54 protein-coding genes, 1 tRNA gene and 1 pseudogene (1 of these 56 only partly in view) are annotated in these 56,322 nt (G+C 59.9%); 26 read left to right on the forward strand and 30 right to left on the reverse strand.

Annotated features, from left to right (window positions below; genetic code table 11):
• The 9 genes from ACPYOJ_RS01030 to ACPYOJ_RS01070 form a co-directional block, all read left to right on the forward strand.
• A protein-coding gene (locus ACPYOJ_RS01030) for an acetamidase/formamidase family protein (protein WP_481414574.1) crosses the window boundary here: on the forward strand, positions 1-603 show its 3' portion. It extends 342 nt beyond the left edge of the window; only the last 603 of its 945 coding nucleotides appear in the window; its start codon lies off the left edge, out of view; the stop codon is at positions 601-603.
• A complete protein-coding gene (locus ACPYOJ_RS01035; RefSeq protein ID WP_481414575.1) occupies positions 600-2,291 on the forward strand; it encodes an ABC transporter ATP-binding protein in 1,692 nt (563 codons plus the stop codon). The genes ACPYOJ_RS01030 and ACPYOJ_RS01035 overlap by 4 nt, the downstream gene beginning before the upstream one ends.
• 157 nt (positions 2,292-2,448) lie before the next feature.
• A complete protein-coding gene (locus tag ACPYOJ_RS01040; RefSeq protein WP_481414631.1) occupies positions 2,449-3,930 on the forward strand; it encodes an FAD/NAD(P)-binding protein in 1,482 nt (493 codons plus the stop codon).
• A 232-nt stretch (positions 3,931-4,162) separates the two neighbouring features.
• The gene (locus ACPYOJ_RS01045) at positions 4,163-5,656 is read left to right on the forward strand and encodes a DegQ family serine endoprotease (protein WP_481414576.1); all 1,494 of its coding nucleotides are present in this window, start codon (positions 4,163-4,165) and stop codon (positions 5,654-5,656) included.
• Positions 5,657-5,831: 175 nt separating this feature from the next.
• Positions 5,832-6,506 (forward strand): amino acid ABC transporter permease, encoded by a 675-nt coding sequence (locus tag ACPYOJ_RS01050; RefSeq protein WP_481414577.1) that lies wholly within the window; start codon positions 5,832-5,834, stop codon positions 6,504-6,506.
• Entirely contained in the window at positions 6,506-7,177 is a 672-nt protein-coding gene (locus ACPYOJ_RS01055) for an amino acid ABC transporter permease (protein ID WP_481414578.1), read from the forward strand. The genes ACPYOJ_RS01050 and ACPYOJ_RS01055 overlap by 1 nt, the downstream gene beginning before the upstream one ends.
• 1 nt (position 7,178) lies before the next feature.
• Positions 7,179-7,913 carry an amino acid ABC transporter ATP-binding protein gene (locus ACPYOJ_RS01060; protein ID WP_168829828.1) on the forward strand — a complete coding sequence of 245 codons (735 nt, stop codon included), beginning with the start codon at positions 7,179-7,181 and terminating at the stop codon, positions 7,911-7,913.
• A gap of 9 nt (positions 7,914-7,922) precedes the next feature.
• A complete protein-coding gene (locus ACPYOJ_RS01065) occupies positions 7,923-8,840 on the forward strand; it encodes a glycosylasparaginase (protein ID WP_168829827.1) in 918 nt (305 codons plus the stop codon).
• A 22-nt stretch (positions 8,841-8,862) separates the two neighbouring features.
• Complete coding sequence (locus ACPYOJ_RS01070; protein WP_481414579.1) at positions 8,863-9,654, forward strand: transporter substrate-binding domain-containing protein; 792 nt, start codon at positions 8,863-8,865, stop codon at positions 9,652-9,654.
• Between the two features lie 33 nt (positions 9,655-9,687).
• Here ACPYOJ_RS01070 and ACPYOJ_RS01075 read toward each other — a convergent pair whose 3' ends face one another.
• The 10 genes from ACPYOJ_RS01075 to ACPYOJ_RS01120 all read right to left on the reverse strand — a co-directional run bounded on the left by ACPYOJ_RS01075 (position 9,688) and on the right by ACPYOJ_RS01120 (position 19,704).
• A complete protein-coding gene (locus ACPYOJ_RS01075; protein WP_481414580.1) occupies positions 9,688-10,689 on the reverse strand; it encodes a LacI family DNA-binding transcriptional regulator in 1,002 nt (333 codons plus the stop codon).
• Between the two features lie 136 nt (positions 10,690-10,825).
• On the reverse strand, positions 10,826-11,344 hold the full coding sequence (locus ACPYOJ_RS01080) for an RES family NAD+ phosphorylase (RefSeq protein ID WP_481414581.1): 519 nt from the start codon (positions 11,342-11,344) through the stop codon (positions 10,826-10,828).
• A complete protein-coding gene (locus tag ACPYOJ_RS01085; protein ID WP_481414582.1) occupies positions 11,337-11,708 on the reverse strand; it encodes an antitoxin Xre/MbcA/ParS toxin-binding domain-containing protein in 372 nt (123 codons plus the stop codon). The genes ACPYOJ_RS01080 and ACPYOJ_RS01085 overlap by 8 nt, the downstream gene beginning before the upstream one ends.
• Before the next feature lie 61 nt (positions 11,709-11,769).
• Positions 11,770-12,558: a crotonase/enoyl-CoA hydratase family protein gene (locus tag ACPYOJ_RS01090; RefSeq protein WP_481414583.1), complete on the reverse strand. Its 789-nt coding sequence runs from the start codon at positions 12,556-12,558 to the stop codon at positions 11,770-11,772.
• Complete coding sequence (locus ACPYOJ_RS01095; protein WP_481414584.1) at positions 12,558-13,424, reverse strand: hydroxymethylglutaryl-CoA lyase; 867 nt, start codon at positions 13,422-13,424, stop codon at positions 12,558-12,560. Before ACPYOJ_RS01095 ends, ACPYOJ_RS01090 begins: the two co-directional genes overlap by 1 nt.
• On the reverse strand, positions 13,424-15,400 hold the full coding sequence (locus ACPYOJ_RS01100; RefSeq protein ID WP_481414585.1) for an acetyl/propionyl/methylcrotonyl-CoA carboxylase subunit alpha: 1,977 nt from the start codon (positions 15,398-15,400) through the stop codon (positions 13,424-13,426). The genes ACPYOJ_RS01095 and ACPYOJ_RS01100 overlap by 1 nt, the downstream gene beginning before the upstream one ends.
• Positions 15,382-15,792, reverse strand: a complete 411-nt coding sequence (locus tag ACPYOJ_RS01105; RefSeq protein WP_481414586.1) for a RidA family protein — start codon at positions 15,790-15,792, stop codon at positions 15,382-15,384. Before ACPYOJ_RS01105 ends, ACPYOJ_RS01100 begins: the two co-directional genes overlap by 19 nt.
• Positions 15,793-15,799: 7 nt before the next feature.
• Positions 15,800-17,407, reverse strand: coding sequence for a carboxyl transferase domain-containing protein (locus ACPYOJ_RS01110; RefSeq protein ID WP_481414587.1), 1,608 nt, complete (start codon positions 17,405-17,407; stop codon positions 15,800-15,802).
• Positions 17,404-18,567, reverse strand: a complete 1,164-nt coding sequence (locus ACPYOJ_RS01115) for an isovaleryl-CoA dehydrogenase (RefSeq protein WP_481414588.1) — start codon at positions 18,565-18,567, stop codon at positions 17,404-17,406. The genes ACPYOJ_RS01110 and ACPYOJ_RS01115 overlap by 4 nt, the downstream gene beginning before the upstream one ends.
• Positions 18,568-18,801: 234 nt before the next feature.
• Complete coding sequence (locus ACPYOJ_RS01120; protein ID WP_481414589.1) at positions 18,802-19,704, reverse strand: DMT family transporter; 903 nt, start codon at positions 19,702-19,704, stop codon at positions 18,802-18,804.
• Between the two features lie 24 nt (positions 19,705-19,728).
• Here ACPYOJ_RS01120 and ACPYOJ_RS01125 point away from each other — a divergent pair, with 24 nt between their 5' ends.
• Positions 19,729-19,926: a hypothetical protein gene (locus ACPYOJ_RS01125; RefSeq protein ID WP_481414590.1), complete on the forward strand. Its 198-nt coding sequence runs from the start codon at positions 19,729-19,731 to the stop codon at positions 19,924-19,926.
• A gap of 321 nt (positions 19,927-20,247) precedes the next feature.
• Positions 20,248-21,453 (forward strand): MFS transporter, encoded by a 1,206-nt coding sequence (locus tag ACPYOJ_RS01130; protein ID WP_481414591.1) that lies wholly within the window; start codon positions 20,248-20,250, stop codon positions 21,451-21,453.
• Positions 21,454-21,499: 46 nt separating this feature from the next.
• Here the strand turns inward: ACPYOJ_RS01130 and ACPYOJ_RS01135 are convergent, their stop codons facing one another.
• Positions 21,500-21,685 (reverse strand): hypothetical protein, encoded by a 186-nt coding sequence (locus ACPYOJ_RS01135; protein ID WP_168829815.1) that lies wholly within the window; start codon positions 21,683-21,685, stop codon positions 21,500-21,502.
• A 197-nt stretch (positions 21,686-21,882) separates the two neighbouring features.
• On the opposite strand from ACPYOJ_RS01135, the gene ACPYOJ_RS01140 reads away from it, so the two are divergent.
• Positions 21,883-22,089 (forward strand): hypothetical protein, encoded by a 207-nt coding sequence (locus ACPYOJ_RS01140; RefSeq protein WP_168829814.1) that lies wholly within the window; start codon positions 21,883-21,885, stop codon positions 22,087-22,089.
• 187 nt (positions 22,090-22,276) lie between these two features.
• The gene (locus ACPYOJ_RS01145; protein WP_481414592.1) at positions 22,277-23,008 is read left to right on the forward strand and encodes a YoaK family protein; all 732 of its coding nucleotides are present in this window, start codon (positions 22,277-22,279) and stop codon (positions 23,006-23,008) included.
• A 10-nt stretch (positions 23,009-23,018) separates the two neighbouring features.
• Here ACPYOJ_RS01145 and ACPYOJ_RS01150 read toward each other — a convergent pair whose 3' ends face one another.
• Positions 23,019-23,624, reverse strand: a complete 606-nt coding sequence (locus ACPYOJ_RS01150; RefSeq protein WP_481414593.1) for a class I SAM-dependent methyltransferase — start codon at positions 23,622-23,624, stop codon at positions 23,019-23,021.
• A 261-nt stretch (positions 23,625-23,885) separates the two neighbouring features.
• Between ACPYOJ_RS01150 and ACPYOJ_RS01155 the strand changes: the two genes are divergently transcribed.
• From ACPYOJ_RS01155 to ACPYOJ_RS01165, 3 genes are all read left to right on the forward strand, one after another.
• A tRNA-Val gene (locus tag ACPYOJ_RS01155) sits at positions 23,886-23,961 on the forward strand.
• A gap of 322 nt (positions 23,962-24,283) precedes the next feature.
• Positions 24,284-24,541: a hypothetical protein gene (locus tag ACPYOJ_RS01160; RefSeq protein WP_481414594.1), complete on the forward strand. Its 258-nt coding sequence runs from the start codon at positions 24,284-24,286 to the stop codon at positions 24,539-24,541.
• 72 nt (positions 24,542-24,613) lie between these two features.
• Positions 24,614-25,735, forward strand: a complete 1,122-nt coding sequence (locus ACPYOJ_RS01165; RefSeq protein WP_481414595.1) for an FRG domain-containing protein — start codon at positions 24,614-24,616, stop codon at positions 25,733-25,735.
• 216 nt (positions 25,736-25,951) lie between these two features.
• Here the strand turns inward: ACPYOJ_RS01165 and ACPYOJ_RS01170 are convergent, their stop codons facing one another.
• The 3 genes and pseudogenes from ACPYOJ_RS01170 to ACPYOJ_RS01180 all read right to left on the reverse strand — a co-directional run bounded on the left by ACPYOJ_RS01170 (position 25,952) and on the right by ACPYOJ_RS01180 (position 27,619).
• Positions 25,952-26,254, reverse strand: coding sequence for a hypothetical protein (locus ACPYOJ_RS01170; protein ID WP_481414596.1), 303 nt, complete (start codon positions 26,252-26,254; stop codon positions 25,952-25,954).
• Between the two features lie 74 nt (positions 26,255-26,328).
• Positions 26,329-26,460 (reverse strand): annotated as a pseudogene (locus tag ACPYOJ_RS01175) (ATP dependent DNA ligase); the annotation flags it as partial.
• A 43-nt stretch (positions 26,461-26,503) separates the two neighbouring features.
• Positions 26,504-27,619, reverse strand: a complete 1,116-nt coding sequence (locus tag ACPYOJ_RS01180; protein ID WP_481414598.1) for an alkene reductase — start codon at positions 27,617-27,619, stop codon at positions 26,504-26,506.
• 119 nt (positions 27,620-27,738) lie between these two features.
• On the opposite strand from ACPYOJ_RS01180, the gene ACPYOJ_RS01185 reads away from it, so the two are divergent.
• Positions 27,739-28,641 carry a LysR family transcriptional regulator gene (locus ACPYOJ_RS01185; RefSeq protein WP_481414599.1) on the forward strand — a complete coding sequence of 301 codons (903 nt, stop codon included), beginning with the start codon at positions 27,739-27,741 and terminating at the stop codon, positions 28,639-28,641.
• 190 nt (positions 28,642-28,831) lie between these two features.
• Here the strand turns inward: ACPYOJ_RS01185 and ACPYOJ_RS01190 are convergent, their stop codons facing one another.
• The 3 genes from ACPYOJ_RS01190 to pdxR all read right to left on the reverse strand — a co-directional run bounded on the left by ACPYOJ_RS01190 (position 28,832) and on the right by pdxR (position 32,316).
• Positions 28,832-29,827, reverse strand: a complete 996-nt coding sequence (locus ACPYOJ_RS01190; protein WP_481414600.1) for a GlxA family transcriptional regulator — start codon at positions 29,825-29,827, stop codon at positions 28,832-28,834.
• 209 nt (positions 29,828-30,036) lie between these two features.
• Complete coding sequence (locus ACPYOJ_RS01195) at positions 30,037-30,696, reverse strand: HD domain-containing protein (RefSeq protein ID WP_481414601.1); 660 nt, start codon at positions 30,694-30,696, stop codon at positions 30,037-30,039.
• Positions 30,697-30,903: 207 nt separating this feature from the next.
• Complete coding sequence (gene pdxR, locus ACPYOJ_RS01200; protein ID WP_481414632.1) at positions 30,904-32,316, reverse strand: MocR-like pyridoxine biosynthesis transcription factor PdxR; 1,413 nt, start codon at positions 32,314-32,316, stop codon at positions 30,904-30,906.
• A gap of 88 nt (positions 32,317-32,404) precedes the next feature.
• Between pdxR and ACPYOJ_RS01205 the strand changes: the two genes are divergently transcribed.
• From ACPYOJ_RS01205 to ACPYOJ_RS01220, 4 genes are read left to right on the forward strand one after another with little or no spacing between them, the layout of a single operon-like run.
• Positions 32,405-32,824 (forward strand): cupin domain-containing protein, encoded by a 420-nt coding sequence (locus ACPYOJ_RS01205; protein ID WP_481414602.1) that lies wholly within the window; start codon positions 32,405-32,407, stop codon positions 32,822-32,824.
• Between the two features lie 19 nt (positions 32,825-32,843).
• On the forward strand, positions 32,844-33,299 hold the full coding sequence (locus ACPYOJ_RS01210; protein WP_481414603.1) for a carboxymuconolactone decarboxylase family protein: 456 nt from the start codon (positions 32,844-32,846) through the stop codon (positions 33,297-33,299).
• A 44-nt stretch (positions 33,300-33,343) separates the two neighbouring features.
• Positions 33,344-33,994 (forward strand): HD domain-containing protein, encoded by a 651-nt coding sequence (locus ACPYOJ_RS01215; RefSeq protein ID WP_481414604.1) that lies wholly within the window; start codon positions 33,344-33,346, stop codon positions 33,992-33,994.
• A 58-nt stretch (positions 33,995-34,052) separates the two neighbouring features.
• Entirely contained in the window at positions 34,053-34,826 is a 774-nt protein-coding gene (locus tag ACPYOJ_RS01220; protein WP_481414605.1) for an HD domain-containing protein, read from the forward strand.
• Positions 34,827-34,935: 109 nt separating this feature from the next.
• Here the strand turns inward: ACPYOJ_RS01220 and ACPYOJ_RS01225 are convergent, their stop codons facing one another.
• From ACPYOJ_RS01225 to ACPYOJ_RS01255, 7 genes are all read right to left on the reverse strand, one after another.
• Positions 34,936-37,125: an acetate--CoA ligase family protein gene (locus ACPYOJ_RS01225; RefSeq protein WP_481414606.1), complete on the reverse strand. Its 2,190-nt coding sequence runs from the start codon at positions 37,123-37,125 to the stop codon at positions 34,936-34,938.
• A gap of 96 nt (positions 37,126-37,221) precedes the next feature.
• Entirely contained in the window at positions 37,222-38,049 is an 828-nt protein-coding gene (locus ACPYOJ_RS01230; protein ID WP_481414607.1) for a p-hydroxycinnamoyl CoA hydratase/lyase, read from the reverse strand.
• Between the two features lie 226 nt (positions 38,050-38,275).
• Positions 38,276-39,766 carry an aldehyde dehydrogenase family protein gene (locus ACPYOJ_RS01235; protein WP_481414608.1) on the reverse strand — a complete coding sequence of 497 codons (1,491 nt, stop codon included), beginning with the start codon at positions 39,764-39,766 and terminating at the stop codon, positions 38,276-38,278.
• A gap of 147 nt (positions 39,767-39,913) precedes the next feature.
• Positions 39,914-40,690, reverse strand: a complete 777-nt coding sequence (locus ACPYOJ_RS01240; protein WP_481414609.1) for an aspartate/glutamate racemase family protein — start codon at positions 40,688-40,690, stop codon at positions 39,914-39,916.
• Between the two features lie 444 nt (positions 40,691-41,134).
• On the reverse strand, positions 41,135-41,740 hold the full coding sequence (locus tag ACPYOJ_RS01245; RefSeq protein WP_481414610.1) for a cupin domain-containing protein: 606 nt from the start codon (positions 41,738-41,740) through the stop codon (positions 41,135-41,137).
• A gap of 1 nt (position 41,741) precedes the next feature.
• Positions 41,742-42,332 carry a cupin domain-containing protein gene (locus ACPYOJ_RS01250; protein WP_481414611.1) on the reverse strand — a complete coding sequence of 197 codons (591 nt, stop codon included), beginning with the start codon at positions 42,330-42,332 and terminating at the stop codon, positions 41,742-41,744.
• Positions 42,333-42,476: 144 nt separating this feature from the next.
• Positions 42,477-43,304 carry a p-hydroxycinnamoyl CoA hydratase/lyase gene (locus tag ACPYOJ_RS01255; RefSeq protein ID WP_481414612.1) on the reverse strand — a complete coding sequence of 276 codons (828 nt, stop codon included), beginning with the start codon at positions 43,302-43,304 and terminating at the stop codon, positions 42,477-42,479.
• Positions 43,305-43,852: 548 nt separating this feature from the next.
• Between ACPYOJ_RS01255 and ACPYOJ_RS01260 the strand changes: the two genes are divergently transcribed.
• The 4 genes from ACPYOJ_RS01260 (at position 43,853) to ACPYOJ_RS01275 (ending at position 48,967) form a co-directional block, all read left to right on the forward strand.
• The gene (locus ACPYOJ_RS01260) at positions 43,853-44,932 is read left to right on the forward strand and encodes an ABC transporter substrate-binding protein (protein ID WP_481414613.1); all 1,080 of its coding nucleotides are present in this window, start codon (positions 43,853-43,855) and stop codon (positions 44,930-44,932) included.
• A 141-nt stretch (positions 44,933-45,073) separates the two neighbouring features.
• Positions 45,074-46,825: an ABC transporter permease gene (locus tag ACPYOJ_RS01265; RefSeq protein ID WP_481414614.1), complete on the forward strand. Its 1,752-nt coding sequence runs from the start codon at positions 45,074-45,076 to the stop codon at positions 46,823-46,825.
• Positions 46,826-46,844: 19 nt separating this feature from the next.
• A complete protein-coding gene (locus tag ACPYOJ_RS01270; RefSeq protein WP_481414615.1) occupies positions 46,845-47,969 on the forward strand; it encodes an ABC transporter ATP-binding protein in 1,125 nt (374 codons plus the stop codon).
• Between the two features lie 83 nt (positions 47,970-48,052).
• Positions 48,053-48,967, forward strand: coding sequence for a LysR family transcriptional regulator (locus tag ACPYOJ_RS01275; RefSeq protein ID WP_168829792.1), 915 nt, complete (start codon positions 48,053-48,055; stop codon positions 48,965-48,967).
• 284 nt (positions 48,968-49,251) lie between these two features.
• Here the strand turns inward: ACPYOJ_RS01275 and ACPYOJ_RS01280 are convergent, their stop codons facing one another.
• From ACPYOJ_RS01280 to ACPYOJ_RS01295, 4 genes are all read right to left on the reverse strand, one after another.
• Positions 49,252-50,001 (reverse strand): aspartate racemase/maleate isomerase family protein, encoded by a 750-nt coding sequence (locus tag ACPYOJ_RS01280; protein WP_168829791.1) that lies wholly within the window; start codon positions 49,999-50,001, stop codon positions 49,252-49,254.
• Between the two features lie 85 nt (positions 50,002-50,086).
• Positions 50,087-51,157, reverse strand: a complete 1,071-nt coding sequence (locus tag ACPYOJ_RS01285; RefSeq protein WP_481414616.1) for an ABC transporter substrate-binding protein — start codon at positions 51,155-51,157, stop codon at positions 50,087-50,089.
• Positions 51,158-51,361: 204 nt separating this feature from the next.
• Positions 51,362-52,516, reverse strand: coding sequence for an ABC transporter ATP-binding protein (locus ACPYOJ_RS01290; RefSeq protein WP_481414617.1), 1,155 nt, complete (start codon positions 52,514-52,516; stop codon positions 51,362-51,364).
• A 49-nt stretch (positions 52,517-52,565) separates the two neighbouring features.
• Positions 52,566-54,335: an ABC transporter permease gene (locus ACPYOJ_RS01295; protein WP_481414618.1), complete on the reverse strand. Its 1,770-nt coding sequence runs from the start codon at positions 54,333-54,335 to the stop codon at positions 52,566-52,568.
• 542 nt (positions 54,336-54,877) lie between these two features.
• On the opposite strand from ACPYOJ_RS01295, the gene ACPYOJ_RS01300 reads away from it, so the two are divergent.
• Positions 54,878-55,852, forward strand: coding sequence for a Bug family tripartite tricarboxylate transporter substrate binding protein (locus tag ACPYOJ_RS01300; protein WP_481414619.1), 975 nt, complete (start codon positions 54,878-54,880; stop codon positions 55,850-55,852).
• A 54-nt stretch (positions 55,853-55,906) separates the two neighbouring features.
• Here the strand turns inward: ACPYOJ_RS01300 and ACPYOJ_RS01305 are convergent.
• The coding region (locus ACPYOJ_RS01305; protein WP_481414620.1) for a LysR substrate-binding domain-containing protein at positions 55,907-56,322 on the reverse strand (416 nt) is incomplete at its 5' end.

The raw sequence follows: 56,322 nt of genomic DNA on the forward strand, positions 1-56,322 counted from the left end.
CATGTATGGTCCTACGATGCCAACAGCATGGTTCCTGCCCTCTACGGCCCGGGCGGCCGTGTGCCGCTGAAGCCGTTCGCCGGCACGATCGGCGTTGCACCTGCCGAACCCGGCACCCATTCCGTCGTGCCTCCGCGTCGCGTCGGCGGCAACATGGATATTCGCGACCTGACTGCCGGTGTCACGCTCTACCTGCCCGTAGAGGTCGAAGGCGCTCTGTTCTCGATCGGCGACACGCACGCAGCCCAGGGCGACGGCGAAGTCTGCGGCACCGCGATCGAAAGCCAGATGAACGTCGAGGCGACGATCGAACTCGTCAAGGATGCCAAGCTCCAGACGCCGCGCTTCACGACAACCGAGCCCGTCAGCCGCCATCTCGACGGCGCCGGCTACGAGGTGACGACCGGCATCGGTCCGGACCTGATGACCGGCGCCCGCGAAAGCGTCATGCGCATGATCGACCTGCTCGGCGCCGAGCATGGCCTGAGCGCGGTCGATGCATATCTGCTCTGCTCTGTCTGCGGCGATCTCCGCATCAGCGAAATCGTCGATCAGCCGAACTGGGTGGTCTCCTTCTACTTCCCGAGGATCGTATTCGCTTGACCTTGTCCTCCATTGCCGCGCCCGTTCTTTCCGTACGCAATCTCAGCGTCGATGCCCTGACGCCGGAGGGTCTGAAACCGGTCCTTCGGGATGTCGGTTTCGATCTTGCAAGCGGCGAGACGCTCTGCATCGCGGGAGAATCCGGCTCCGGCAAATCGGTGACTTCGCTCGCCGTCATGGGGCTGCTGCCGAAGACGTCGCTGCGCGTCACATCCGGCAATATCCTGCTCGGTGAACGCGATCTTCTGAAGCTCTCCAATCGCACGATGCGCAGCGTGCGCGGCGGCGATGTCGCCATGGTGTTTCAGGAACCGATGACGTCGCTGAACCCGGTGATGTCGGTCGGCGCGCAACTGACCGAGGCGATCCGCGAGCATCAGGGCAGCGGCAATGCCGAAGCGGTGGCGTTGCAGATGCTCGACGCCGTGCAGATCACCGACCCGGCCCGGCGGCTGAAGCAGTTTCCGCATGAGCTTTCCGGCGGCATGCGCCAACGCGTGATGATCGCCATGGCGCTCTCCTGCCGGCCCAAAGTGCTGATCGCCGATGAGCCGACAACGGCACTCGACGTCACGGTTCAGGCCCAGATCCTGAAGCTGATGCGCGAGTTGAAGGTCGAGTTCGGCACCTCGATCATCCTGATCACGCACGACATGGGCGTGGTCGCCGAGATGGCCGACCGCGTCGCCATCATGCAGCAAGGCCGGATCGTCGAGGAAGGCCCCTCGCTTGCGATCTTCAACTGGCCGAAGGAAGACTATACCAAGCAGTTGCTGGCCGCCGTACCGCGGCTCGGAGCCCTGGCGGGAACGGATGGTCCGCCGCGGGTGACTGAGCGCAAGATCGAGCCGGAGCGCACCGATCGCTCGCCAGTCATAAACGTGCGTGGGCTGAATGTGAGTTACGGCAGCCCTGTCGGCCGTTTCTTCAAGGGCAAAGCGCCGGTTCAGGCCGTGCATGACGTCTCGTTCGATATCCTGCCCGGACAAACGCTCGGGCTCGTCGGCGAAAGCGGTTCGGGCAAGTCGACGACTGGCAAGGCGGTGCTTGGGCTCATTCCCTTCACCGGCGATGTCCAGATCCACGGGCAGGACATTGCCGGTCTTGGCCAGCGAGCGATGCGCCCGGTACGCCGCTCGGCTCAAATGATCTTTCAGGATCCTTACGCTTCGCTCGACAGCCGCATGGCGGTGGGGGCAGCGATCGCCGAGCCCATGGTGATCCACGGCATCGGCAGCAAGAGCGAGCGACGGGATCGCGTCGCCGAGCTGCTTCGCCGGGTCGGGCTGACGCCCGATGCCGCGACCCGCTACCCGCACGAATTCTCCGGCGGTCAGCGCCAGCGCATCTGCATTGCCCGCGCTCTTGCGGTCGGGCCGAAGCTGATCGTCGCCGACGAGAGCGTTGCCGCACTCGACGTTTCGGTGCGTGCACGCGTTCTCGATCTGATGCTGGAACTGCAGGAAACGATGGGGCTCGCCTATCTCTTCATCTCCCATGACATGGCCGTGGTCGAGCGCATGTCGCACCACGTCGCGGTGATGCGCGACGGCCAGATCGTCGAGACAGGGACGCGACGGGAGATCTTCGAAAACCCGAAGGACGACTATACGCGGACCTTGATCGCCGCAGTGCCGATTCCTGATCCTGAAGTCTACCAAAGAAGAGCGCGGGGCACCGTCGCCTGACCGGCGATGCCGCGGAGCTCAGCTTCGTGGCGACCGCTGGACTGCAGCCGCTTGCACAATTCCATAAATTTCATAGATTATTCTCTGCGGCTTCGTGCAGAAGCTGGCTGTGCCTTGTCTTCAAGATCTGCGCAAGAACTCGGTTGGACCGGCAGCGGTGACGAAAAACGAGACGGATGCATTGGCAGGGCCGGTCGTCGCCATCATTGGCGGTGGCGTTTCCGGCGCGGGCGTCGCTTACCATCTGGCAAAGGCAACGGCGGCCAAACCGCCGCGGATCATCGTCTTCGAACCGCGTGCCGAGATTGGCCGCGGGCTTGCTTATGACACCGAAGACCCCGCCCACCGCATCAACGTGCCTGCGGCACGCATGAGCTTGCTTCCCGATCAGCCGGAAGACTTCCTCGAATGGGTGGTGGATAAGGATAGGGTCGCGGACGATCCGGAAGCGCTGTGGCCGAATGGCAATCTCTTCCCGCAGCGCCGTCTGTTTGGCGCTTACGCGGTTGCGAAACTGCGCCCCCTCCTCGAAGGCGGTGCGGTCGAGCATAGGAAGGCGCGGGTCACAAAAGTATCCTCGAGCCCCGAAGGCTGGCTGATAACCGACGAGAATGATGATGAAACACGAGCCGATTTTCTCGTGATCGCCGCGACCCATCCCGCGCCGTCGGCACCGCGCAGCCTTTCGGCGGCATTGGCCGATCATCCGCGCTTCGTTGCGGATTCGACGCGGCACGGCTCCCTGGATGTCATTCGCCCCGACGATCGCGTCCTCATCGTCGGCAATGGATTGACCTCCGCTGACATCGTCGCATCAATGACGCGCGGAGGCCATCGCGGGCCGATTATCTCGATTTCGCGCCGCGGACTTCGTTCGCGCGGCCATCCGCCCTCCCGCCAAGACCCCTTTGGCGATTTTCTTTCCGACCCGTCGGCAAGCGCTGCCGCTCTTCTCCGGAAGGTTCGCGAGACGATCAGGCAAGCTGTCGAAGCCGGGGCAAGCTGGCATGCGGTCATCGACCAGGTGCGCAGCAACGGCCATGAAATCTGGCGCAATCTGCCGGTCGCGGAACGCTGCCGCATCGTTCGCCATTTGCGGCCCTACTGGGATGTCCATCGTTTCCGGATCGCGCCGCAGGTCGAGGAAGTTCTCGACCGTGCCATTGCAGAAGGAAGGCTTCAGGTTCTCGCCGCTTCCGTCGCTGACGCGACGGTCAATGGCGGTGGCATTGATGTGGTTCTTCGCAAAAGAAACGGCCAGCGCGTGGAGAAATGCTTCGACGCAGTGGTCGTGACAACGGGCCCCGCTCATGGCGGCATACTCGAAAGCCAGCGATGGCTGCATGAGCTCAACGAAGCCGGACATCTACAGCTCGACCCGACCGGCCTCGGCATCGCCTGCAACGAAATCTCTGAGGCAATTGGAACCGGCGACCAACCCAACCCGACACTGATCATTTCAGGCCCGCTTGCGCGCGGCACGTTTGGCGAACTCATGGGTTTGCCGCAGGTGACGGAACACGCTGCCTTCGTTGCTGCGCAGCTCGCCGGTAAGCTTGATGCCGCCGTTTCAGGGACGGAAATCGTCCAACCAGAAGCTGTGGAATCTGCTTTCCGTCCAAGTATTAAATCTTTGTAATGCTTAAATTTTTGCAATGAATCTGTAATGAACATTTAATTTGTAAATACGGCCCCAGCGGAGCATATGACTCTTAAGCGATAGTTCTTCCGCTTGACAGTATTCGCCGTCACACGCTGACGGTTTCATTCAGAAGACGAAAGAATTGACGCCAGTTTCGCCCGACGGCCGGGTTCCCCGACACGGAACCGTGACGCCGCCATGCATTGATTTCGCAAGGGACCTTTCCACCATGTCAATGATCATCTCCAAGCATCGCGCCGCAGCTCTGGTCGGCGCCGCCCTGATTGCCGGCACGGCCGTCGTGCCTTTTGCCATCGACGCCTCAAGTGCCGTAGCCGCACCTGCCGGGGTCAACGGCACGGTTGCATCGGGCACCTCCTTCGCACCGGTTGTCGACGCCGACAAACCTGCAGTCGTTACCGTCACCACGACGATGAAGACCACGGATGTCAGCAGCGAGCAGTCACCGATGGAGGAGCAATTCCGCCAGTTCTTCGAACAGCAGGGCATTCCGCTTCCGAAGCAGGCTCCGCAGCATCAGCAAGGTGAGCGCGCCATGGCGCTTGGCTCCGGCTTCATCATCAGCCCGGACGGGGTCATCGTTACCAATAACCACGTCATCGACAACGCCATCGACATCAAAGTGACCTTGGATGACGGCACGGAACTCCCTGCCAAGCTGGTCGGCACCGATCCCAAATCCGATATCGCCGTTTTGAAGATCCAGGCATCGAAGCCGCTGCCGACGGTTGCCTGGGGCGATTCCGACAAGCTGAAACTTGGCGACGAGATTTTGGCCATCGGCAACCCCTTCGGTATCGGCACGACCGTGACGGCGGGCATCGTCTCGGCCCGAGGCCGCGACCTGCACAGCGGCCCCTATGACGATTTCATTCAGATCGATGCGCCGATCAATCACGGCAATTCCGGCGGCCCGCTGGTCGACCGTGACGGTAACGTCGTCGGCATCAACACGGCAATCTATTCGCCGAATGGCGGCAGTGTCGGCGTCGGTTTCGCGATACCATCGAACGAAGCAAAGGCGATCGCTGCCAAGCTTCAGAAGAACGGCTCCATCGAGCATGGTTATCTCGGCGTTCAAATCCAAGAGGTAACACGCGATGTTGCTGACGCTCTCGGTCTCAGCGCTCCCCAGGGCGCGCTGGTCGCCGCAGTCACCGGCGACACCCCCGCGGCCCGTGCGGGTCTCAGGACCGGTGATGTCATCACGGCTGTCGGCGGCGGAAGCGTGAAGAGCCCGAGGGACCTCTCGCGCCTGGTTGCCGACATGGCACCGGGCAACAAGGAAACGCTGACGGTCTGGCGCGATGGCAGCAGCACAGAACTCAATGTCACTATCGGCGGCAGCGACACCGGCGACAAGCAGGCGGCGGCTGAACAGAGCGACGGCAAGCAGGAAGGTAGCCCGCGCCTCGGCATGGCACTTTCCAACCTGACGCCAGATATCCGGGACGAACTGAACCTGCCGAGAAGCGCGAAGGGCGCTGTCGTCACCGGCGTGAACCAGGACGCAGCGGCCGCCGCCGCGGGTATTCAGACAGGCGACGTGATCGTCTCGGTGAACGACCAGCCCATAGCCAATGCAAGCGATGTGAAGAAAGCCGTTGCCAATGCCGAAAACTCGGGCCGCAAGTCGGTGCTCCTGCTTGTCGAACGCGATGGCAACAAAATCTTCGTAGCCGTGCCGTTCTCGGCGGCCTGACCTTCAAACTCACCAAATGTAGCGCGCCTCGCATCCCCGGATGCGGGGCGTCATCGTTTCAGCATCGGCTGTTCCGCCCGACCACGAATCCCTTCGTGAAGGTCCTTGCGCCCGAACTTGACAAGCTCCCCGTCAGCAAACAAGATGAAACCGGTTTCAATCCTGCACGGGAGGAATGGTGCGGCTCGACCTTTCGATCCTCTTGCCTCACCTGGGCTTTCTCGGTCAAGGTGCGCTGCTGACCGCCGAGGCCTGTTCACTGGCGCTGATCGGCAGCGTGCTTATGGGCGCCTTCGTCGCGCTCGCCCGTACGTCGTCTTCGAATGCGCTGCGCAAGGTCGCCTTCGTCTATGTCGATATCTTCCGCAACGTACCGTTCATCGTTCAGCTTTTCTTCTTCTATTACGGACTACCGGAGATAGGGATCTACATTGATGCCTTCACAACGGGCGTCATCGCATTGTCGATCGCCGGCGGCGCCTACGCATCCGACGTTATCCGCGCCGGCATTCTAGCGATCGATCAGGGCATTATCGAAGCGGCTGAAGTGAGCGGCCTGTCGCGGCGGGTGATCTTCACCCGCATCGTGCTTCCGATCGCTTTGAGGACCTCGGTTCGCCCGCTTGGTTCGGTACTCATAAACCTAGTCCTCACCTCCTCTATCCTCTCAACGATCACGCTCAACGAACTCACCGGCTCGGCGCAGATCGTCGTTTCGCAGACCTACCGGCCATTTGAAGTCTATGTCGTGCTGCTTGTTGTCTATGCGGCGCTGACCTATCTCGTCTCGCTCGCCGTCGCCCTCCTGCACCGGCGCCTCAATCGCGACATGATGGAGGACGTGGCCTGATGCGCTTTACGGATTTCACATCCTACGATCTCGTCCTGCTGGCACAGGGGCTCGGCGTCAGCCTCGCTCTTTTCCTCGGCACGTCGCTGATCGGCCTGGTCATCGGCCTCATCTGGGCGGTAATCCGCTTCTACAAGGTGCCGGTCCTGACGCCGATCGTCACCTTCTTTTCCGAGCTTCTGAAGAACTCGCCGGTGCTCGTGCAGCTATTCCTCGTTTTCTTCGGCCTGCCGGGCCTGCTGCACATCCGCGTCGCGCCGGTGACCGCCGCGACCATCACGCTTTCGGCCAATACCGCTGCCTTCGTCTATGTCATCGCCGTCTCGGCGATCGAATCCATCGGCCGCGAGCAGATCGAGGCCGCACGCGTCTTCGGACTTACTCGCTGGCAGGTGCTTCGGTATGTCGTCGCACCGCAGGCCGCGGCCTTTGCGATCGGCCCGCTGGTGGCGCTGCTTGTCAATCAGCTGCAGGTGACGTCGCTGATTTCCGTCATCGGCGTCGTCGATCTCACCAAGATCGGCAACATCCTCAACATGCGAACCTTGAAGCCTTTCATCGTCTGGACGGCTGTCGGCCTGCTTTATTACACCGCTGCCAAGCTGGTCGCGCTTCTCGGCACGTGTTTCGAAAACCGCCTGAGGGCCTACAGCGCCTGGAGAGGGCTCTGACATGCTCAATGTAGAAAACGTCCGGAAAGCCTTCGGCCATGCCACCGTTCTCGACGGTGTCGATCTGACGATCCAGCCCGGCGAGGTAGTGTCGATTCTCGGTTCGTCCGGGTCCGGCAAATCAACGCTGATCCGCTGCATCAACGGACTGGAAAAGCTCAACGGCGGGCGGATCACGGTTGACGAGTTCGACGTCGGCAAACCGAAAGAGTTGGCGGAAGCCCGCAAGCGCTCCGCGACCGTCTTTCAGCTTTTCAATCTCTATCCGCACATGACGGTGCTCGGCAACATCACGCTTGCGCCGATCGAGGTTCTGAAAAGGTCCCGCGGCGAAGCGGAAGCGGAAGCACGTGCCCTGTTGCAGTCCGTCGGCCTTGGCGACCGCGCCGATGCCTATCCGGCCCAGCTTTCCGGCGGTCAGCGCCAGCGCGTCGGCATCTGCCGGGCCCTTGCCATGCAACCGCGCTATCTGCTTCTTGACGAAGTGACGAGCGCGCTTGACCCGGAAATGACGGCGGAGGTGCTGGCGATCCTGGCAAAACTCGCCGAGCAAGGCACGACGATGCTTTTCGTGACCCATGAGATCGAGTTTGCGCGCCATATCTCGGATCGGATCGTCTTCCTCGACAAGGGCAAGCTGCTGGTCGATCTGCCGACCGAAGAATTCTTCGCCGCCGACGGCGGCATGGCGCAGCCCCGCGTTGCCCAGTTCCTTTCCAAGATGCGCAAAGATTAGAGGTTTTTCATGCTGCTTGTGGCCAATAAAGAAGCCTGGCCTGGTTTTCCGACGTCCGTGCAGATGCTGCGCGAGGGGGCCAATAGTCTCGACGCCCTGGTTGCCGGCATCAGCAAGGTCGAGAGCGAAGTGAAGGTTCGCAGCGTCGGTTACGGCGGCTGGCCGAATATGATCGGGAATATGGAACTCGACGCCGCCGTCATGGACGGCAATACCCGCGAGGTCGGCTCGGTTGGTGCCGTGCCGAATACGCTTCCGGTCGCCGCCCTTGCCCATGAAGTGATGAAACGCCTGCCGCATGTGATGCTGACCGGAGATGGCGCCCGGCGTTTTGCGAGTGAAATCGGTTTCGCGGAAGACAACGTCCTCTTCGAAGACAGCAAGCGCGTCTGGTGGGAACGGCTGGAAAAGGAGCTTTCGCCGGAGGACCTGGCAAAATTCCCGGACATCCCGCTGGCGCCGCTGAGCCGCGCGATCACCGATCCCGAACGGGTGCGCGACACGACCGTCTTCCTCTCGGCCGACCCACAGCGCGGCATCCATGCGGCGACCTCGACATCCGGCTGGGCGTGGAAATATCCCGGCCGCTTGGGCGATTCACCCATCCCCGGCGCCGGCTTCTACGCCGACAGCCGCTATGGGGCCGCCGCCTGCACCCATACCGGCGAAATGACGATGCGCTGTTCGACCTCGCGCACGATCGTCCTGGCGCTCAAACTTGGCTATTCGCTCTCCGATGCGATCAAACTTGCGGTCGAAGAGCTCAAGGAACTTGACTCTGGCTTCCTGGCAGGCGTCGTTATTCACGCGGTCGACGCCAAGGGGAACCATGAGGTGGTGAATTTCAGATGCGAGGGCGAGATCCGCTACTGGCTCTGGGAGGATTCAATGTCCGAACCGGAATTGCGGACAGCGAAATCGGCGTAATCAACAAAAGAGGGAATCGAACATGAAACGCATACTCACTGCTCTTGCAGCACTCGCCGTCGTCGCCGGCTCGGCGCTGCCGTCGGTCGCCGGCATGCTGGACGACATCCGTTCACGCGGCACCGTGCGCATTGGCGTCTCGCTCGGCGGCGAGCCGATCGGCTTCCGCGATGCGCAGAACAATCCAGTCGGCTACGACGTCGACGTCGCGACGCGGCTTGCCGAAAAGATCGGCGTTCCCGTCGAGTTCGTTGATGTTTCCGGCGATGCCCGTATTTCGATGCTCGTTTCCGGCCAGATCGATGTCGCCGTTGCGAATACGTCGGCAACGCTCGAGCGGGCCACGACTGTTAATTTCACGATCCCCTACAACCGCGCCGGGCTCCGCGTCATCGTGCAGAAGGATGCGGGCATCAAGGAACTGAAGGACCTGGCTGGCAAGGCGGTCGTCGTCGGCCGCGGCACCACGGGTGAAACCTTCCTGAAGGCCGCCGTGCCGGAAGCCCAGTTGGTCTATGTCGACCAGTTTGCGCCGGATGGCGTCTTGCAGTTGCAGCAGAAACGCGTTGTTGCGGCGATCGAAGATTCCTCGCTGCTCGACTATCTCGCAACGAAGAACCCGTCGCTGGTCACGCTGCCCGGCCTCTATTCCAACGATCCGATCGGCATTGCCGTCGCCAAGGGCGACCCGGAGTTCGTCCGGTGGCTCGATATGTTCGTCTCCGACTACATTCAATCGGGCGCTTACGAAGCCAACTACAAGAAATGGTGGGGTGCGGAATCCAACCCGCCGGCTCTGAACCCGCAGTGGTAAAACCCAAGGCCGCCTTCGGGCGGCCTTTTCCGTTCAAGACGTGGCGCGGAGCACGAAACGCGTCGGAACGGTGATCGGCGGCTGACCCGGCTCGAAACCTTCGGGGTTTGCGATGAAGGCGACGATATGCCGGACGTAATCCGACTTGTCGTAGCCGATGGAAGAGATCGGGTAGGCGTCGAAATCCGTCAGTGACAGGTTGTCGAAACCGTACAGCCTGAAGCGTGGCGGTCTATCTCCCGGAAAGTCGGAACGGCAGACGTCGAGAATACCCATGGCCATGGCGTCGGACGTACAGAAGATCGCGTCCGGACAATCGTCGCCCGTCAGGATCGACGCGGCAGCATGGCCGCTGGCGTAGGAATAGTCACCCTGGACCGTTCGCACCAGCTCGATCCGATGTTTTGCAAAAGCCTGGCGATAAAGACCGATGCGCGCGTGCTCTACCGGTGAAGAGGCGCGGCCCGTGACGAGCCCGGCAGTCTTCACACGCTTCCGCGCCGCGTCGGCCACAGCGTCCTCGATGCCGATCGCTTCGTCCGGCATCACCACCGGGGCCAGCTGGTCGTGCAGGCCATTCAGCATGACGACCAGATCTGACCGGAACATGCGCCTGACGGTTGCAGCATCGGCGAAGTCCGAAAACACCAGTGCGGCATCGACGTGATAGGCGACGCCGTTGCGCAAGAATTCCTCGACGCGCGCAACGGAGCCGATGCGGATGAGGATGACCTGCTTGCCGATCGCCTGGATCTGGTCGATCAGCCGGTCGAAAAGGTCGAGGTCAGAAAGATCGTGGATATGATTGACGACGACCGCGACGAGATTGACCGTCTTGGTCGTCAGGCTCCGGGCCAGCAGATTGGGCTTGTAGCCGAGGGCCGTCGCAGCCTCGATCACCCGCTCGCGCTTCTCGTCGGAAACCGGCCGCGGCTCGGCGGAAAGAGCACGGCTTGCAACCGCGCGCGAAACACCCGCAACGCGCGCAACATCTGCGATCGTCGGCGCGGCGTCGCGGCTCGTCGATGACTTCATTTCTGCAGTTCCAACCTTTTTCCGGTGTGATATCGCAAGCTCAACGACCTTGGCTAGCTGGCCCCCGCCTTTTCGCGGTCAAAACTGCCAGAATGCGACGCTCTGTGCAATTCCACCTGTGCTGTAGGAACTGCAGCTATAGCCAGGAGGCCGGTGACCTGGGCAATCTGCCTTCGGGATCGATTGCACGGAGCTCCGGCCCGCCCGGCTCGTTCCACGTCCATAGTGCCACGCATGTGCCGCCATGCGACATGAAGGACGGATAGATCACGCCGTGATAACCCGATGCCATCAGCCGTTCGCGGAGATGGTGGGTCGCCGGTACCTTGCCTTCGTCCATCAGCAAGCGCCATTCGCAATGATGGATGTCGGCAGAGGTATCGAACTCGCGCAGAAGTGCCGCGTCCATCGTATCCGCCAGGCGCGCGCCTTTGAGCTCTAGTTGTGCGATCATTGCAGGATGCTGGACGAAGCCCTGGTTATATTCCGCCCAGGCCGTCGACAACTCCCGAGCCGCGTAGATCGTCGGCGCTCCCACTGGATTCCACCGGCCGCCAAAGCGACCGGCGCCCTCGCCGGATAGCGGCGCATAGGCCCATTTCGGAACGAAGGCGCGCCAGAGAAGCGTAGCTGCGCCGGGTTGCGTCTCAGGCATAGACGCCGGACCGCACGGCCTCGAGATAGGCAAGGACCCGGTCGGCTTTGCCTTCGCCGACGAGATCGAACGCCGTCTTGCCGCCCCAGCCGGGGATCGGCTGATGCTTGAACCAGATCACCGCGCGGTTCTCGTCGCCAGCCATCTCGCTTGCCATGGAAAGGATGCGGACGACGTTGCTGAGCGCGCTATCGACCTTGCGGGCGCTCGACTGCGCCGTCAACGTGTTGCGGGCAACGCCGATCAGCCGCGCGAGTTCGGCGAGCGTGACGCCAAGCTCTTCAGCAACGCGGCGGGGGGACAGAAACGAGGAGTGCTCGTCACCGAAGTGAGCAGCGATATTATTGAACCTCGCGGCTACCATGGCCTAGCCTTTGCATATTTTGATCACTGTGCAATCAAAATATGCTCAAACTACGCTCATTTCAAGTTTCGCTTCGCCAGAATGGATCGCGCCGTTCGAAGAAAGCGGCAATGCCTTCGCGCGCCTCATCCGTTTCCCAGGTATCTGCCAGTTGCTCTATGACCCCTTCGATGACCGCATCTGTAATCGGCGTACCCAACGAACGGGCGAGTGTCTTGGCTCGCGCGACTGCCCCGGGTGATGCCTTCAGGTAATGCGCGACCTCGGCTTCGACTGCTGCATCCAAGTCCTCCGCCGGAACGACATATTGAACAAGACCGGCGGCCTTTGCTTCCAATGCGCTGATAAGTTTGCCGGACATGAACAGCGGTCGCGCGGCGCCCTCGCCGATGCGCGCGATGACAAAAGGACTGATCGTCGCCGGGATGATGCCGAGGCGAACTTCCGTGAGCCCGAAACGCGCGCCTTCGGAGACGATCACCAGATCGCAAATGCTAAGTAGGCCGATACCGCCGCCGAAAGCATTGCCTTGCACCCTGGCGATTACTGGTTTCGGAATATCGTTCAAGGCACGGAACATGGTTGCAAGACGCCTTGCCTCGGAAATCCGCTCGGCGCGTTCGGCTTCGAATTGCATGCGCATCCAGCCGAGATCGCCGCCTGCGCAAAAGCTTGCGCCGTCTCCCGCAAGCACGATGACCCGCACGCGGCGGTCGGCGCCAAGCTCCTTTGCCGCGGCCGTAAGTTCATCCATCATCTCTGCCGATATCGCATTGTGCTTCTCGGCTCGCGCAAGCGTCAGCCGCGTGACACCACGCGCGTCGGTCTCGATGCGAAGTGTCTGAGGCATCACGAAGCACTCCTCAAAGTACGAGCAAAGGCGGCCGCCTGCTGCAGCCTTTCTTCCGCAAGCCCGGTCGAATAGCTTTTCGCGGCAAGATGGCGCGCGACCGCCAGGGTGTCGACATTGCCCTTGGCGCCCGGCGCATAAGGACAACCTCCAAGCCCGCCGATTGAGGCATCGAAGGTGCGAAGCCCGTGGTCCAGCGCGACATCGATGTTTTCGAGCGCGCGACCGGACGTATCGTGGAAATGGCCGGCCAGCATCGCAGCAGGTGCCTCTTGCAACACGGCCGCCAGCATCTTTGCGACGGCTTCCGGGGTCCCGCGGCCGATCGTGTCGCCAAGACTTATCTCATAGCAGCCGAGATCCCTCAGCCGTGCCGTAACCTCCGCGGCCTTGGCCGGGGAAACGGCACCTTCATAGGGGCATTCAACGACACAGCTGACATAGCCGCGCATCTTGATACCGTGCTCACGGCTGGCGTCGGCGACGGGCCGGAAGCGCTCGATGCTTTCGGGGATCGAGCAATTGATATTGCGCTGACAGAAGCTCTCGGAGGCTGAGGCGAAGATCGCGATCTCATCCGCCCTTGCCGCAAGTGCTGCCTCAAAGCCCTTCATGTTCGGGGTCAGCACGGCGTAGCGGACGCCCGGCTTGCGCCGAATGCCCGCCATCACTTCCGCTGCGTCCGCGAGTTGCGGCACCCATTTCGGGCTCACGAAGCTCGTGACCTCGATGCGCTCGTAGCCGCAATCCGAAAGCATATCGACAAGCGCGATCTTGTCCGCCGTCCCGATGAAACGCTCTTCGTTCTGCAGTCCATCGCGTGGAGCCATCTCGACAATCGAAACATATTCCTCCGCGGACGCCATCACGCCTCCTCCGGCTTCAGCGTCACGAGAACGGCGCCTTCTGAAACCTGCTGGCCCTCGCTCGCCTCAACGCTTTCCACGACGCCGTCACGCGCCGCAGTCAGCGTCAGTTCCATCTTCATCGCTTCCATGACGATCAACGGCTCGCCTTTCGACACCGTCGCACCTTCGCTCGCTCGCACGATCTTGATGAAGCCCGGCATCGGCGCGATGAGTCGATTTCCTGTCTCGGTTTCCGACGCAGCACCATCGAGCCGATCGGGAACCGTGAAGAGATGCGTATAACCGTCGAGGCTCAGGCTCAGCCGATGCGGCCCGCGCTCGATCTCGACCGGAACCTGCCTGCCATCGACCTCAACCTGAACGCGATCTCGATCGCGGCTGACAATCCTGATCGGGATCACACGGCGGCCGTCATGGACGGCGAACATGTCAAAGCCACGTGCCACGACCCGCAGAGAAGCGCCTTCGCCTGCATGTTCCAGGGTCACGATGCGCTGCATCTCGCCCCAGAGCTGCCAATGACCGAGCGTATCCCACGGACTGCCGCCGGACACGTTGGCATCAAGCGACAGCACCGCGGCAAGCGCAACCACGGTATCGGCAGCAGGCGGAATTGCCGTAAGCATCTCAAGATCGCGATCGATCAAGCCCGTATCGGGATGACCTGCGACGAAATCTTTCTGCCGGCTCAGATTGGCGAGGAAATCGATATTGCTGACCGTTCCCGCAATCCGCGACGCCTGCAGTGCATGGGTCAACCTCGCAAGCGCGGTTTGGCGGTCCGGTCCATGCACGATCATCTTGGCGATCAGCGGATCGTAGTGTGCGGAAATCCGGTCGCCGGACCTGACACCCGCGTCGATCCGCACTTCGACCGGAAAGCGCATCTGTTCGACAACGCCGGTTGCAGGCAGGAAACCCTTCGCCGGGTCCTCCGCATAGATGCGCGCTTCAAACGCCCAGCCATCGATGGAGAGGTCGGATTGGCTTGCAGGCAATGGTTCACCGGCGGCAATCCGCAGCTGCCATTCGACAAGATCAATGCCTGTGGTCGCCTCCGTCACCGGATGCTCAACTTGCAGGCGCGTGTTCATTTCCATGAAGAAGAATCGATCCGGCAGGAGCCCGTCCGAAACATCCGCGATGAATTCCACTGTCCCGGCGCCGCGATAGTCGATCGCATGCGCCGCACGCACGGCTGCCTCACCCATGGCGCGGCGCATCTCGGCCGTCATGCCGGGTGCCGGCGCCTCCTCGATCACCTTCTGGTGCCGCCGCTGCAGCGAGCAGTCACGCTCGAAAAGGTGAACGACATTGCCGTGCTGGTCTCCGAAAACCTGCACCTCGATATGGCGGGAGAGGAGCAGGTATTTTTCGAGGAGCACCGCATCGTCGCCGAAAGCCGCATGCGCCTCGCGCTTTGCTGCTTCGAGCGCCGCGGGAAAGTCTTCGGCCCGGTCGACACGGCGCATACCCTTGCCGCCGCCGCCTGCCCGCGGCTTGATGAGCACCGGGAAGCCAATCTCAGCGGCCCTGTCGGCCAGGAAGTCCGGCTCCTGACGGTCACCATGATAGCCGGGCACGACCGGAACGCGTGCTCTGTCCATCAATGCCTTGGCGGCATCCTTCAGACCCATTGCCCTAATTGCGGATGGCTGGGGTCCGATGAAGACCAGCCCGGCCGCTTCGACGGCCTCGGCAAAATCGGCATTTTCCGCAAGGAAACCGTAGCCCGGGTGGATCGCCTGAGCCCCGGCACGCGTGGCAGCCGCGACGATGCGCTCGATCGAAAGATAGCTTTCGTGCGCCGCCGCACCGCCAATGCGGATGGCCTCGTCGGCAAGCTCGGTGTGCAGCGCGCCGGTATCGGCGTCGGAATAGACGGCGACCGTATGGATGCCCATGCGACGCGCAGTGCGGATGATGCGGCAGGCGATTTCGCCACGATTGGCTATCAGGACCTTCGAGAACATCGCTGTTTCCTATTGCACCGCGACCAATCGATCTCGAGCAGCCAGGCGGAATCGACGAGCCCGGCGACGACGAGCGTCGAGGCCGGAAGCAGCGAACCCAGATATTCGCTGCGGACTTCGCGATTGACTGCCAAATAGCTGCGGTCGGCGATGTAGGTGTTGATCTTAACGATGTCCGATTTGCTCATGCCCGCGGCCCGGAGCTGGGCATCGATGTTCTGCCAGACCTGCCGGGCCTGCGCGGCAAAATCCTCCGGGATCGCCTGCCCCGGCAGGACCGGAACCTGGCCGCTGACGAACAGCAGCCTTTCGAAATTCTCCAGCCTCACGGCCTGGGAGTAACCGCCCTGCGGCTGGGGTGCATCGAGGGCGTTGATCGCTTCCCGTTTCATGTCTTCCTCACATCCTGAACAAACCAAAACGCGTTTCTTCGACCGGCGCGTTGAGCGCCGCCGAAAGCGAGAGCCCGAGCACGTCGCGGCTCTTCAACGGATCGATGATGCCATCGTCCCAAAGGCGTGCGGAGGCGTAGAGCGGATGGCTCTGGCTCTCAAAAAGATCGAGAATGGGCTTCTTGAAGGCCGCCTCATCATCGGCACTCCAGGCTGTTCCCGCGCGATTGAGCGCTTCGCTTCGAACGGTGGCAAGAACGCCCGCCGCCTGCTCACCTCCCATGACAGAGATCCGGCTGTTCGGCCATGTCCACAGGAAGCGCGGCGAGTAGGCGCGGCCGGCCATGCCGTAGTTGCCAGCGCCGAAGGAGCCGCCGATCAGCATCGTAATCTTCGGCATCCTGGTTGTTGCCACCGCCGTGACCAGCTTGGCGCCGTGCTTGGCAATGCCTTCCGTCTCGTATTTCCGCCCGACCATGAAACCGGTGATGTTCTGCAGGAAGACCAGCGGGATCTTCCGCTGTGAGCAGAGCTCGACGAAATGCGTGCCCTTTACTGCGGATTCGGAAAAGAGCACGCCGTTATTGGCAATGATCCCGACCGGAATGCCATGGATATGGGCGAAGCCGCAGACGAGAGTGGTCCCGTAGCGCGCCTTGAACTCGTCGAACCGCGAACCGTCCACAATGCGGGCGATCACCTCACGAACCTCGTAGGGTGTGCGAAGATCGGCCGGTATGATGCCTGCGATTTCCGCCGGATCGTAGAGCGGCGGCTCCGGCTCGCGAAGCTCGATCGTCAGCGCCTTCACCCGGTTCAGCGAAGCAACGGCCCGGCGCGCCAGCGCCAAGGCATGGGCGTCGTCGCGCGCCAGATGATCGGCAACGCCGGAAACGCGGGTGTGCACATCGCCGCCGCCGAGATCCTCCGCCGAGACGACTTCGCCGGTCGCTGCTTTCACGAGCGGCGGGCCGGCGAGAAAGATCGTTCCCTGTCCCTCGACGATGATCGCTTCATCCGACATGGCCGGAACATAGGCCCCGCCCGCCGTGCAGGAGCCCATGACCACGGCAATCTGCGGAATACCGGCCGCCGACATGTTCGCCTGATTGTAGAAGATGCGGCCGAAGTGCTCGCGGTCTGGAAAGACCTCGTCCTGGTTCGGCAGATTGGCACCGCCGGAGTCGACGAGATAGAGGCAGGGCAGATTGTTCTCTGCCGCGATCTCCTGCGCTCTGAGATGCTTCTTCACCGTCATCGGATAGTAGGTACCGCCTTTGACGGTCGCATCGTTGCAGACGATCATGCATTCGCGTCCGGCGACACGCCCGATGCCCGTGATCAGCCCGGCGCCCGGCGCCTCGTCGCCGTACATGCCGTAGGCGGCGGTCGTGCCGATTTCCAGAAACGGCGTTGCCGGATCGATCAGTCCCATCACCCGATCCCGCGGCAGCATCTTGCCGCGGCTCACATGCCTTTCCCGCGCCCCTGCGCCGCCGCCGTTCGCGGCCGTGCGCGCTGCTTCTTCAACGATCTGGCTTGCCGCCCGCATCGCCGCCTGATTGACCCTGAAGGTTTCGGAACTGGTCGAAATCTGGGATTTGAGTACGGTCATGCCGTCTCCGCAAAGAGTTCGCGCCCGATCAGCATGCGCCGGATTTCGGAGGTTCCGGCGCCGATCTCGTAAAGCTTGGCATCCCTCAGCAGCCGCCCCACGGCGTAGTCGTTGGTGTAGCCGTTGCCGCCCAGCGCCTGGATCGCTTCGAGCGCCATTCCCGTCGCCTTTTCCGCTGCGTAGAGAATGCAACCGGCGGCATCCTTTCGGGTCGTCTCGCCGCGGTCGCAGGCAGCCGCGACCGCGTAGACATAGGCGCGTGCCGTGTTCAGCGTCACATACATGTCGGCAACCTTGCCCTGCATCAGCTGGAACTCGCCTATCGCCTGTCCGAACTGCTTGCGTTCATGCAGATAGGGCAGGACGATGTCCATGCATGCCGCCATGATGCCGAGCGGTCCGGCGGAAAGCACCACACGCTCGTAGTCCAGCCCCGACATCAGTACCTTGACGCCGCCGCCGACGGTCCCCAGGACGTTCTCCTCGGGCACCTCGCAATCCGCAAAGACCAGCTCGCAGGTGTTCGAACCGCGCATTCCGAGCTTGTCGAGTTTCTGGCCAGTCGAAAAGCCCTTGAAGGTCTTTTCGACGAGGAAGGCGGTGATACCGCGCGGCCCCCCTTGCGGATCGGTCTTCGCATAGATCACCAGAACATCGGCATCCGGACCGTTGGTGATCCACATCTTGCTGCCGTTCAGCACATAGCGGTCGCCGAGCTTGTCAGCCCGAAGCTTCATGGAGACGACATCCGAACCGGAGCCCGGCTCCGACATGGCCAGCGCGCCGACATGCTCGCCCGAAATCAGCTTCGGCAGATAGCGGGCTTTCTGCGCGTCATTGCCGTTGCGGTTGATCTGGTTGACACAGAGATTGGAATGCGCGCCGTAGCTCAATCCGACCGAGGCCGACGCCCGGCTGATTTCCTCCATGGCGACGCAGTGCGCCAGGTAGCCGAGGCCAGCACCACCATGGCTCTCATCGGCGGTGATGCCGAGCAGGCCCATGTCTCCCATCTCACGCCAGAGCGGCGCCGGGAAACTGTTACTGCGATCGGTCTCTTCCGCCAGCGGTGCGATACGCTCGCTTGCAAACCGCCTGACGCTTTCGCGCAATGCCTCGATCTCGTCGCCGAGGGCGAAATTCAAACCGCCTGAATACATCCGGCCTCTCCTCCTAGCCGCCGATCCCGCGTCAGCAAATCTATTCCCCTCCCGAGATCGCAGGTTGATCAGTAGTCCGGAAAGCAGCTCCTCTTCCGCCCATCCGTCCACGATCAGGACAATAGCACCCGATCCGCGGAATTTCCGCGCCAAAAATGGCGCTGGCGCGCATCAATCGAAAAGCAGCTTACTATGATCGCGATATTTTCGTAATGGCATCGCACCTGTCGGACGCTAGGCGGCCAGACGTCGCCTTGAGGCGACCACGAGCCGGCGCTCCCACCAGATGAGCGCGAGGCTGGAAGCGACGATCAACAGCGCACCGGCAAAGACGTTCGGCGTCGGAACTTCTGCCCAGATGAGATAACCATAGAGAAAGGCCCAGACGAGGCCGCTATATTCGATGGGCGCAAGCGTCGAGGCGGGCGCATGGCGAAAACCCTCGTAGAGCAGATACTGGCCGGCAGCGCTGACGCAGCCCAGCCCGATCATCAGGCACCAGTCGAAGAGATCAGGCGATTTCCAGACCCAGGGAAGCGCCGCTCCGCAAGCGACGACAAAAAGCAAACTCGTCGCCATCATCTGATTCATCGTGCTTTCCGCATGGCTCAGCCGCAGAAGGACGACGCTCCAGGCCCAACAGAAACCTGCAAACAGGACCATCCCGGCCGGGATGAGGCTTGGCGCCTGTGCCGGGTTCGCGGCAAGCACCACGCCCGCAAAGCCGCCGATGCAGGCTAGCCAGCGAACCGGACCGACTTTCTCGCGAAGCACGAAAATCGACAAAACAACAACGATGACAGGCGCGCAGAAATACATCGTCGTGATCTCGGCAAGCCCGAGATGGCGCGCTGATGAATAATAGGCGAGCCAGGCGACGAACATCAGCAGCGCGCGGGTCAGGAGCAGGCCCCGCTGGGCGCTTTTCAGGATCGACGGATGACGGCGCCGACGCACGAAGATGCCGGCGAAGATGACGATGACGATGCTACGGAGGAAAAGGATCTGCGGCACCGAATAGTCCGCGACCAGCCATTTCACGATCGCATCCTGGACGGCAAAGAGCGAATAGCCGATGCACGCCAGCGCTATGCCAAAAAGCGGCGACGGCGCCTCATCGGCTGATCTCAAAAACATGGGAGCCTGCGAAGGAAAATGCGTTTGAATACGCCACCCGGAGTAGCAACCAGCGCTCGCGTTGACAATGGCAACGCGACGCAAGCATGCATATTTTCTCATGGTTCTGCTGCAAACTTCTTGCTGACGGATGTGATGGCATTGATGATCACGGCTACCCCGGAGTTTGCGACAGAATCGACCCTTGTCATCGTCGCGATTCACGAGGTCTGGATGCGCTGATCTGAGCGGTCGCGCCGCTTGACAGCTTCCGGCAAAGAGAGGAAAGATCGCGCATGGGGTTGCGATCACCCCACGAGGCGACAGCCGAAGCATCGCGTCCATTCGACCGCTCACCCGGAGGACGCATGATGTCATCACCTCTTGAAATTTCCTCCGAAAATTTGTCCGGCAAGTTAGCGCCGACGTCCGCATCGACGAGGGCTTCGGCGGCAACCCGCACCTTGATACCAGGCTCGGAAGGCGGCCTCGAATCCTGCGCCGGGCGCGGCCATCCGGCCGGCAACGCAAAAGGCCGGGACCAAGCGATAGGTCATTTCGGCAGTGAGACCCGTGCAAAGTAGCCATCCCGCCACATGTCTTTTCGCGGCGCGCGCGCTGCGCGATTTCGGTGACGGCTTCGTCGCCATCCTGTTACCGGTCTACCTGCTCGTTCTCGGATTTTCCCCGCTGCAGGTCGGCATCATCGCGACAGCATCGCTGTTTGGCTCTGCACTCTTGACGATCGCCGTCGGCTTCCTCGGAGTCCGCTATGATCTCCGCTGGTTACTTCTGGCCGCCGCAAGCCTGATGACTGCCACGGGTGTGGCAATGTCGCTGATGGACGATTACTTGCTGCTGCTGGTGATCGCATTCGCCGGCACAATCAATCCGTCGGCCGGCAGCGTGAGTGTCTTCGTGCCACTGGAACACGCGGCACTCACCCGCGAAGTGAACGATGCGCTGCGGACGAAGATGTTTGCTCGCTACAGCCTCGTGGGGGCGCTCGCAGGTGCCGCCGGCGCGCTCGCGGCCGCCCTGCCCGATCTAACAAGTGCCATAGGGCTTGGCCAACTGACCGCAATCAAGCTGATGTTCGTGCTTTACGCGCTCCTGGGCACTGCCGGCGGCCTCCTTTATGCACGCATCCCAACGCGTATTGCTAGCCACAAGCCTACCCAAGCCGCCGCACTCGGTCCCTCGCGCGCCATTGTCTTGAAGCTTGCAGCGCTGTTCAGCCTCGACGCCTTCGCAGGGGGCTTCGTTGTCCAGTCGCTACTCGCCCTCTGGCTGTTCAAGCGTTTCGATCTGTCGCTCTCCGAAGCCGGAGTGTTCTTCTTCTGGACGGGCGTGCTGTCGGCGTTCTCCTTTCCTGTCGCCGCATGGCTGTCGCGGCGCATCGGACTGATCAACACCATGGTGTTCACCCATATTCCATCGAGCGTTGCCCTGATGCTGGCGGCATTTGCGCCCACCCTGCCCGTCGCACTCAGCTTGCTGCTGATCCGGGCGGCGCTCTCGCAGATGGATGTGCCGACGCGATCTTCCTACGTGATGGCCGTTGTGACGGAGGCGGAGCGAGCGGCCGCCGCGAGCTTCACATCCGTGCCGCGCAGCCTAGCCGCAGCGGCCAGCCCCGCGCTTGCGGGTGCTCTCTTTGCCGCCTCATACCGAGCCTGGCCGCTCCTCATCTGCGCTACGCTGAAGATCGTCTATGACCTGCTATTGTTGCTGCAGTTCCGGCAGCTCAAACCACCGGAAGAAAGCTGACACGGAGCAGTCCAACATCCTGCATTGCGGCGGCGGCCGCTTTTCTTCAGCGATCCAGATCAAGCTTCAGCTGCTCGCCGCCGCGGGTTTTTACGAGGTAAGGGTTCGGCGCTCTCATCAGCTCAATCCGCTGGAGCAACCGCCCGCGACGTTCGAGGTCGCGCTCGCGGGCCGAACGCGACGCGGCAACGAAATCCAGGGCATTCTTGATGACAAGCTCTGCGTGAGTCATGAGAACCTCCACGAAAGTTTGTTCACTATATGTTCTTATTTTAGCCGGAAGTCAATCCGAGTGATCATACGCTCCCGGCGCGGTTTGCCCGCTGACGAACTCGGGATCATCCTTAGGAATTAACCGATATTTAAGCATGTTCTTGCCTAAGCCGAATTTTCTTGCCATGCTGAGTGCTCAATTGAGGGGTTTAGAGCATGGATATTCACAGCCTGAATGCTGAACCAACGCAGTATGCGCAGCGCCTTCTCGATTGCCGGGCATCCTTCGAACCAATGTTTCTTGAGATCATCAAGGAAGCGCAGAAGAACGGCTTTGAGCCGGCTGAGGTCGCTATGGCGATCGCCGATGCTGCTGACGACATGATCTTGGCTCTCGCCTCGAAGCTGCGTACGGCGCACTAAGCCGGCCTTTTTTCGGCCGACGGACGGATGGCTCCGATGACCGCCGATCCCTCAAAGGGGTCGGCGGCAGCGTTCTGACGCTCTCGTTTTCCGGATCAGAGAATAACGGGACAATGCTGGCGCTGGGCCTTTCCTGCCGGCCCTTTCCTTTCTATGCTGTCGGCATCTCGCACGACCGACAAAGCGCATGCTGATCCGCCAGGGGCACGAACGAAACGAACAAATCGATAGGAAGCTAGCCTCGTGGCTCGCCGCGATCGCGGGCGCGTTGAACGCAGCAGCGTTTTACGCGGTCGGCTTCTTCTCCGCTAACATGACCGGAAACGTCTCGACATTCTCCGATCATATTGCCGTTGGCGCATGGTTTTCCGGCCTGTTCTATCTTGCGATCGTCGTCACCTTCATCGTCGGCGCCACCATCTCGACCCTGCTCATCAATGCCGGCCGCAGACGCAACATGCATGGCATCTATGCCTATAGCATCCTGACCGAAGCGATCCTGCTTGCGATCCTCGGCTGCGCCGACCTTTGGCTGCTTGGAGCCTGGCGCGCGCCGGTGCTGGTCATCGGCCTTGCCTTTCTCATGGGCCTTCAAAATGCTGTCGTCACGCGCATTTCGGACGCGCGGGTGAGAACAACCCATATCTCGGGAATGGCGACCGATATCGGGATCGAGCTGGGGATGGCATTTGACATCCTCCGCGGTAAGGAGCCGTCGAGCGAGGCACGACATAACCGCGCCAAGCTCCTTTTGCATGTCCATACGATCCTCGCCTTTCTGGTTGGCGGGATCGTCGGGGTTCTGGCCTATCGCGCCGTCGGTGGTTTCATGCTGATCGGCGCCGCCGCACTACTGCTGATGATCGCCGCGACCGGCATTTCCCGCGCACGGAACCAGCGCGCGCAGGCCGTCTCGTAGAGGCGCTACCTCAGAGGCGCTGCAGACAAAAGGAAAAATGCGCATCCGGGTCCAGCGTCAGATATTCGAAGCGCCATCCGTAATCGGCACAGAACTTGTGGACGGCTTCCACCACGCCATAGACGATCGGCTTGACGGTGTTGCCGGTACAGAAGTCGTGGCCCGCAATCCTGCCACCCCGGTTGACCTTGCTGTTTGAGAGCACCAGTTCCTGCCAGGTGAGGTCGAAGGAGTGGTCCGTATCGATGTATAGCCAGTCGAAAAAGCCGTCCTCGAACGTGCGCAAGACGTCGAGCGACGTACCCTGCCTTATCTCCACCGTTCCATCGGCTATCTCGCCGCCGAACTTCTCGCGCACAGTGGCCATGCCGGCGGAGTAGCGATCCATGCCCCATGGGTCGATGAGGAAAAGCTTGGCGGGGCGATTGCGCTTGAGAATTTCTGCCGTGAACTCGCCTTCGGCGACGCCGATCTCGGCCGCGATCCCGCCATTCGGCAGACGATGCAGAAGCTCGTTGCGATCCGGCAGCAGCTTGGCGCCTTCGGTATGAACGAAATCCAGCCTTGTACGCGGTGTGCTATTCCTCAGGCATAACCGCTCTTCGCGCGTTTTCACTCTATGCTCCATGAGAGAATGATTTCATGATCGGCACAGCACCAAGGGTGCCGGGATGCAGTCTATCTCTATACACAAATCCCGGCTTGCGAAACTCACGAGGCGAGGCATCCGCCGCCCTTCACAACAATCTGAAGGGCGTGCTGCGGCAGGATGGTGATTGCCGGTCAGAAAAAATTGGAGAAAAATCCCGGCAACGGTCTTGCAGTTCGACGCCGATATCGTTAGAGAGCCATCCACGCTAGGTGCTGCGGCACCCGGGGGCGATTAGCTCAGTTGGTAGAGCGCCTCGTTTACACCGAGGATGTCGGGAGTTCGAGTCTCTCATCGCCCACCATGCTTTCCATAAAAAATCGTTCGTTCTCGAAGCAAAATTAATTGCTTAGCAACTCTCGTCCACGTGCAATTCCCCTCACCTATCGGCCTAAACCGCCCCTTGATTTTAAAAGGGAACCCGAAACGCTCCCCTCACCCCTCCAGCAGGCAGACATTACAAGCGCTTTAGCGGCTCTATGGCGTAGACCGCGCCCCTAGGGTCTCCGGGAAATTTAGCTTGAAGAAAATCTATTCATCAGAAATGTCTCCGGATAAATCTTGATCCACATTTTCCGGCAGTTGCCCCCGTGGTATCAACCCACCGGGAACTCGGGGAACGTCGCATGCCAGAGTGGGGTGTTAGACGCCGTTCGATGTCAACACGGGAGCTTGTAAAAGTAGCCATGGGGCTCTATCCCGAACTAAGCGGGCAGCGTGACAGCTTTGATGTTTTCTTCCGGATAGCAAGTGCAGCCATCCACGCCGATGAGTTGCCTAACAAGGACTTGGATACGGCTATCTATTTGGGAGAGAGACTGCTTGGCTTGTTGACGAAAATCCAGGCCCACGATGCCCTTGACGCTGAACTTCCGCTCGACTGACATTAAGCGACTAGCAGATAGGCCGGTGTATTTAAGCGATTAAAGACCAAGTGTGATTGCGGAGAGGTGTCGATGCGAGGGCAGTGGCAAGGCAATTATAGCGGGTATTCTTCTGGACAAGTTACGCTTCAGATTGACGAGTACGAAACGCACTTCGCCGGCAGAGCGTGCGTATTCGAGGCCGGTAACGACTACGGAATTTACGTTTGCGGGTTCCAGACTCAGGACAAAAAGGATCATCAACAGCTTAAAGTGCCGGTCACAATTCAGCGATATCTTGATGCCACCGACATACCCAGATCGGAGTTATCCTCCTCTTTCCCCGGTATTGATTTTCCTACACACGCTTTGATCGACCTGAAAATGTTGAGCAAAGGGCTGCGCGTTACCGCCACAACGATGATGGACACCAAAACGCTTGGAACAATTACTTCTCTGCTGACCCGTGGATCTGCGGAAAAGAAGAGCAAGCTGGTCGTAGACAAGACGGTCAGGAGCTGGGAAAGGTTCAAACAAATGGTGGGATCGATGGAGCCTGACCGCTTCATCTTTCGAGGTCAGCCTGTTGTTAACCGACTTAGAACCTCATTTCATCGGACCAATCGAAGCGACTTGCATAAGTTTCAAGCGGACGACATCCCTCAGTTGCATGCAATGGTGACCTCAAAAACAAACCATTACTTCGATCTTCGTGACAACGTACAGAATGCGGCTTTCTGGAATTTGCTCCAACATCATGGCTATCCCACGCCCTTGCTAGATTGGACGCATTCACCCTATGTCGCCGCATACTTTGCTTTCAGAGAAAAGCCCCAAGGCGCAATTGAGGCAAACCGTAAGATCAGGATATTTATGTTCGATCGGGCTGCTTGGCTTAGCGATTTTCGTCAGATTTACAGCGTTGTAAACGTCAGGCCGCACTTCTCTCTTCTCAATCCCATCGCACTTGAAAATCCGCGGGCATTGCCGCAACAAGCAATTTGCTCGATCACAACCGTCGATGATGTCGAAGATTACTTGACCCAATGTGGCAAGGCAGCGAACAAGACATACCTCAGCGTTTTCGAACTACCCTTTACTGAGCGTGGCCCAGTTTTAACGGAACTTCGCTTGATGGGAGTGGCCGCCGGCTCTCTTTTTCCAGGAATTGACGGAGCATGCGAAGAGATGAAACTGAAAAATTTTCGGTATTAGCGCTGCGATGGTGCCCCATGCGGGAGTAAGGCAATCCGTCAGAATCAACAGCTTGCCAATTTTTTGAGACAAAAAGACGGTTTGCGAAATCATCTTGCTTTTCGCCGGTAGTGTCTCACGTGATCTCGTAGATCGCCGCTTCTTCGCACCTGCCGGGCACACCAAAGAAAACCCCGCAGAGCGACCGCGGGGTTTTTCTCGATCGTCTGCTTAATGTTACTGGCAGTTGCCACCGGCATCCTTGGCTGTACCAGCTACGGGCTTACCCGCCTTGTTGGCTGCGGTCTTGCCCTGAACGCAGTCCGAGGACTCTCTGATATCACTCCCGGCGGCATCACTCCCGCCATTGAAGTTACCGCTCGTGTTCTGATTTTGCGCGCCGCCAGAACCGCCGGTGGCGCCGGAACCGCTCGTGCTGCCGGAACCGCCGCTCCCACCCGATCCGCCGCTGGCCTGAGCCATCGCCGACGTTGCAAGACCGATCGAAAGTGCGGAGACCGTGATGAGTTTCAAAAGCATTGGATTCTCCTATTCTTGCTTTTGCTTCTGGGGGGGCGAACTCCAGCATGAAAAATTAGTTCCACCTTAAATTCTCACTCGATCTCGTAAATCGCCGCCTCGTCCTGCTCCTCTCGAAGCCCCTTATAAGAGGCGTGCCGCAGCTTCCCGTCATGCGTCCAGGCGCGGTATTCGATCTCGGCAATGAGTATCGGTTTCACATAGACCGCATCGCGCTCTTCCTGCCGGTATCGGCGGCTGACCATCCGCTCACGAGGCAGGTCTATCCTGATAGAACGGATAGTCGATGTAGCCTTCGGGTCCCTGCGTGTAGAAGGTTTTGGTGTCCCACTCATTGAGTGGCCATCCGTTACGAAGCCGCTCAACCAGGTCAGGATTGGCCAGAAACGGCTTGCCCACCGCGATCAGGTCTGCCTCATCATTGTCGATTGCGGCTTGCCCGTTCGTTTCGAGGTAGCCGCCGGAAAGAATCAGCGGTCGCTGAGAGGCCTTCCGAAAATCTCGAAGGTAATTGCTGGGAATCGAGACATCGTCGGCCCAGCGCGTTTGATCGCTAACGTGTACGTAGGCGATGTCGCGCTTTGCGAGTTCAGCCGCCAGCCGTAGATAGGTCTCAGCCTCGTCTTCAAACGCAGGCATTTCATTGAATCGGCCAAAGGGGGACAAGCGGATGCCGGTGCGCTCGCGGCCAATCGCGTCGATTACGGCGTCTACTGTTTCGAGTGTAAAGCGGATCCGATTGTCAATCGAACCGCCGTAACGATCGTTGCGCGTGTTTAACGCCCCATTGATAAACTGGTCGTGGAGATAGCCATTGGCGGCATGAATCTCGACGCCGTCAAAGCCGCCCTCGAGGGCATTGCGGGCAGCCTGCGCGAACTCGCCAACGATAATTGGCACCTCGTCCGTCAGCAGAGCTCGGGGCTTACTTTGGAGAAGAAAAGCTGGCTTGCCGCCCGCGTCGAAGGCCATGGAGATGGCTTTCGTCGCCCCTACGTCTGTGGAGCTAACAGTGGCTTGGCCATGTGGCTGATGCGAGACATGACTCGCTCGGCCGCCATGCCGGAGCTGACCGAAAATCACCCCACCATGATCATGCACCTCACCGGTAACATGGCGCCAGGCCTCGATTTGGGTCCGGGTATATAGGCCAGGCTCGAACGCCCAGGTCCGGGCCCATTCGCTGATGGCGATACTGCCGGTCACGATGAATGCGGCGCCGGCACGCTGCGCAAAATAGCGCGCAGTGTCGGCCTGGGGAACCCAGTCGCCGTTACGCGCACGCGAGCGCTCCATCGGCGCCATGACGATGCGGTTTTTCAGGCGGATCGGCCCGAGGTCGAACGGATCGAAAATTGAAGGCATTGTGAATCTCCATCGGTCTGGATTTGCGATTTGATGTCCCGCTGGAGATAATCTAAGTTTCTTCCCTGGATTAGAGTGCCTTAACCCTACTTACTGTTGCGTCAAAGGCTACAAACTCAATGAAATCTCGCTTTGACGGTATCGTCGAGTTCGTCGCGGTTACGCGACTAGGCAGTTTCACGGCAGTTGCTGCGGAGCTCGGCATGACCAAGTCCGCGGCCGGGCGAGCAGTGTCGCGTCTTGAGGATCGGCTAGGGTCAAAATTGCTCTATCGGACAACGCGCCATCTAACCTTGACGCCAGCGGGAGAGGCTTGGCTCGAGCATTGCGTGGCTGCGCTTGCCGAGCTCGAGCGCGGCGAAAACGCGCTCATGCTCGCGCGCGACGCGCCATGTGGTGAGGTGCGGATTGATCTGCCGACGGCGTTCGGACGACTCCTCGTCATGCCGCTGCTGCTCGAATTGGCTGAACGCTATCCAGCGCTGTTTCTCAACGTGACCTTCACGGATCGATGCGTCGATCTGATTCGCGAAAACATCGACCTTGTGGTGCGGATCGGCAAACTTGACGACACAACGAACCTAGTCGCGCGTCAGGTCGGCATCCAACGGATGGTGATCATTGGATCGCCTGGCTACCTTGCGGTCCGCGGTGTCCCCTACTCTCTGGCCGATCTCGCCGGGCATGATTGCATCGCCGGGGAACGCCAGGAACAGCGCGCTGTTTGGTTGCTCAAGCAACCGGACGGCTCCGTCGCGCGTCACCCTATCCCGGTCAAACATGATATCCGCGATTTCGAGATGATACATGCAGCGGCAAGGGCAGGACGCGGCCTTGTCCAACTCCCCTATTGGATGGTCCAGGACGACATTCGCGATGGAAAGCTGAAGACGGTCCTCGATGGAATGTCCGGCGGGGAAATGCCGATAAACGTCGTTTGGCCCCGAACCAAAACATTGCCTGCAAAGATTCGTGTCGTTGTAGACAACCTTGTTCAAAGCCTTCCGCGCGTCTCACAGTGAGGTTTCTCGCCGCGTGCAAAGTGCTCGCGAGCGACGGCGCACCCATGACGAGTACGTGTGACACCATGCCGGTATGCGTGCGCGAAGCTCTCATAAGAAAGCGTGGAGCGTCCAATCGTGAACACTTGCGATGTGACGTATCCTACTTCCTCCATGCCGGGGAACGCGGCACCAATAAGAGAACCATCGTCTATTCGACATCAGCAAGCTCATTGCGGAACTTTGATCGGCGGAAGCTTGCGCGATATTGGCTGGGTGTCACGCCAAGACGCCGGTGGAACACGACACGCATTCGGTCTGCGGATCCGAAGCCACACCGGAAGGCCACTGCCTTGAGTGCATGATCACTTCCTTCAAGCAGCATGCGAGCGGTGTCGATTCGCGCCCGCATGACAAACTCATGCGGGGTTATCCCGGTTTCTTGCACGAAGTGGCGAGCGAGGTTGCGAGCGCTCATACCAACGTCGAGCGCAAGTGACTCAAGCGAGTGAGGGCGTCCGATATTGGCCATCACGTAATCTTGGATGCGCGCAATCGGCGAGTTTGGATCTGAGGGGGCGGTGAGATAAGGGCTGAATTGCGATTGGCCTCCCTGGCGCTGCGCCACCACCAAGAGCCTTTTTGCCACTGCTACCGCTACGCTCGGCCCATGCCGCTCACTGACGAGCGCCAATGCGAGATCGATCCCTGCTGTTACACCAGCCGACGTGACAAGCCGGCCATCGCGGACGTAGATGAGGTCAGGCTCAACAAGGGCAGTTGGGAACTGTGCCGCCAGCGTCTGGGCCACAAGCCAGTGGGTGGTGACCCTGCGCCCCTCAAGCAGACCCGCGTGGCCAAGCGCGAATGCCCCGGTGCAAATTGAACCGTAGATCTTCGCCCGCGCTGGTGCATCGCGCAGCCAATTTAAGAACTGCGGATCAGGGGCGGCATACGGCAGCTGGGGGCCTCCCGCCACCAGCAACACATCTAATCCGCTGAGCGTATCTTCGAATGTGACGTCAGCGGTTATCTGCATGCTGTTTGATGCACGTAATGGCGCGCCTTGGGGCCCGACCAGTACCGTCTTGTATCTATCTCCGACAGGAATAAATAAATTCGCTTCGGTGAAGACATCGATTGGGCCTGCAACGTCCAGTGCCTGGACATTGTCATGTATCACAATCGCGACTGTCTGGATTGGCATCATCGCTCCCAACCGCTGGCAGCAAGTTTCAAATTCATCTCCAACAGCATTGTCGAGGAAGATCTCCGCCGTTGATCAAGCAGTGTACCTCGCAATCGCGAATCCCTAGTGTGGATTGATGAACGACATTTGCGAAAGAGATCTGCCCAACATAATGCCTGCCGCTGCGGATGGTCTCTCAACCGCTCACATAGCTGAGAAACCGCAGATTATGCGCCGTGGTTGTGACACCCACAGACCCAATGGGAGCGCAACATGATGCTGCAGATGTTCAACCGCTGAAAATTGGGATCTTTTTGCTCCAGGAAACCTTCGTTCATGGTACCGAATGTGCTCGCGGGCCGATGTTTCATCCCGTGATAAAATGCGTCAATCATCTCGTGCTCGAAGTTGTTGCCGCGTGGATACGCAGCGGTCACCGCCGTGCGTTCTTTGTCCGTAAAATCCTCGTAGCCGCGACCCGCCACGTCCATTCCCGCCCCCGCCTGGACCAAGGCGATCTCCGGATCCATGAATTCGGGAATTCCGGGCGTCGTGTGGAGCGCGATCGCATCCCAGACCGTCTTGATATCGCCTTCGGGTACACCGCGGCTTCGTAGGAAGTCACGTGCGGCGTTGGCGCCGTCTACCTCGAACCGAAGCTGGCTCTCCTGGTAGCCCTCTGTCAGCCCAATATCGTGGAACATAGCACCTGCATACAGAAGCTCCGGATCGAATTTCAGCCCTTTTCGCTCGCCGGTCAGTGCTGCCCAAAGATAGACCCGGGCCGAGTGATTGAAGAGCAGCTCAGACGCTGTGTCCCGTACGAATTCCGTTACCTCGTTCGCGAGCTTGCTGTCTGGGATCATGATCCCGCTCGTGGTTGTCATTTTGTACCTCCATTGGATCGTTGAAGGTTAGAGAGCATCTGCGATGAACTCTATCTTGATGCTACGACAAAAATGGACATCGAAGCTGCGAAATAAGACACGTTCGTCTGAGCAACGATCGTTCGGACTGTTGACCTTAAGCCCAACCTCATACGTCGTTCAGCGGGAGGCAAGCCTGTGGGTCGAGGCGTTCGACCTCGAAGCTGGTCAACTCAAACGACGGATTATTTCGAAAAGCCGATCACAGGTACGAGCAAGGTTCTTTGTCGGCGTGGTCGCGACACCAAGCAGAAGTCCGGATTCGGCGCTCTCAGGCGATGTATACCAAGGTGAGAGAGGCGCCGGAAACATACCGAACGCCAGGGTGTCACGTACAACGGCGACGTCCGATGTTGTTCTCGGCAGCCTCAGCAAAACGGCCAAGCCGGGTGTAGAAAGCTGATCGGCATCGACGGATGCCTGAAGACAATCCAGCAGTGCCTGCCGCTTGGCGGCATAGGCGCGCTTGGTGCGCCGGAGATGGCGCATATAGCAGCCCTCGTGCATGAATTCGGCGATCGCGCGCTGCACCGCAGGGCCAGGCGCCGGGGCGAGGCACGCCGCCATTTCCGCGAACCGAGAGGCAAGTTCGACAGGCGCAACCACAAAGCCGAGCCGGACGGTTGGACTGATCGTCTTGCTGAACGATCCGATATGAATGACGCGTCCTTCACGGTCGAGCGATGCGAGCGCCGGCGCAGCCCTGCCTGCCAGTTGTAGCTCGCTCAGATAGTCGTCTTCAATCACCCAAACTTGCTTCGCCGCCGCCCATTCGAGCAGGCCAAGGCGCCTCTCGAGCGATAAGGTGGCACCAAGCGGTGCCTGCTGACCAGGGGTCACGACGACGAGCCTCGCGTCCGGATGGTGGCGCAGGCCATAATCGAGATCGATACCATCAGCATCGACCGGGATCGGCGCGAGGAGCAGGCGTGCGAGCTCCAGTCCCTTGCTAGTCCAGGGAAAGCCCGGATTTTCGACCCATGCGGTGTGTCCGCTCAACCCAAGAGCCCCCAGCGCCAGGCCGAGTCCCGCGCCAAATCCCCCGGTAACGATGATCTGCGACGGCGAGCAATGGATGCCGCGAGCGACGGCGAGATAGCCTGCGATTTCATGTCTCAATTCCACTTCGCCGCGGGGGTCGGGATAAAGCGGAGGCGCAGTTGCCTCGGCACGGACCGCGTTCGCGCGAATACGGGCGAACAAGGTCGCTGGAAAGGTTTCGACTGCGGGCACACCCATTTGAAAGAACGCAGGTCCCTGCGTCATCTCCAGATACGTCTCGATGAACGAGCCCATGCCCGTCGGCTGCTCGCCCCTTGCGACGGCGCGGGGACGCTGGGCGACGCGCGTTCCCGTCGCCCGCGCGGCCACGATCAATTGGGCGGCGGCCAGCTTCCCATACGCGGTCCGCACAGTGCCGCGCGCGACGCCGAGTTGTGCAGCGAGATCCTGCCACGAAGGCAAGCGCGCACCGGGCTCCAACACGCCGCTCTCGATGGCCGTGGCCACCCCTTTTCGGATCTGTTCTGCCAGGGGCACCGCTGCAGTGCGGTCAAGAGTCAGTTTCAGCGATTCACTCATGCTGTCATGGTACATCATTTTATCAACTTCTTGGTACTTTTCGTGACCCAGTGCGGCATGTATCTGGATAGGCAGAAGGAGAAAGCCCATGAAGGTCCGTAACATCCTCGCTGCCGCCAGCGCTGTTCTGGCGTCCACGATCGCCGTGCCCGCCTCCGCGCATGACGGTCAGACAGAAACAGTGACGCCCAAATTCGCACAGGCGATTCCGAACGTCCCCGGCAAGTCGCTTGTCGTTGTTGAAGTCGACTATGCGCCAGGCGCGGCGTCCCCGCCCCACCGGCATGCCAAGTCGGCTTTCATCTACGCCTATGTGATCTCGGGCGAGATCGAGTCGAAGGTGAATGACGGCGTGACCCGTGTTTTCAAGGCCGGAGAGAGCTGGTCAGAACCTCCGAACGCGAGCCACTCGATCAGCCGAAACGCAAGCAAAACCAAGCCGGCAAAGCTGCTTGCCGTCTTCGTCGTCGACGCCGACGACAAGGCACTCACGACCCCCATCAAGTAAGACTGAAGGAACCAGAACAATGACCAAGAGGCTCGACTACAATCAGATCGCCCCCAACGGGGCCAAGGCGCTCGGCGGCGTCTATGGCTATGTCATGCAAAGCGGTCTGCCTAGCGAACTGGTAGATCTTGTCTATCTGCGCGTATCGCAGATCAACAACTGCGCCTATTGTCTCGACATGCACACCCGCGACCTGATCAAGAAGGGCGTGAAGGTCGAGAAGCTCGCGCTGCTGCAGGCGTGGGAAGAAGGCGGTAACCTCTTCAGCGAGACCGAGCGTGCCGCGCTGGCATGGGCCGAGAGCGTGACGCGCGTCGCCGAAACCGGCGTGCCGGATAGCGCCTACGAAGCCGCGCGAAGCGTTTTCGACGAGAAGCAACTCGTCGACCTTACGATCGCGATCAGCCTGATGAACAGTTACAATCGCATGGCCATCAGCTTCCGGAACACGCCGCAGGGTGTCCTCGACAATTAAGCTGGCGCTACGTCAATATCGCGAAACCGGATGGAGTAACGACCATGATCGCCAATGAGATTTCCGGTGTTAGAATCCCTGACAGCAAACTGGCGCGCGAGGTGGCAGATTTCGTTCGGGACACCGAGAATGATCTGCTGTTTCAGCACTCCACGCGGGTCTATTTCTGGGGTGCCATGGCTGGAGCCCGCAAGGAGCTGACATTCGATCCAGAGCTTTTCTATACGGCGGCGATGTTCCACGATATCGGCCTGACGGCGGGTTTTCGGCACAGCCACCTGCGCTTTGAGGTCGACGGCGCAAACGCCGCACGTGACTTCCTACGGAGCCACGGCATTTCGGAAGTCGATATCGAGCGAGTCTGGCTTGCCATCGCACTGCATACCACGCCGGGAATTTCCGCACATATGCATCCGATCGCCGCGCTTACGGCAGAAGGGGTAATGATGGACCTGGTGGGCTTCGGTTATGGCGACTTCACCGACGCCCAGAGGACTGCTGTCGAGGCAGCCTATCCGCATCCGCCAGCGTTTGCGGAAGATGTTCTCCAAGCCCTATACGATGGGCTCGAGCATCGCCCCCAATCCACACAGGGTACCGGCCTGGCCGATGTGATGGCCGACAAGGATCCGCATTTCCACCCCCGCAACTTTTGCACCCTGATGCGGAACTCGCCATGGGCTGGCGAAAAATGACCGAGCATAACGGCATGAGTTATTCGAGCCATATTCGGATCAAAAAAGGAGAAAGCCCATGAGGTTCCGTAGCGTCTTCACTGCTACTTGTGCCGCTCTCGCATTCGTAGTCTTCGGGTTCGCCTGGGCGCCAGACGGCCAAGCGGAAACGGTCAAGTCTAATGTCGATAAAGCGATCCCCAACACCGTTGATGACGTGTCGGGCATAAAAGTTCCCGACAGCAAATTGGCACGCGACGCAGCTAAGTTCGTTCGTGATGCCGAGGGCGATCTGCTATTTCAGCACTCTATGCGCGTCTATTATTGGGCTGCCTTAGCAGGAAAGCGCAAGGGCCTGGTTTTTGACCCGGAACTTCTTTTTACGGCGGCTATGTTCCATGATTTCGGCCTGACGGCAGGTTATGGAAAGAGTCATTTGCGTTATGAAGTGGATGGCGCAAACGCGGCGCGCGATTTCTTACAGAGCCACGGCATTTCGGAAGCTGATAGCCAGAGAGTCTGGCTCGCGATCGCGCTGCACACGACAAATGGAGTTTCCCCGCATCTATACCCCATCGCTGTACTTCTTGCCGAAGGTGCCAACATGGACCTTGTGGGCGCCGCCTATAACGACTTTACTGCCGCACAGCGGGACGCGGTCGAGACTGCTTACCCACATCCACCACAATTCGCGGATGCTTTTCTGCAAGCCCTCTACGACAGCCTCAAGCATCGTCGCGAGACCACCCAGGGCACTGGTCTAGCCGATGTATTGGCCTACAAGGATCCGAACTTTCGCCGAAGGGACTTCAGCAGTCTAATGCTCAACTCGCAATGGACTAAGGGAAAGTGATAGGAGTGCCCCATTCGGCGCGCCTCCGGCTTTCGCTCTGCTTACGGCACCGTCCGAGGTGGACGGTGTTCCAATAGAGCAGACAGGCTGCGTGAGCCTGAAACCCTGTTCACCTCCGCAGGACGACCAACCCGTCGAGAGCTATCCCTCCCTGGGCCGACAGCAAGAAAGGGTTGACGTCGATGGAAGTGATACGACCTCCCGCATCGAACATCAGCTGGGAGAGACCCACCAGTGCTTTGACCACCGATTCGGAGTCGCAGGCCGGTCGCCCGCGGTAACCTCCCATGATGGTGCTGATACGCGTTTTCGCGATAAGCTGACGCGCCTGCTGTTCGTCGAGCGGGCAGCCTGCCAGGGCGACGTCGCGCGTGAGTTCGATGTCGATGCCACCGGCACCGAACATAATGACCGGGCCCACTTCCGGATCGAGCGAGGCGCCGAGGACGAGTTCCAGACTGCCTGACGCCTGTTCGGCAACGAGGATGCCGTCAATGGGCGGCTTTTGCGGCAGGCCTTCCGCCACCGCGATCAACCGATCGAAGGCCTCCGCGACCGCCTTGGCGGAGTTAAGGCCGACGATGACGCCGCCGACATCCGATTTGTGCGGAAGAGCGCCACTGACGATCTTGGCCACGACCGGGAAGCCAATCTCCGCAGCGCGCGTGGCAGCCTCCTCGGCGGTGGCGCACAGATATTCGCGAGGAACGGCAATTCCGTAGTCTCGGAGCAAAGCTTTAGAGCGCACTTCGTCGATGACCGGGCCGATCCTGTCCTTGGCAAACGATTCCAGATGTCGGTCGGCCGGATTGTTCGCTGCCGGTTGCGCCATCCGCGGTGGCGACGGCGTTGTGGTCGCGTAATCCATGATAGAGCGCACCACCTTGAGCGACTTGTCGATTTCATGCAGGAAGGGGACATGCGGCAGGGATCGCCGCAATTCCCGGCTGTAATCGGTCATGGCGTAGGACAGCATGCTGACGAAGGCGATCGGCTTGGACGCCTTGGATGCTATCGCCTCGACGTCGGCAAGGTTCTTGAGCTTTCGTGTCGAGCCGTCGTCACGCGGCAGTTCTTCCTGCAAAAGCAGCATGTCGACATTGGGATCGGCCAGAATGGTTTCGATCAACTCGACATAGGCCGTGGGCTTGGTCAGGGCGGCAAAACCTCCGTCCAACGGATTGCCCAGAATGCTGCCGACGCCGAGGATATTGCCCATGGCCTCGTAGGTGGCGGGCGCCAGATCGGCGAATTCGAGGCCGTGGCCCCGTCCTATGTCCAGCATCAGTCCGCGCATAGCGCCGGAAAACGTGATGGCACCGAGTTTCTTGCCAGCCGGCAATTTCGCGTGGGCGAGGAGTTCTATGGCCTCGACGGCGCTATCCAGATTGTCGACACGGATTACGCCGACTTGACCCGCCACCGCGTCGAAAGCTTGCATGGATCCGGCCAGTGCCCCGGTATGAGCCTGGGCCGCCTCGCGGCCGATATCGGAGACCCCGAGTTTCATGACGACAACGGCCTTACCGCAGGCCCGAGCCGCTCGGCAGGCCTCCAGGAAAGGCTCAGGTTTAGACACAGCCTCGAGATAGGAGAAGATCACCCGCACATCCGGGTCGGAAGCGAAATGCTGGATGTAATCGGCAGTCGACAGGCCCGCCTCATTGCCGCTGGACACGATCGCGGAAACATCGATCCCGCGATCCTGCAGGGCGCGCTTCATTGCTGTGGCAAGTCCACCCGATTGACTGATGATGGCGACAGGGCCTGGCGTCAGGAGCAGCGGCCGGTCGTCAGGAATGGTGACCAGTTTTGCCTTGGCGTTGAGGTTGCCGAGACAGTTGGGACCTGAAACGGCCAGCCCGGTCTCCTCAATCACCTTTTTCAGGCGGGTCGCAAGATCGACGGATGCGCTGTCGGTGAGCTCATCGAAACCCGAGGTCATAACCGTTGCACTGCGGGCGCCAGCCTTGGCGGCGTCCAGCAGCACGTCCGGAACGGCGACCGCCGGCACGAGGACGACCAGATGGTCCGGTTTTTCCGGAAGGGACGCGCAGTCGGGATAACAGCGGACACCCCACACTTCCTCCCGGCTGGCATTGATTGGATAGACATTGCCGGAAAACCCATACCGATGCACGTTGCGCCACACCCGCTCAGCCCAGTTGCCCGGCTTTTCGCTTGCTCCTACAATCACGATATTCTTCGGGTTCAGCAGCGCGTGCACCCCGGGGTGTCCGGTTGATTCCATCTCCCCAGAGACCCAGGATGCTTCGATCTGCATTTTGTTCTGCGACATTACCTTGTTGCCTCACCTTGATTTTATTGCGGATGTTCTTCGCGGTATGCTGCAGGCAGGGAGCCGAAGACCGAACCTGTCCGTCTGCCCACTGACCTAGCGCTTGTAGGCTCCCAGACCTGGCTTGTAGGTCTTATCATCCAAAAATTGCGACATTGCCTTCTTACGGCCGCCCTCGGGATCGGCGTATTTCAGCGCGTCGCTCTTTGCGTTGAGATAATCGAAGGCCTGTTCCCTCGACATCGAGCGTACGGCGCGGATGGCTTCCTTGGTGTAGCGCAGTGCCGCGGGGCTTTTCGCTTGCAGGCTCTTGGCCAGCTCAAGGACGGTGGGCTTCAGATCCTGGAGCGCGACTGACTTGTTGACGAATTTCATTGCGGCGGCTTCCTTGCCGCTGAACTGTTCGCCGGTGGCGGAATAGTAGATCGCATCCCGATAGTTCATCACCTGAGTGATCGCCCAGGCGACCAGTCCGCCTGGAATGATGCCCCAGTTCACCTCGGATACGCCAAAGGTCGCGTCGTCAGCCGCGATCGCAAAGTCGCAGGCGATGACCGGCGTGAAACCACCGCCGAAACAGTAGCCGTGAACCATGGCGATGGTCGGCTTGGGGAAGTTCGAGAGCTTGTCCCAGCGCCAGGAATGGGCCGCACGACGGGCGCGGGCGCGGGCCTTCGGATCGTCTTCGGTTCCGCGGAAATACAGCTTCAGATCCTGCCCGGCACAGAAGTTGCCGCCCGCTCCCGACAGGACAACAACCTTGGTTGCATCGTCTTCTTCAGCCCACTCAAGCGCTTCGCACATGTCCAGGTGCAATTGCGGGCTCATCGCATTCCGCTTTTCAGGCCGATTCAAGTAGATGAAAGTCGTGCCGCCCTCGCGCTCAACCTTCACGTTCTCCAAGGTAATTACGTCGCTGGTCATATCTGCTCCTCCATAATTGCTAGTTCTGCCGCGACCAAACCGGGCGGTGCCTCAGTGTGAAGCCGCTCGGAAAGCCTTGGGCTGTTTCAAGAGTTGCGCATATCTCTAGACCTTCCTTGCAAGCCAGTCCTTCAACAGGCAGGAGCGAGATTGGAGCAACCGAAATGCCTTAAGGTCCGGACACGATCGCCGTCTCGGCCGCTTCAAGCCTGCCCATCAGACAAGGCTAATATCGTACGTTGACATTCTTCTCCTGCACGAAGCTCAGAAGCTCATCCAGGGAGTGTTCCTTGCCGAGCCCGCTGCTTTTCATCCCCCCGAACGGAGCACCCTTAAAACGCTTGTTGCCGTGGCCATTGATCCAGACATAGGCGCATTCGATATCGTCCGCGAAGCGCATCGCGGTGCTGATGTCGTTTGTCCAGATGTTGGCGCAAAGGCCGAATTCGGAATCGTTAACCTCCTCCAGCATCGTCGCTTCGTCGGTCCATTGGACGACGCTCATCACCGGGCCGAAGATTTCCTCCCGCTCGATTGTCATTCCGTGCTTCACGCCCGTGAACACAGTCGGGTCGATGAAATAACCCGACTCGAGTTCCGCCGCGGCCGAATGCGTGCCGCCCAGCGCGATGCTGGCACCTTCCTTGCGGCCGCTTTCGATGTAACCCATGACGCGATCGTAATGACGACGGGTGACGACGGGCCCCATCTGGGCATTTTCCAGTTCCGGCAGGCTGACTTTGATCTTCGACGCCAGCGTCAGGACGGCTTCCATGAAGGCGTCGTGGATTTTTGCATGCACGAAGACGCGTGAATTCGACCCGCAGGACTGGCCCTGTGAGCGGGTGAAATTCATCCCGGAGACCGCGGCGGCAGCGGCTTTCTCAATGTCGACATCGGGGAAGACGATAAGCGGGTTCTTGCCGCCAAGTTCCAGACTCACCGGCTTTATCCCCGCGCTGGCGAGGATGCTGCGCCCCACCTCGACGCTGCCGGTGAAGGCCACCCGGCGCACATCCCGATGGCTCGCAAGCGGCGCGCCGCAGTTGGGTCCGTCACCGACGACGATGTTCACCACGCCCGGGGGAAGGTGCTCCTCGACGAGCCGGCCAAGCAACATCGCTGAAAGCGGCGTCTGCTCTGCGGGCTTCAGCACTACCGTGTTTCCGGCAACCAGCGGAGGCGCAATTTTTCCCGCCGCAAACGAGATCGGATGGTTGAATGGAATGATGCGCCCGACCACGCCGAACGGAAACTGCCGTGTGTAATTCAATCCTCCGCCGGGCGTCGGAATCGTGCGTCCCTTCATTTCCATGCCCAGGCCGCAGAAATAGTCGTGCAGTCCGGCGCCTTTGTTGGCGTCGTCGATCATGGCCGGCAAGGGATTGCCGCTGTCCAGGGTGTCTAGCATCCCGAACTCCCGCGCCCATGCCCGTATCCCATCGGCGAACCGCTGCAGATACTTTGCGCGCTCGTCGACATGCAGGCGGCTCCACGCAGGAAATGCCGCCTTGGCGGCTGCGACGGCATCCGCCACATCCTCGGCATTCGCAGCCGGCACTTCCGCCAACGGCTGGTCATAGGCCGGATTAAAAGTCACTGCACGCTTGCTCGAGCGGGCTTCCACCCATTTGCCTCCGATCATCATCTTCCAGCCGTGGGTTTCCCTCTCGGCCATTTCCATGACTTTCGATGCGAATGGATTTGCGGTTTTCATGGGTCCTCGACCTATTGCAATTGAATAGCGTTCTATGGGTTTGGTTGGACCTACGCATGCGAATTGCCATGCGTAGGTGCGTCGAGCGCGCGGACCACGCGCGATCAAAGAGTCTCGCTGCTCTGCAAGCTTCCTTAAAGTTGAGACTTACATGCGGCCGACGAAATCGTCCGAACTTATGCTCGCCTTGGGATATGTCTGAATGCTCTGCGTCAGCCCCTGCTTGACGCACATCTCGGCGAAGCGAATTCCGATCGCCTTCGTGTTGACAACCTGAACGCCCGTTGTCTTCGAAAGCTCTTCGGGGCTGACCACATATGGGATCAGCGCGCCGCCGAGCGGAATAATGATCTCGGCACCATCTTCATCGACCAGGGAGCGGATCAACCTTTCGGTGATGCCGTATATCTCCTGCTTGCGCTGCTGGATGTCGCTTCCGTAGATGCCGATCGGCTTGATCGAGCTGACGAATGCATCCAGCCCGTAGCCGCGCAGAATCCGCCATGTATACGGGACGTGGGCGGCAAGGGGGACGGTGATGCCGACCTTATCGGCCAGCGTCAATGCAGCATGCATTGACGCCCGCAACAGGCCGATGACGGGAATGTTCACCGCCAATCTGCCGCCGTCCACCCCAGGATCGAAAGTGTTGCTCTGAATGACTGCATCATAGCCATTTTCGGCGGCCCAAAAGATCTTCCGGATTATCGCCGGCGTTTCCATCATGTGATGGAGACCGTTCAACACACTTTGGTTGCCGATTGTCTCGAACATCTTGGAGCCTTCGAAATCGTCGGGAAATCCGATTTCGATCTTGGTACCCGGTGAGGCATATCCGTTCAGAAGGCGTTCGATGCCTTCAACGTCATATGCGGGGCTCTTTCCTTTTGCGCGCGGCGCCTGATTCAAAAATAAAATTCGCATTAGGTCCTCCCAGGACATTGGAGATCGAATCGCGAGCCAGGACAATAAGGCTCATGTGAAACACCGTTTTTCCAATCTGGAATATCCGTGGCCGAAGGGATCTTACTGAAGAGACGGATGAAACCATTGGTGTCGATGAGAACTGCGCATCTGGCGGACAGGTTTTTCGCCTGTATGGTCATTTCCATCAACTCGCCCTTCAAGCAACGACGCAGACAGACCGCATTTGGTGTCAGCTCGTGCCAGGCATCTGAACAAACATGGTAATCTCGCCGGGGTATCGAGTTATAATTGCCGGCTATGCATTAGCTCAGGTGGCGCTGTCGCAAAGTGAGAAGGCAAGGCTCGCCTAGGCCGACCTATCAGTCGTCCTCGGGCATCGCTTGCACGCAGTGTTTAGCCGGCGTGCAGTTTCCGGGCAGGTCCCGTCATATGCCGTTGGGACTATCTGGCGCCGCCACGCAGATAATCTCTTATGTTTTCAGTCGTCAGCACAACGGAAGAGTCATATTCGGGCGAGTCTTCGATCTGCTCAAGGTCATTGAGGCCCGAATGTTTGAAGACGCGATTGATAGCCGAAATGAGTCGCGCCGGCTTCGATTCATCGGCGTTGAAATGCTGGTGGATCGTGTTCGGCGGGATGTAGATGACGTCGCCCGCCTCCCACTCGAACCGCTTGATCTCATCCTGCGGCTTCCAGAAATACGTGTCGGTGATCTCTACGTCGCAATCCTGATGGAGGTCGTAGCCGCGCCCTTCAACAACATAGAGGCATTCTTCCGCCAGATGCCGGTGCTTGCCTGACCAACTGCCGGGCGGGATGATCTGCATATAGGCGTCGACCGTTTCCATTCGCGTGTTCATTTGCTCGTTGATCAGATGCTTGAGCAGGCCCTGGCGCGACATCTCCCACGGCATCTCTGCCGGACGCACGATCTTCTTGCGCAGCGCGTTGCGCGCCGGCGCCTCGGTGGCATCGTCAAGCAACGCCTGGTAGAGCGCCTTGTTGTCCCCGCCGGCGATCCATCGCGTGTTCTCGCCCCAGGCCATCTCAGTATTCCTCACCGTGGTTGAAGTTTTCTTCCTTCTCGCGCACTACAAAATCTTCGCCTCCGGGCGCAGGACTGGTGTGGCGCGGCTCGACGGTCTTCTGGAACAGCATGTTCATGAACAGGTACATCGGCTTGGTCTTGATGACGAGAGCCCGCGCCGGCTTGGTGTCAGAGGCATTGAAATGCTGGTGCACGCAGTTGTTGTGTACGATCGCGATGTCGCCCGCAGTCCAGTCGTAGCGGATGTTGTCGTGGACCTCGTAGCCGTCCCCGTCGAGGATGTAGAAGGCGGCCTCGTTGACATGGCCGTGCTTCTGACTCTTGCCGCCTGGCCCGTATTCCTCGAGATGCAGGTGGAAGGTCTGGGTGATGCCGTGCTCAGGCTCGACATAGTGACGGCTGTAAGCCTGCGGTCCATCGACGAACTTGATATCCCTGGCCTTGCGCACACGCGGCATGGCGCGCAGACGGTTCAGTTCCTCGGTCAGATTGTACGCGCCTTCGATCGCGCGCACGAACACACGATCCTTCTTCGAGTGATAGTACCCCGCAGGGCCCTCGGCATCATGCGTATGGTGGTGATCGTCCATCACATCTCCCAACTCTCTGCTTCCCGGCGTCTCGTATCGGCCGTGTCGCCATCCACCGGGTCTATTTCCATCGCCGCCTTCTAAAGCGGCTTCGAAGCACAATGACCTCTTGACGGAATCCCGTCGCCGTTATCCTTCAAACCTTCAGCGCTTGTAGGCTCCCAGACCTGGCTTGTAGGTCTTATCATCCAAAAATTGCGACATTGCCTTCTTACGGCCGCCCTCGGGATCGGCGTATTTCAGCGCGTCGCTCTTTGCGTTGAGATAATCGAAGGCCTGTTCCCTCGACATCGAGCGTACGGCGCGGATGGCTTCCTTGGTGTAGCGCAGTGCCGCGGGGCTTTTCGCTTGCAGGCTCTTGGCCAGCTCAAGGACGGTGGGCTTCAGATCCTGGAGCGCGACTGACTTGTTGACGAATTTCATTGCGGCGGCTTCCTTGCCGCTGAACTGTTCGCCGGTGGCGGAATAGTAGATCGCATCCCGATAGTTCATCACCTGAGTGATCGCCCAGGCGACCAGTCCGCCTGGAATGATGCCCCAGTTCACCTCGGATACGCCAAAGGTCGCGTCGTCAGCCGCGATCGCAAAATCGCAGGCGATGACCGGCGTGAAACCACCGCCGAAACAGTAGCCGTGAACCATGGCGATGGTCGGTTTGGGGAAGTTCGAGAGCTTGTCCCAGCGCCAGGAATGGGCCGCACGACGGGCGCGGGCGCGGGCCTTCGGATCGTCTTCGGTTCCGCGGAAATACAGCTTCAGATCCTGCCCGGCACAGAAGTTGCCGCCCGCTCCCGATAGGACAACAACCTTGGTTGCATCGTCTTCTTCAGCCCATTCAAGTGCTTCGCACATGTCCAGGTGCAATTGCGGGCTCATCGCGTTCCGCTTTTCAGGCCGATTCAAGTAGATGAAAGTCGTGCCGCCCTCGCGCTCAACCTTCACGTTCTGAAGCTCGATTACATTCTGAGACATCGCATTCTCCATACCAGCAATTCTTCGTTATGGGCCTTCAGCTGCGAAGCTGGACCTAGGTCATCGAAAAACGTGAGGCCAGAACCAAACCGACCAGCGTTCCTCTCGCAGCAGTTGCTCGGCGGCACTTCTGTCAAAGGATCAATTCCGGTGGAAGCGCACCAACGGAATGATGGAATTGCCGATGAGGAACGATGCCGGCCAAAACCCTTTACTTCCCGCTCGAACCCGTAATGACGATCAGGAATAATGGTCTTTCCCGACATACGGCTTTACTATGTTGGGATGGAGACGTTTCATTACCTCATGGCGTCGATCGAAGCCTAAAAATGCGACTGTGACGGAGGGAGGAGACTTGGTCACACGCATGCTCTCCCTCCATCAACGCCGTCGTTGCGACGGCGTAACCAGACGGAGGAGGCTAATGCCCAGAGCGGTATTCGGCTGGCACCTGAGAAGGAGGAGGCTCGGCCTCGCAATGAATAGGAATCGCGTCGCCGCCTGAAGGCGACCAAAAAATTTGCGACAGTTACAGAGCAGGATTATTCATGATCAAGATAGGCAGAACGAGCGTGCTCACGCTCGGCGTTCTGGTGGCGGCGCTTGCCGTTACCGCAGTCCGCGCAGAAGACATCGATAAGATCGCCCATCTTTCCGGGCCAGACCGCCAGAGCATCCTCGAAGAGGGAGCTCGCAAGGAAGGTTCCGTCATTCTCAGCACTTCGCTCATCGTGGACCAGGCGGCGCGACCACTGGAGGAGGCGTTCGAGGCGAAATATCCGTATATCGACCTCCAATTCTCGCGCAACGATTCCCAGCAGATCATCCAGCAGGTCTTCGCACAGGCGCGCGCCGGCGTCAGTGAAGCCGACGTCGTCGTGGCCAGCACTTCGGCCGCGCTCGCCAAGGCCGGACTGCTGCAGTCGTTCGACTCGCCAGTGCTCGCTGAATACCCTGCTGAATTCATCCAGAAAGACCATCTCTGGGCCTCTATCCGCTTCACCTACACCGGTATCGGCTACAACACCTCCAGGATTTCGGAAGCGGAGGCTCCCAAGACCTGGGAAGATCTGCTCGATCCGAAGTGGAAAGGCCGCATGGTCTGGACCGACAGCCAGGAGACCGGCGGGCCGCTGGTGATCAACTATCTCATCAAACTCTGGGGCAAGGAGAAGGCAGAGGCCTATTTCGACAAGCTCGCCAAGCAGGACGTAGCCGCTCTGACCGGAAGCGTCCGGGCGGCTCTGGATCAGGTGATCGCAGGCGAGCACGACATATTGCTGTCGGCCGCTCTGCATCATGTGATCATCAGTCATGAAAAGGGCGCCCCGGTCTGGTTCGTCTCGCCCAATCCAACGCTTGCTCGCCCTGACCATATCCAGTTGCTGAAGACGGCGCCGCATCCACATGCCGCAATGCTCTTTATCGACTTCCTGCTCTCCAAGGCGGGTCAGCATTTCCTCGCTGACGCAAACTATATCCCGGCCCATCCCGACGTCGCACCGCCAGAGGCGCAGCGGCCGACCGTACCGGCCCTGAACGGCCGCGACATGCTGCTGGTTACGCCGGAGGATTCGCAGCAGATGCAGGCGGACACGATGGAAATATTCAAGAAGACCTCGCGCTGACCAAGGGCCGGGCCGGCGCCGTGCCACCCGCTGAACGAAGCCCCTGATCGCATGACCGTTACCGGACGTGGCCGAGCGCCGCGTCCGCTTCTCAGCCGCACCCTTCACAGAGTGCCGACAGCATTATCGGGACGCCGAAACATGGCAATGCAGAATACCGACATGAGCAATATCGCTCCCGCGATGATCCTACCCGGACATAGCCGGCGTTGGACGCCGCCACCACCGAGTGTGATCGTGCTGCTGGTGGTCCTTGCCGTCCTCGTGCTCCCCCCCGTAGCCTATCTCATTATCTCCAGCCTCTATACCACCACCTTCCTCGGCTATTTCGACGAGTTCACTTTCGCGCACTTCACCGGGATACTCGACAACCCGCGCTTCTTCGCCAACCTTCTCAATACCGCGATCTATTCCGTCGGTGCGGCGATCGTCGCCATTGTCATCGGGGTTGTAATCGCCTGGATCGTGGAACGAACGGATACGCCGCTGCGGCGCTATATGATCGTCGTGTCGGTCGTCTCGCTCGGCACACCGCACGTTCTTTACACGGCCGCCTGGCTGCTCGTGCTCGGACGGGCGGGACCGCTCAATGCGATCCTGATGGCGCTGACCGGCAGCAATCAACCGGTTTTCGACGTCTACTCGATGGTCGGAATGATCCTGATCGAAGGCTTCATCTGGACGCCGCTTGCATATCTGCTCCTGTCGGCGGTGCTGCGATCATCCGATGCGAGCCTTGAGGAGGCCTCCATGATGAGCGGTGCCGGAGTTCTCCAGACCTTCCTGCGCATCACGCTGAAGCTCTGCATCCCCGGTATTCTCGCCTTGATGCTCCTCGTTTTCATTCGTTCGTTCGAATCCTTCGAGGTACCGGCGCTGGTCGGGCTGCCGGGTGGCGTCTCGGTGATCACCACCGATATTTTCGACGCTGTCAATTCGCGCACGCCGCCGGACTACGGGCAATCGGCCGCCTTCTCGGTGATACTGCTCTTGTTGGTGATGATCCTGCTGCGCTGGTACAGCCGCATCTCGCGCCACGCCGAGCGTTACCAGACGATCACCGGGAAGGGCTTCCGGCCACGGGTGATCGACCTCGGGCGCTGGCGCTACCTCGCCGCCGCCATCCTTATCGGTTTTATCGGGCTCGTCATCGTCTTGCCGGTCGGCATGGTGCTGTGGGCGTCGCTGCTGCCCTATTACGACGGCATCAACACTGCATCGCTGACACGGGTAACCCTCCACAACTATGTCCTCGTCGCGCAGTCCTATTCGTTTCGAAGTTCGATCCTCAACACGTTGATCGTCGGCGTCGGCGCGGCCACGCTCTCCTCCGGCGCCGGCGCCTTGTGCGCGTGGCTCGTCGTCCGGCGCGTCCGCGGTGCGTGGCTGCTCGATCAACTCGCCACCCTGCCGCTGATCTTTCCGTCGATCGTGCTCGGCGTGGCCTTCCTCCAGATCTTCCTGAATACACCCTTCGGGCTCTACGGCACGGTGCTGTCGATCGTCATCGCCTCGTTCGTCCACTACCTGCCCTACGGCATGCGCTATGCCTACACCGGTGCGCTGCAGATAAACCGGGAACTGGAAGAAGCATCCGGTGTCGCCGGCGCCCGCACGTGGACCACCTTCGTGCGGATCGTCGTGCCGCTGCTGCTGCCGCCGATCGTAACCTCCTGGCTGCTCATCTTCCTGCTGTCCGTCCGCGCGGTTTCGATGCCGCTGCTGCTCGCCGGGCCGCATTCGCAGTTGGTGGCCGTGACGCTGTTCGACCTCTGGAGCAACGGTCAGATTAACGAGCTGGCCGCCATGGGCCTCACTTGGATGGCGTTCATGACGGTGGTCAGCGTCATCCTCTATATTCTCTCGAGGCGCTTCGGCCTCTCCGTCCATTGATCGATCCTGGAGCGATGATATGTTGGCGCTGGAAAACCTTTACAAGCGATATGTTACCTCCGATGGCACGGCGGGCGGCATATTCGGCATCGACTTCGAGGTTGCCGAGGGTGAGCTCTTCACCCTCCTCGGCCCTTCCGGCTGCGGCAAGACGACAACGCTGCGGTCAATCGCGGGATTAGAGTTGCCGGACCGTGGAGTTATCCGGCTCGCGGATCGCAGCCTCTTCAACGCCGAGGCCGGCGTCTTCACTCCGATGTATGACCGCGACATCGGCATGGTATTCCAGTCCTATGCCATCTGGCCGCACCTTAACGTCTTCGAGAACGCCGCCTATCCGCTGCGCGTCTCGCGACGGAAACGCATGGCCGAAAGCGAAATCCGTAAGCGCGTCAGCGACGTTTTGGACGTGGTCGGCCTCGCCCGTTACATCGACCGCCCTTCGACTCAGCTCAGCGGCGGCCAGCAGCAGCGGTTGGCGCTCGCCAGGGCGCTCGTGCGCGAGCCAAAGCTAATGCTCCTCGATGAGCCGCTGTCCAATCTCGATGCGCAGCTGCGCGAGCAGATGCGCGATGAACTGAAGCGACTCCAGAAGGAATGGGGCGTCACCTCGATCTACGTCACGCACGACCAGGCCGAAGCCCTCGCCCTCTCTGATCGGATCGCGGTGATGAACGAAGGACGCGTCGTCCAACTCGGAACTCCGAAGCAGATTTACCACGAACCCAACAGCGAGTTCGTCGCCAACTTCATAGGCAAGAGCAACATGCTGAGTGCCACCGTGCAGAGTGCGCCGGCGTCGTGTGATATTGGCAGCGTCATGATACCGATCGGGCCACTCCGCTGCCGCTTCCGCCATCCGGCCGCGGCTAACGACAGCGTATCGATCGTGGTCCGCCCGGAAAGCATTACGCTCAGCGCTTCGTCACCCAAAAAGATCGATGGCGCCAACCGGTTCGAAGGAACGGTGCTCGGCGAGACTTTTCTCGGCGAACTTCTGGAGTATAAAGTGGTCATGGGACACGATCTCAGCCTCACGGTCCGCTGCGCACCCGTGGCTGGCGTGGACGTCGGCTCCACTGTGACGATCTGTCTGCCGGAGACCGCGACGGTCGCGCTGCCCTCGGCTGCCTCCCGGGCATGAGGGGTCCGGCGCCGTCACAGTCCGCGGCGTTGTGACGTTGTCGATGCTGCCCGAGGCCGAGGACAGAGAGAAAGCAGCCGGGTTTGATATACGTTCGAGACCTTCAGCTCTTCATCAAGGTGGTGAATCTTGGTAGTTTTTCCGCCGCCGGCAAGGCCCTCAACCTCTCGGAATCTGCGGTTAGCAAGAGCATTGCCCGGCTGGAGCGTTACCTCGACGTCAAGCTGATACACAGAACGACCCATACACTGTCCATCAGCGACGCTGGCCAGGAATTCTACAACGGCTGCGTCCGCGGCTTGCGCGAGATCGAGCAGGGTCGCGCTGCTGCCGACTGCCTCAGTATAGAGATGAAGGGCGACATCAGAATCCATTCGTCGCCCGGCGCCGGCCAGATCCTGGTCTGGCCCCTGATCCTGGAATTCATGAATAGCCATCCGGACATCCGGATCGAGATGGTCTTCGGCAAGCCGGGCCTCGACATGATCGAGCACGACTTCGACATCGGCTTTCGCACCAATGACTTGACGCGCGAGGGGAATCCGGGATCGCCCAACATCCGCCGCCGATCGCTCCGGCCGGTTCCGTACCGGATCGTTGCGTCACCCGCCTATCTGGAGCGCAAGGGCCGTCCGGAGCGGCCCGAGGATCTGCTCGACCACAATTGCCTAGTGCTACTCAACCAGCCTCAGTCAGATGAATGGAGTTTTGCCGATGGCGACGGGCAGAAGCTACTGCGCGTCAATGGCGCCTTGCGGTCAAACAGCCCGCTGGTCATCCGGGAGGCGGCGACGAACGGCTTCGGCGTCGCGCGGATGCTGAACTTTGCCGCGGACGATCTGATTGCCCAAGGCGCGCTGGTGAGCCTGTTCGAAGACCGAATCATCACGGACCAGCAACTACAGCTCCTGTTCCCGAACTTCGAGAAGCTGCCGACGAAAATACGCGTACTCATCGACTTCTTGGTCGAGAGGCTATCAGTCGGACAGTCGGGATAACGAGCCGAGGGGATGCATCCGCATTCGAATCTTCCGTAGCCTCGACATAACACTGCAACTTGCCGATCGTGTTACCGGCGTGCTTAACCTCGATTTCAAGGATTTCCGCGGCCCGTTCCGGTAGCCGCGCAGCGACGGTCGCCGCCGGCGCCCGCCGATCAGTTGCTCGTCCGCCGGATTGAGCGAAGCCAGCCAGCCGTCGTTTTCGCTTCGCTCAGTTGGCCATCAATCAGCATCCGGGAAACCAAGAAATCAGCGGCTGGCAGTCTCACGCAAAAGTGCACTCAGACGCAGGCGCCACTCGCAAGGAGCTTGCCGTGGCCCTCTACCGGCTCCCTCACGTCTAGTATGCTCAAGACGTTCCATTGCATGGCCGTCTGATTGCAGATCGCCGGCTTGCCGAACTCTTCCTCCAGCTTCTCCACGACCGGCTGCGAAATCCAGGCGCCCCCGCCGATGTAGAGGCCGTCGGCTTCGGGGAATTGCTCAAAGGCCCTCCGGCCGAGTTCATAGGCCAATTCCATGCTGTTTTGAGAACGCATGCGCACGAAATCCTTCGGTGCCATGGACTGGCTGGAAACGCCGGCCATGGAAACCCCTTCGCGAGCCATGAAAGCGCCGAGCGACGCATTCATCTCGTCCGTCCACTTGTTGGCGACGACGACGTTACGCAGACCGAGGTGCCGCATCGCTGCAGTGACGTTGCCCACCTGAGAGACCGCAGGCACGCCCGCGCGCGCAGAGATATGATCCATCAGCCGGTCGTGGCCCTCGATGCCGATCAGGAGCGGCAGCGGAACGCCGGCCATGACAATGATGTCGACGCCGCGCTCTGTCAGGCTGTCGACCAGCCTGTCGACGGGTTCGTACACGCGCTCCACATCCTCTTTGGAGAATTCGCCGAGACCGACCGGCGTCATCACCATCATGACGCCGGGTGGTGCGAGGCGATAGAATTCATATGGCTGATTGTCGATAACAGGTAACGGCGCCAGATACCCGATCTTCTTGCGCGGGACGAATTCTTCGAACACTTAGCTGCTCCTTGGAGACACAAAAACAATAGCATGAACCCGCCCATCGCAGGCGTGGCCGCCGTGTCGCGACGGCCGCCAGTCATCACTGGCCGGACCGCAGGAAAACCTCCTTGAAGAGGGCGGACCACTCCTCGAACTCCTGTATGTAGTTCGGCCGGTTGGAGAGATAGATCTTTTCCTTCGGAGATGTTCCCGTCTGCATGTCGGTGCGAGGCGACGAATAGCCGAGCGTCTTGTACATTTCCTGCCCCTCCTTGGACATCAGGAAATCCGCAAAGAGCATCATCGCGTGCGGATGAGGAGCCCGCGAAGCGAGTGCGACACTTGTATCCGTGACGGTGACCGGCCCGAGCGCGCGCCATGCGACCGGCGCCCCCGCCTTCTGGCTCGCCAGAATGTGAGAGTCATAGACATTCGGAGATATGGCGACCTCGCCGGAGACGAGCAGGTTTGCCAGCGCGCGGCCCGTCACCTCATAGACCCGGATATCCTGCTTTTTGAGCTGACGCACGAAATCAGGTCCCTTGGAGATTACAAGGGAGCCAATCCAGTTTCCGGTGGTTGAGAGCGATCCGGAGACCGCCATCTTGCCCTTCCACTTGGGATCGAGCAGGTCGTCGAACGTCTTCGGAACGTCCGCTTCGGCAACGAGCTTGGTGTTGTAGCCGAGGACCGGATAGGATTCGCGCACGACGATCCAGTTCCCGTTCGTCTCCTTGGCGTTGTCGGGAAAGTTCGCTGCCTCGGGCGAGTAGAATGGCAGCAGTGCCCCGTTGTCGCGCGGCACAATCAGGCCGTAAGCCGACAGTTCGAAGCCATCGACGGCGAAATAGCCAGCACGGTATTCCTCGAAGACCCGGCGGGCGATATCAGACGCGCTGGCGCGCAGCTGCTCGACGGCAATGAAAGGGTATTTTTCATGGAACTTGGCAACGAGCGGATCGATCTGCGTGCCAGTCGTATAGATCACCAACTTGCCCTCGGCCTTCGCGCCGGCTTCGAGCATCGCCTGGCGGTCTTCGCCATGGTAGTTGGCCACCTCCTTCACCTTATCCGCATCCTGCGCCCAGGCCGGGGCGAGCAAGACAGACGCTGCAATCAGGATACCGGTGCCTAACGCGACCAAGGCGCGTCGGTAAGCGAATGTGAACATCGATTCCTCCATGGGTTGGCCGCTTTCGCCTGCGCGAAAGCCGCAGTCATCAGTTGCTCCGGCATCGGCCTCCCCGCCGCCGGCCCCGGGACCAGGCCCGGCTAAAAATTCGGCCTGACGGCCATAATCAGCGCACGACCTTTCCCGGCGCGCTCCTCCGAAGCGCCAAGGCTTTTCGCTCAGATTTCCGAGCGGTCGGGCACCTCAGGCGCTGACCGCCTCGACACGCTTCGCGCTTGACGCTGCATCCTCCGGCAGAAGGACGCAGCGATGGGCCGGAAGTTGCAGCCGGATGGTATCGCCCACCTTCGACACGAAGTCCGGATGGGCTCTTACTTTGAACGCATGTCCGCCGATACGCGTCTCGATCTCCGTACATTCGCCGAGATAGGTGAGCCCCTCTACCCGAGCGACAACGGTGTTTTCAGCCTCCACCGACCCCGCATGGGAAACGGATACGTGCTCCGGCCGCATGGCGACCAAAACCGGCGCTCCGCGCTCCGCGAGCGTGCCGGCCATGCATGACAGGATGCCGATGGGCGTCTCGACCCGGCGGCTAGCCGGCGCGTCCGCCGTTGCCGGGATGCGATCGAGCACCTTACCGGGAATGAAGTTGGTCGAACCGATGAACTTCGCGACAAAGCGGTTGGCCGGCCTTTCGTAGATCTCCTTCGGCGAACCGATCTGCTGCACCTTTCCGTCGTTCATCACCGCGATGACATCCGACAGCGCCAGCGCCTCGAACTGGTCGTGGGTGACATACAGGCTGGTGATATTCAGCTCCTGCTGCAGCCGTTTCAACTCGCTGCGCATGTCCTCGCGGAGCTTGGCGTCGAGATTGCTCAGCGGCTCATCGAGCAACAGCAGCTTCGGCCGGCGCACCAATGCACGGGCGAGCGCCAGGCGCTGCTGCTGGCCGCCCGAGAGCTTGACGGCGTCGCGGGAGGCGAGATGCCCGAGGTGGACGCGTTCCAGTGCATCGTTGACGCGCTGCACGATCTCGGCCCGCGGCGGCACCGGCTGTGCCACCTTCAGAGCAAAGGCTACGTTGTCGAAGACATTCATGTGCGGCCAGATGGCATAGGACTGAAAGACCATGCCGAAGTCGCGGCGATGCACGGGCACGTTGATTCGCCGGGCCGGCGCGAACACCGTCGTGCCGCCGATCCGGATCTCGCCACGCTGGGCGTGTTCCAGACCCGCTATGCAGCGCAGCGTGGTCGTCTTGCCGCAGCCCGACGGGCCGAGCAAGGTGAACAGCTGCCCCTCCGCGACGCTGAAGGTCACGCCGTCGACGGCGTTGAACTTCGCACCGTCGCCTCCGGTGAACTGTTTGCTGACATTTGTGACTTCCAGCACGTGACTTTCTCCAGTTTCTGTGCGGCCGCGAGACGGCGGAGACGATGCTTCAGGCCTTCAGGCCTCTCTTTCCTGACAGGCGCATGAAAAATACGCCCATGACCGTGACGCCGATGCAGATGACAATGCTGAGCGCCGCCAGTTCCGGTATCTCGCCATTATTCCAGAGATCGAGGATCACGATGGAAGCGATCGAATTTCCGGGACCGGAGAGAAGGATGGCAGTCGAGAGATCGCGGATGGCATGCATGAACACATAAATCCATGTCGCCAGGACAGCCGGCATCGTCAGCGGCAGCACGATCTTGCGGAGCACGGTCCAGGGAGGCGCACCGCTCGCCCGCGCGCTCTCCTCCAGGTCTTTGTGGATCGTCAGTATGCCCGAATAACAGAAGCGCATGCCGAACGGCATGAACTTGAGGAGGAACGCGAGAACCAGGACCCAGATCGTGCCGTAGATCGGAATCCAGCGCGTCAGGAAGAGGGCCAGGATCATGATGGCTATGCTGGCGACGATACCCGGAAAGACAAGCGGCAGCGACGCCAGCACATCGAGCGACCACCTCGCCGGATGACGGCTGCGGATCACCATCCAGGCGAGGAGCAGAGTGAAGCCGGCGACCACGGTAGCGCTGATCGAACCTATGACGACGCTGTTCCATATGCCGGACAGAATGTTGGCCCGGCTCCAGATGGAGATATAGTTGTCGAATGACATCGTCTGGAAAGCGTCGAGCGACGGCGAGCCGTAGAACGGCAGGAACGAGGCGTAGAGCATCACGAGCACAGGCATGGCCAACGAAAGCGGAATGATCAGCACGACGGCCGCGCAAAGCCATCTCCATCTGCCGAGTTCAATGCGCGCGGGACGAAAACCCTTGCCGGTCACAGTCGCATAACGAGCGCTCTCGCGCGTCGATCGGTAATACCAAACGAGCGGCAGGGCAACGACGCCCATCAGCAGCACGGAATAGGCCGTTGCTTCTCCGTAGCTCGGAACGAAGCCGGAATGCATGGCATGGTAGATCGCCGTCGTGATCGTCTCGACATGGCCCGGCGTGCCGATCAGCAGCGGAACCTCGAAGGATTCGAGCGAGCGGATCAGCGCCAGCAGGAAAACCGCCATGATGCTTGGCCGGGCGAGCGGCAAGGTCACATACCAGAGCATCTGCCAGCGGCGCGCGCCGCAGGCCGACGAAGCCTCCTCAAGCGAGGGGTCCATCGCCATGAGCGGCGGCAGCGCCAAAAGGAATGCAACAGGCGTCCACAGGAGACCTTCGACGAAGATCATACCGCCGATGCCATAGAGATGAAGCGGCGCCGACTCGAGCCCAAAAGCGTGCATCAGCCAGATATTGATCAGCCCGTTGTTGGGGCCGAGAAGCATTATCCAGCCGATGCCTTTGACGATGAGAGGCGCGGCGAGCGATAGGAAGGCGCCGACATAGACTGTTTGGCGGAACGGCACGTTGGTCCTCACCACAAGCCAGGCGGCGCTGAAGCCAAGTACTATTGATAGGCATGACGAGCCAATGGAGAATATCAGCGTCGTCTGCCACAGATGCCAGCCGCTGAGCTGGAGGACTCTGAGGTAATTTCCAAAAGTGTAGCTGCTCTCGCCCAGCCGCTGGACTTGGAAACTTGTCTGCAGAAGGAAGACAAACGGCGGTAGGACTATGCTGGCCGTGACCGCGATGAGCACCCAAAGCCCAATGTTGCTCCAGTTGAAATTGCCGAACCAGTCGCGGCCCTCCTCCTGCGGCGCTTGCGTCAAGGCCATACGGCCAAGAGCGTGCACCTTCATACGCTCATCAGTCACTTGCTCGATTCCCTCCCTGAAATCTTCAGTGCTTTTTTCTTGCTCGTATGAGCTGCAGAGTTTTGGGTCCTCCACCCAAGCTCGGGTAATTCTAAGATTTTTAACTACGGAGGCGCGCCAGGCGAAGCGCTATTTCGGAAAGACCATCTTTCCATCTGGGAACAAATCGTTGTGCGAGCAAACCGTTCCGGCTGACGTTGCCGATCTCTACGGCCTTTCGCAGCCTGCCAGGTGAAAGACATGGCTAGGTTGGACGAACTGAAACAACATCCGACTCCGGGCAAGGTCTATCGCAGGGCGGAGCCGAATGAATGCCATCGCCATCATTGATGCAAAGTCTGTGACAAATCAAACGAGGCTAATCCTCGTCCGTTAAGAACACCCTGAAGGTCATTTCATAACGACCGACCGCACCGATTTATAAAGAAAGATTATAAATTTTCCTTTACTATTGACCTTGTTATACCCCGCTTGCGATAGTACCGAGCGGCGTCGGACAGCGCTGGCCGATTGCCACATCTATTCTTATGAGAGGGTAAGTAATGATATTGAAAACACTTTTGACGGCCGTTGCCGCCGCAGGCTTGCTGTATACCGGCGCGAATCCGGCTTCGGCCCAGTCCTATCCGGACCGGCCGATCACGATTTATGTCGGGCTGGCCGCCGGAGGCGGCACCGACCTTTTGGCGCGCGCAATTGCCGATAACATGCAAAGAACGCTTGGACAGCCGGTTGTTGTGGAAAATCTTCCCGGAGCCAGCGGGACGATCGCCGGTCAGAAGGTAGCTACGGCTAATCCCGATGGCTATACCTTGCTCGTTGTGTCGGCGAGTGAAGCCATCCTGCCAAGCATCCGCGACGACCTCCCTTATGACTTGAGGAAGGCATTCGCGCCCATCGATGTGCTCTCGGAAAGCCCCTATCTCGTCACCGTAACGAATAGCTTTTCCGCCAAGTCACTCAGGGATTTCATTGATGTCGCAAAAGCTTCGCCGGGCACTGTGAATTATGGTACGGCCGGTGTCGGCAGCCATGCTCATATCGTTACTGCGGCGCTTGGGCTTCAAGCAGGAATCGATATGGCGCACATCCCGTTCAAGGGTAATGCGGAGGCTTCGGTCGCCGTGGCCTCAGGCACTGTCGATCTCAGCCTGATCACGCCAACGACGGCCGGACCGCTCATTGAAGCAGGCAAGATACGGCCGCTGGCAATCACCTCGCAGGAGCGCGCAAACTCCTTTCCCGACGTGCCGACTGTTTCGGAAGCGGGACTTCCCGGTTTTGCTTATGGCACCTGGTATGCTTTGCTGACCACGGCCAACACCCCGGATGCCGTCGTTGCGAAATTGCACGACGCAACCGAAAAGGCCCTGGCATCACCGGAACTCTCCAATTTCCTTAAAACAAACGGCATGACAAAACGCGGCGGGACTTCAGCCGCAGCTGCAGAATTTATCAATTCGGAAGTTGACCGCTACGGAAAGGTCATCAAGGACGCGGGCATCAAGATCGAATGATCATATTTGATCTCATCGATTCTAAGGAACGGCGGCCAATTCGGCCGTCGTTTATCAGGCCTCCTTGAGCAAAGACTCTCGCGTGACGAGTTCATCACTCAACGGGACGAGGATCCCTTCAAATCGAGCAGTCACCATTGCAGCAAAGGCAGCACTGGCATGCGAAGGGAGAATCCCGCGCCGTCTTAAAAGCACGATATGGCGGAAGCAATCGCTGATCTTGCGACAATGAAGCCCTGTCTTCGCACGCAGTTCCATGGCGGCCGAAGGCAAGACCGTCAGACCAAACCCCGCCCGGACCAAGCCCACCGCGCTCGCGGAGTTCATGACCTCCTTCACTGGAAACACAAAGGGCGTGCTGCTAGCAAGTGATGCCTCGATGGATCGTCGCACGCTGCTGTGGGTGCTAACGAGCACCAACGGGTATTCCACCACCTTCTGAATTGTCACCTCTGGCAAACGGCCAATGT

It is taken from the genome of Rhizobium sp. SVR5-9E (genome assembly GCF_056755095.1).

What these genes read in the sequence shown, in the direction of transcription:
- ACPYOJ_RS01120 (WP_481414589.1), bottom strand. Translation starts at nt 19,704, where the DNA reads ATGTTTTTGAGATCAGCCGATGAGGCGCCGTCGCCGCTTTTTGGCATA.
- ACPYOJ_RS01080 (WP_481414581.1), bottom strand. Translation starts at nt 11,344, where the DNA reads ATGCCTGAGACGCAACCCGGCGCAGCTACGCTTCTCTGGCGCGCCTTC.
- ACPYOJ_RS01240 (WP_481414609.1), bottom strand. Translation starts at nt 40,690, where the DNA reads ATGCGAATTTTATTTTTGAATCAGGCGCCGCGCGCAAAAGGAAAGAGC.
- ACPYOJ_RS01195 (WP_481414601.1), bottom strand. Translation starts at nt 30,696, where the DNA reads ATGACAACCACGAGCGGGATCATGATCCCAGACAGCAAGCTCGCGAAC.
- ACPYOJ_RS01160 (WP_481414594.1), top strand. Translation starts at nt 24,284, where the DNA reads ATGCCAGAGTGGGGTGTTAGACGCCGTTCGATGTCAACACGGGAGCTT.
- ACPYOJ_RS01285 (WP_481414616.1), bottom strand. Translation starts at nt 51,157, where the DNA reads ATGTTCACATTCGCTTACCGACGCGCCTTGGTCGCGTTAGGCACCGGT.
- ACPYOJ_RS01215 (WP_481414604.1), top strand. Translation starts at nt 33,344, where the DNA reads ATGATCGCCAATGAGATTTCCGGTGTTAGAATCCCTGACAGCAAACTG.
- ACPYOJ_RS01145 (WP_481414592.1), top strand. Translation starts at nt 22,277, where the DNA reads ATGCTGATCCGCCAGGGGCACGAACGAAACGAACAAATCGATAGGAAG.
- ACPYOJ_RS01060 (WP_168829828.1), top strand. Translation starts at nt 7,179, where the DNA reads ATGCTCAATGTAGAAAACGTCCGGAAAGCCTTCGGCCATGCCACCGTT.
- ACPYOJ_RS01055 (WP_481414578.1), top strand. Translation starts at nt 6,506, where the DNA reads ATGCGCTTTACGGATTTCACATCCTACGATCTCGTCCTGCTGGCACAG.
- ACPYOJ_RS01075 (WP_481414580.1), bottom strand. Translation starts at nt 10,689, where the DNA reads ATGAAGTCATCGACGAGCCGCGACGCCGCGCCGACGATCGCAGATGTT.
- ACPYOJ_RS01065 (WP_168829827.1), top strand. Translation starts at nt 7,923, where the DNA reads ATGCTGCTTGTGGCCAATAAAGAAGCCTGGCCTGGTTTTCCGACGTCC.
- ACPYOJ_RS01245 (WP_481414610.1), bottom strand. Translation starts at nt 41,740, where the DNA reads ATGGCCTGGGGCGAGAACACGCGATGGATCGCCGGCGGGGACAACAAG.
- ACPYOJ_RS01105 (WP_481414586.1), bottom strand. Translation starts at nt 15,792, where the DNA reads ATGAAACGGGAAGCGATCAACGCCCTCGATGCACCCCAGCCGCAGGGC.
- ACPYOJ_RS01225 (WP_481414606.1), bottom strand. Translation starts at nt 37,125, where the DNA reads ATGTCGCAGAACAAAATGCAGATCGAAGCATCCTGGGTCTCTGGGGAG.
- ACPYOJ_RS01190 (WP_481414600.1), bottom strand. Translation starts at nt 29,827, where the DNA reads ATGCCAATCCAGACAGTCGCGATTGTGATACATGACAATGTCCAGGCA.
- ACPYOJ_RS01270 (WP_481414615.1), top strand. Translation starts at nt 46,845, where the DNA reads ATGTTGGCGCTGGAAAACCTTTACAAGCGATATGTTACCTCCGATGGC.
- ACPYOJ_RS01220 (WP_481414605.1), top strand. Translation starts at nt 34,053, where the DNA reads ATGAGGTTCCGTAGCGTCTTCACTGCTACTTGTGCCGCTCTCGCATTC.
- ACPYOJ_RS01165 (WP_481414595.1), top strand. Translation starts at nt 24,614, where the DNA reads ATGCGAGGGCAGTGGCAAGGCAATTATAGCGGGTATTCTTCTGGACAA.
- ACPYOJ_RS01205 (WP_481414602.1), top strand. Translation starts at nt 32,405, where the DNA reads ATGAAGGTCCGTAACATCCTCGCTGCCGCCAGCGCTGTTCTGGCGTCC.
- ACPYOJ_RS01070 (WP_481414579.1), top strand. Translation starts at nt 8,863, where the DNA reads ATGAAACGCATACTCACTGCTCTTGCAGCACTCGCCGTCGTCGCCGGC.
- ACPYOJ_RS01050 (WP_481414577.1), top strand. Translation starts at nt 5,832, where the DNA reads ATGGTGCGGCTCGACCTTTCGATCCTCTTGCCTCACCTGGGCTTTCTC.
- ACPYOJ_RS01100 (WP_481414585.1), bottom strand. Translation starts at nt 15,400, where the DNA reads ATGTTCTCGAAGGTCCTGATAGCCAATCGTGGCGAAATCGCCTGCCGC.
- ACPYOJ_RS01230 (WP_481414607.1), bottom strand. Translation starts at nt 38,049, where the DNA reads ATGACCAGCGACGTAATTACCTTGGAGAACGTGAAGGTTGAGCGCGAG.
- ACPYOJ_RS01110 (WP_481414587.1), bottom strand. Translation starts at nt 17,407, where the DNA reads ATGACCGTACTCAAATCCCAGATTTCGACCAGTTCCGAAACCTTCAGG.
- ACPYOJ_RS01260 (WP_481414613.1), top strand. Translation starts at nt 43,853, where the DNA reads ATGATCAAGATAGGCAGAACGAGCGTGCTCACGCTCGGCGTTCTGGTG.
- ACPYOJ_RS01235 (WP_481414608.1), bottom strand. Translation starts at nt 39,766, where the DNA reads ATGAAAACCGCAAATCCATTCGCATCGAAAGTCATGGAAATGGCCGAG.
- ACPYOJ_RS01180 (WP_481414598.1), bottom strand. Translation starts at nt 27,619, where the DNA reads ATGCCTTCAATTTTCGATCCGTTCGACCTCGGGCCGATCCGCCTGAAA.
- ACPYOJ_RS01185 (WP_481414599.1), top strand. Translation starts at nt 27,739, where the DNA reads ATGAAATCTCGCTTTGACGGTATCGTCGAGTTCGTCGCGGTTACGCGA.
- ACPYOJ_RS01170 (WP_481414596.1), bottom strand. Translation starts at nt 26,254, where the DNA reads ATGCTTTTGAAACTCATCACGGTCTCCGCACTTTCGATCGGTCTTGCA.
- ACPYOJ_RS01095 (WP_481414584.1), bottom strand. Translation starts at nt 13,424, where the DNA reads ATGGCGTCCGCGGAGGAATATGTTTCGATTGTCGAGATGGCTCCACGC.
- ACPYOJ_RS01115 (WP_481414588.1), bottom strand. Translation starts at nt 18,567, where the DNA reads ATGTATTCAGGCGGTTTGAATTTCGCCCTCGGCGACGAGATCGAGGCA.
- ACPYOJ_RS01250 (WP_481414611.1), bottom strand. Translation starts at nt 42,332, where the DNA reads ATGGACGATCACCACCATACGCATGATGCCGAGGGCCCTGCGGGGTAC.
- ACPYOJ_RS01085 (WP_481414582.1), bottom strand. Translation starts at nt 11,708, where the DNA reads ATGGTAGCCGCGAGGTTCAATAATATCGCTGCTCACTTCGGTGACGAG.
- ACPYOJ_RS01265 (WP_481414614.1), top strand. Translation starts at nt 45,074, where the DNA reads ATGGCAATGCAGAATACCGACATGAGCAATATCGCTCCCGCGATGATC.
- ACPYOJ_RS01135 (WP_168829815.1), bottom strand. Translation starts at nt 21,685, where the DNA reads ATGACTCACGCAGAGCTTGTCATCAAGAATGCCCTGGATTTCGTTGCC.
- ACPYOJ_RS01210 (WP_481414603.1), top strand. Translation starts at nt 32,844, where the DNA reads ATGACCAAGAGGCTCGACTACAATCAGATCGCCCCCAACGGGGCCAAG.
- ACPYOJ_RS01300 (WP_481414619.1), top strand. Translation starts at nt 54,878, where the DNA reads ATGATATTGAAAACACTTTTGACGGCCGTTGCCGCCGCAGGCTTGCTG.
- ACPYOJ_RS01140 (WP_168829814.1), top strand. Translation starts at nt 21,883, where the DNA reads ATGGATATTCACAGCCTGAATGCTGAACCAACGCAGTATGCGCAGCGC.
- ACPYOJ_RS01090 (WP_481414583.1), bottom strand. Translation starts at nt 12,558, where the DNA reads ATGCCTCAGACACTTCGCATCGAGACCGACGCGCGTGGTGTCACGCGG.
- ACPYOJ_RS01255 (WP_481414612.1), bottom strand. Translation starts at nt 43,304, where the DNA reads ATGTCTCAGAATGTAATCGAGCTTCAGAACGTGAAGGTTGAGCGCGAG.
- ACPYOJ_RS01045 (WP_481414576.1), top strand. Translation starts at nt 4,163, where the DNA reads ATGTCAATGATCATCTCCAAGCATCGCGCCGCAGCTCTGGTCGGCGCC.
- pdxR (WP_481414632.1), bottom strand. Translation starts at nt 32,316, where the DNA reads ATGAGTGAATCGCTGAAACTGACTCTTGACCGCACTGCAGCGGTGCCC.